Source organism: Aurantimonas sp. C2-5-R2, assembly GCF_036549495.1.
In the GTDB taxonomy this organism is placed as follows: domain Bacteria; phylum Pseudomonadota; class Alphaproteobacteria; order Rhizobiales; family Rhizobiaceae; genus Aurantimonas; species Aurantimonas coralicida_A.
The window spans coordinates 1-56,283 of record NZ_JAZHLJ010000020.1 but is presented as its reverse complement, the minus strand read 5'-3'; the positions used below and the strand labels follow the sequence as shown (position 1 = coordinate 56,283).

Annotated in this window: 55 protein-coding genes and 3 pseudogenes (1 of these 58 only partly in view); 49 read left to right on the top strand and 9 right to left on the bottom strand. The window is 63.5% G+C overall.

Annotated features, from left to right (window positions below):
• Together VQ044_RS11320 and VQ044_RS11315 are read right to left on the bottom strand one after the other, a co-directional pair.
• Positions 1-488: the 5' portion of an endonuclease/exonuclease/phosphatase family protein gene (locus VQ044_RS11320; protein ID WP_327647278.1), read on the bottom strand. The gene continues 283 nt to the left of window position 1, outside the view; only the first 488 of its 771 coding nucleotides appear in the window; it begins with the start codon at positions 486-488; its stop codon lies beyond the left edge, outside the window.
• Between the two features lie 236 nt (positions 489-724).
• Positions 725-931: pseudogene (locus tag VQ044_RS11315) on the bottom strand (hypothetical protein); the annotation flags it as partial.
• A gap of 65 nt (positions 932-996) precedes the next feature.
• On the opposite strand from VQ044_RS11315, the gene VQ044_RS11310 reads away from it, so the two are divergent.
• The 7 genes from VQ044_RS11310 (at position 997) to VQ044_RS11280 (ending at position 8,199) form a co-directional block, all read left to right on the top strand.
• Positions 997-1,911 carry a LysR family transcriptional regulator gene (locus tag VQ044_RS11310; protein ID WP_327624650.1) on the top strand — a complete coding sequence of 305 codons (915 nt, stop codon included), beginning with the start codon at positions 997-999 and terminating at the stop codon, positions 1,909-1,911.
• 158 nt (positions 1,912-2,069) lie between these two features.
• Positions 2,070-3,404 (top strand): amidase, encoded by a 1,335-nt coding sequence (locus VQ044_RS11305; protein ID WP_327647276.1) that lies wholly within the window; start codon positions 2,070-2,072, stop codon positions 3,402-3,404.
• Entirely contained in the window at positions 3,401-4,582 is a 1,182-nt protein-coding gene (locus tag VQ044_RS11300; protein WP_327647275.1) for a CaiB/BaiF CoA transferase family protein, read from the top strand. The genes VQ044_RS11305 and VQ044_RS11300 overlap by 4 nt, the downstream gene beginning before the upstream one ends.
• Positions 4,583-4,586: 4 nt before the next feature.
• The gene (locus VQ044_RS11295) at positions 4,587-5,435 is read left to right on the top strand and encodes an enoyl-CoA hydratase (RefSeq protein ID WP_327647274.1); all 849 of its coding nucleotides are present in this window, start codon (positions 4,587-4,589) and stop codon (positions 5,433-5,435) included.
• Positions 5,432-6,433, top strand: coding sequence for an ABC transporter substrate-binding protein (locus VQ044_RS11290; RefSeq protein WP_327647272.1), 1,002 nt, complete (start codon positions 5,432-5,434; stop codon positions 6,431-6,433). Before VQ044_RS11295 ends, VQ044_RS11290 begins: the two co-directional genes overlap by 4 nt.
• Positions 6,434-6,496: 63 nt before the next feature.
• Positions 6,497-7,405 carry an ABC transporter permease gene (locus tag VQ044_RS11285; RefSeq protein WP_327647270.1) on the top strand — a complete coding sequence of 303 codons (909 nt, stop codon included), beginning with the start codon at positions 6,497-6,499 and terminating at the stop codon, positions 7,403-7,405.
• A gap of 14 nt (positions 7,406-7,419) precedes the next feature.
• Positions 7,420-8,199: an ABC transporter ATP-binding protein gene (locus VQ044_RS11280; RefSeq protein WP_327647269.1), complete on the top strand. Its 780-nt coding sequence runs from the start codon at positions 7,420-7,422 to the stop codon at positions 8,197-8,199.
• Here VQ044_RS11280 and VQ044_RS11275 read toward each other — a convergent pair.
• Positions 8,190-8,537, bottom strand: a complete 348-nt coding sequence (locus VQ044_RS11275; protein WP_327647267.1) for a hypothetical protein — start codon at positions 8,535-8,537, stop codon at positions 8,190-8,192. The genes VQ044_RS11280 and VQ044_RS11275 overlap by 10 nt on opposite strands.
• Positions 8,538-8,547: 10 nt before the next feature.
• Between VQ044_RS11275 and VQ044_RS11270 the strand changes: the two genes are divergently transcribed.
• The 9 genes from VQ044_RS11270 to VQ044_RS11230 all read left to right on the top strand — a co-directional run bounded on the left by VQ044_RS11270 (position 8,548) and on the right by VQ044_RS11230 (position 17,225).
• Positions 8,548-9,090 (top strand): hypothetical protein, encoded by a 543-nt coding sequence (locus VQ044_RS11270; RefSeq protein ID WP_327647265.1) that lies wholly within the window; start codon positions 8,548-8,550, stop codon positions 9,088-9,090.
• The gene (locus VQ044_RS11265) at positions 9,090-9,860 is read left to right on the top strand and encodes a short-chain dehydrogenase/reductase (protein WP_327647263.1); all 771 of its coding nucleotides are present in this window, start codon (positions 9,090-9,092) and stop codon (positions 9,858-9,860) included. The genes VQ044_RS11270 and VQ044_RS11265 overlap by 1 nt, the downstream gene beginning before the upstream one ends.
• Before the next feature lie 213 nt (positions 9,861-10,073).
• Positions 10,074-11,240: an acyl-CoA dehydrogenase family protein gene (locus VQ044_RS11260; RefSeq protein ID WP_327647262.1), complete on the top strand. Its 1,167-nt coding sequence runs from the start codon at positions 10,074-10,076 to the stop codon at positions 11,238-11,240.
• A gap of 259 nt (positions 11,241-11,499) precedes the next feature.
• Positions 11,500-12,573, top strand: coding sequence for a LacI family DNA-binding transcriptional regulator (locus VQ044_RS11255; RefSeq protein ID WP_327647261.1), 1,074 nt, complete (start codon positions 11,500-11,502; stop codon positions 12,571-12,573).
• Position 12,574: 1 nt separating this feature from the next.
• Positions 12,575-13,534, top strand: coding sequence for an ABC transporter substrate-binding protein (locus VQ044_RS11250; RefSeq protein WP_442872903.1), 960 nt, complete (start codon positions 12,575-12,577; stop codon positions 13,532-13,534).
• The gene (locus VQ044_RS11245) at positions 13,531-14,322 is read left to right on the top strand and encodes an ATP-binding cassette domain-containing protein (RefSeq protein ID WP_442872902.1); all 792 of its coding nucleotides are present in this window, start codon (positions 13,531-13,533) and stop codon (positions 14,320-14,322) included. Before VQ044_RS11250 ends, VQ044_RS11245 begins: the two co-directional genes overlap by 4 nt.
• 1 nt (position 14,323) lies before the next feature.
• On the top strand, positions 14,324-15,325 hold the full coding sequence (locus VQ044_RS11240) for an ABC transporter permease (protein WP_327647259.1): 1,002 nt from the start codon (positions 14,324-14,326) through the stop codon (positions 15,323-15,325).
• A gap of 12 nt (positions 15,326-15,337) precedes the next feature.
• Positions 15,338-16,441, top strand: coding sequence for a phosphotriesterase family protein (locus VQ044_RS11235; RefSeq protein ID WP_327624662.1), 1,104 nt, complete (start codon positions 15,338-15,340; stop codon positions 16,439-16,441).
• Positions 16,442-16,457: 16 nt separating this feature from the next.
• Positions 16,458-17,225: a glutamine amidotransferase gene (locus VQ044_RS11230; RefSeq protein WP_327624663.1), complete on the top strand. Its 768-nt coding sequence runs from the start codon at positions 16,458-16,460 to the stop codon at positions 17,223-17,225.
• Between the two features lie 28 nt (positions 17,226-17,253).
• Here VQ044_RS11230 and VQ044_RS11225 read toward each other — a convergent pair whose 3' ends face one another.
• Positions 17,254-18,153, bottom strand: coding sequence for a ribokinase (locus tag VQ044_RS11225; RefSeq protein ID WP_327647257.1), 900 nt, complete (start codon positions 18,151-18,153; stop codon positions 17,254-17,256).
• A gap of 23 nt (positions 18,154-18,176) precedes the next feature.
• Between VQ044_RS11225 and VQ044_RS11220 the strand changes: the two genes are divergently transcribed.
• Together VQ044_RS11220 and VQ044_RS11215 are read left to right on the top strand one after the other, a co-directional pair.
• Positions 18,177-19,031: a BtpA/SgcQ family protein gene (locus tag VQ044_RS11220; protein ID WP_327647256.1), complete on the top strand. Its 855-nt coding sequence runs from the start codon at positions 18,177-18,179 to the stop codon at positions 19,029-19,031.
• Positions 19,028-19,687, top strand: coding sequence for a TenA family protein (locus VQ044_RS11215; RefSeq protein ID WP_327647255.1), 660 nt, complete (start codon positions 19,028-19,030; stop codon positions 19,685-19,687). The genes VQ044_RS11220 and VQ044_RS11215 overlap by 4 nt, the downstream gene beginning before the upstream one ends.
• A 219-nt stretch (positions 19,688-19,906) precedes the next feature.
• Here VQ044_RS11215 and VQ044_RS11210 read toward each other — a convergent pair.
• Positions 19,907-20,104 (bottom strand): annotated as a pseudogene (locus tag VQ044_RS11210) (transposase); the annotation flags it as partial.
• Positions 20,105-20,484: 380 nt separating this feature from the next.
• On the opposite strand from VQ044_RS11210, the gene VQ044_RS25640 reads away from it, so the two are divergent.
• Positions 20,485-20,802, top strand: coding sequence for a DUF6538 domain-containing protein (locus VQ044_RS25640; RefSeq protein ID WP_442872901.1), 318 nt, complete (start codon positions 20,485-20,487; stop codon positions 20,800-20,802).
• Here the strand turns inward: VQ044_RS25640 and VQ044_RS11205 are convergent.
• Positions 20,753-21,190: a PA2169 family four-helix-bundle protein gene (locus VQ044_RS11205; RefSeq protein ID WP_327624667.1), complete on the bottom strand. Its 438-nt coding sequence runs from the start codon at positions 21,188-21,190 to the stop codon at positions 20,753-20,755. The two genes, VQ044_RS25640 and VQ044_RS11205, sit on opposite strands and share 50 nt — an antisense overlap.
• 309 nt (positions 21,191-21,499) lie before the next feature.
• Here VQ044_RS11205 and VQ044_RS25635 point away from each other — a divergent pair.
• A pseudogene (locus VQ044_RS25635) lies at positions 21,500-21,628 on the top strand (IS481 family transposase); the annotation flags it as partial.
• A gap of 32 nt (positions 21,629-21,660) precedes the next feature.
• Here VQ044_RS25635 and VQ044_RS11200 read toward each other — a convergent pair.
• Positions 21,661-22,113, bottom strand: a complete 453-nt coding sequence (locus VQ044_RS11200; protein WP_327647253.1) for a BLUF domain-containing protein — start codon at positions 22,111-22,113, stop codon at positions 21,661-21,663.
• Positions 22,114-22,333: 220 nt separating this feature from the next.
• On the opposite strand from VQ044_RS11200, the gene VQ044_RS11195 reads away from it, so the two are divergent.
• The 14 genes from VQ044_RS11195 (at position 22,334) to VQ044_RS11130 (ending at position 40,653) form a co-directional block, all read left to right on the top strand.
• Entirely contained in the window at positions 22,334-23,191 is an 858-nt protein-coding gene (locus tag VQ044_RS11195) for an IclR family transcriptional regulator (RefSeq protein ID WP_327647252.1), read from the top strand.
• Between the two features lie 44 nt (positions 23,192-23,235).
• Positions 23,236-24,399 (top strand): zinc-dependent alcohol dehydrogenase, encoded by a 1,164-nt coding sequence (locus VQ044_RS11190; RefSeq protein ID WP_327624670.1) that lies wholly within the window; start codon positions 23,236-23,238, stop codon positions 24,397-24,399.
• A gap of 21 nt (positions 24,400-24,420) precedes the next feature.
• A complete protein-coding gene (locus tag VQ044_RS11185) occupies positions 24,421-25,338 on the top strand; it encodes an FAD binding domain-containing protein (protein WP_327624671.1) in 918 nt (305 codons plus the stop codon).
• Positions 25,331-27,211, top strand: coding sequence for a molybdopterin-dependent oxidoreductase (locus tag VQ044_RS11180; RefSeq protein ID WP_327647251.1), 1,881 nt, complete (start codon positions 25,331-25,333; stop codon positions 27,209-27,211). Before VQ044_RS11185 ends, VQ044_RS11180 begins: the two co-directional genes overlap by 8 nt.
• Positions 27,211-28,221, top strand: coding sequence for a xanthine dehydrogenase family protein molybdopterin-binding subunit (locus tag VQ044_RS11175; RefSeq protein WP_327647249.1), 1,011 nt, complete (start codon positions 27,211-27,213; stop codon positions 28,219-28,221). Before VQ044_RS11180 ends, VQ044_RS11175 begins: the two co-directional genes overlap by 1 nt.
• A gap of 124 nt (positions 28,222-28,345) precedes the next feature.
• Positions 28,346-29,311 (top strand): Bug family tripartite tricarboxylate transporter substrate binding protein, encoded by a 966-nt coding sequence (locus tag VQ044_RS11170; protein WP_327647248.1) that lies wholly within the window; start codon positions 28,346-28,348, stop codon positions 29,309-29,311.
• Between the two features lie 30 nt (positions 29,312-29,341).
• Entirely contained in the window at positions 29,342-29,857 is a 516-nt protein-coding gene (locus VQ044_RS11165) for a tripartite tricarboxylate transporter TctB family protein (protein ID WP_327647247.1), read from the top strand.
• 9 nt (positions 29,858-29,866) lie between these two features.
• Positions 29,867-31,381, top strand: coding sequence for a tripartite tricarboxylate transporter permease (locus tag VQ044_RS11160; RefSeq protein ID WP_327647246.1), 1,515 nt, complete (start codon positions 29,867-29,869; stop codon positions 31,379-31,381).
• Positions 31,374-33,272 (top strand): thiamine pyrophosphate-dependent enzyme, encoded by a 1,899-nt coding sequence (locus tag VQ044_RS11155; protein ID WP_327647244.1) that lies wholly within the window; start codon positions 31,374-31,376, stop codon positions 33,270-33,272. The genes VQ044_RS11160 and VQ044_RS11155 overlap by 8 nt, the downstream gene beginning before the upstream one ends.
• A 12-nt stretch (positions 33,273-33,284) precedes the next feature.
• Positions 33,285-34,736: an NAD-dependent succinate-semialdehyde dehydrogenase gene (locus VQ044_RS11150; protein WP_327647283.1), complete on the top strand. Its 1,452-nt coding sequence runs from the start codon at positions 33,285-33,287 to the stop codon at positions 34,734-34,736.
• A 2-nt stretch (positions 34,737-34,738) separates the two neighbouring features.
• Positions 34,739-36,451, top strand: a complete 1,713-nt coding sequence (locus tag VQ044_RS11145; RefSeq protein WP_327647242.1) for a dihydroxy-acid dehydratase — start codon at positions 34,739-34,741, stop codon at positions 36,449-36,451.
• A 305-nt stretch (positions 36,452-36,756) separates the two neighbouring features.
• Positions 36,757-37,698 carry an ABC transporter substrate-binding protein gene (locus VQ044_RS11140; protein ID WP_327647240.1) on the top strand — a complete coding sequence of 314 codons (942 nt, stop codon included), beginning with the start codon at positions 36,757-36,759 and terminating at the stop codon, positions 37,696-37,698.
• Positions 37,699-37,762: 64 nt separating this feature from the next.
• Positions 37,763-38,788 carry a quaternary amine ABC transporter ATP-binding protein gene (locus VQ044_RS11135; RefSeq protein ID WP_327647238.1) on the top strand — a complete coding sequence of 342 codons (1,026 nt, stop codon included), beginning with the start codon at positions 37,763-37,765 and terminating at the stop codon, positions 38,786-38,788.
• Positions 38,785-40,653, top strand: a complete 1,869-nt coding sequence (locus VQ044_RS11130; protein WP_327647236.1) for an ABC transporter permease — start codon at positions 38,785-38,787, stop codon at positions 40,651-40,653. The genes VQ044_RS11135 and VQ044_RS11130 overlap by 4 nt, the downstream gene beginning before the upstream one ends.
• 83 nt (positions 40,654-40,736) lie before the next feature.
• On the opposite strand, the gene VQ044_RS11125 is transcribed toward VQ044_RS11130, so the two are convergent.
• Positions 40,737-41,390: a helix-turn-helix domain-containing protein gene (locus VQ044_RS11125; protein ID WP_327647234.1), complete on the bottom strand. Its 654-nt coding sequence runs from the start codon at positions 41,388-41,390 to the stop codon at positions 40,737-40,739.
• 234 nt (positions 41,391-41,624) lie between these two features.
• Between VQ044_RS11125 and VQ044_RS11120 the strand changes: the two genes are divergently transcribed.
• From VQ044_RS11120 to glnT, 11 genes are all read left to right on the top strand, one after another.
• Positions 41,625-41,918 (top strand): hypothetical protein, encoded by a 294-nt coding sequence (locus VQ044_RS11120; RefSeq protein ID WP_327624685.1) that lies wholly within the window; start codon positions 41,625-41,627, stop codon positions 41,916-41,918.
• An 11-nt stretch (positions 41,919-41,929) separates the two neighbouring features.
• Positions 41,930-42,307, top strand: coding sequence for a hypothetical protein (locus VQ044_RS11115; protein ID WP_327624686.1), 378 nt, complete (start codon positions 41,930-41,932; stop codon positions 42,305-42,307).
• 28 nt (positions 42,308-42,335) lie between these two features.
• Complete coding sequence (locus VQ044_RS11110; protein WP_327624687.1) at positions 42,336-42,521, top strand: hypothetical protein; 186 nt, start codon at positions 42,336-42,338, stop codon at positions 42,519-42,521.
• Positions 42,518-43,927 (top strand): APC family permease, encoded by a 1,410-nt coding sequence (locus tag VQ044_RS11105; RefSeq protein ID WP_327624688.1) that lies wholly within the window; start codon positions 42,518-42,520, stop codon positions 43,925-43,927. The genes VQ044_RS11110 and VQ044_RS11105 overlap by 4 nt, the downstream gene beginning before the upstream one ends.
• Positions 43,928-43,942: 15 nt before the next feature.
• Positions 43,943-44,371 (top strand): universal stress protein, encoded by a 429-nt coding sequence (locus VQ044_RS11100; protein ID WP_327647233.1) that lies wholly within the window; start codon positions 43,943-43,945, stop codon positions 44,369-44,371.
• Complete coding sequence (locus VQ044_RS11095; protein WP_327647232.1) at positions 44,368-45,036, top strand: hypothetical protein; 669 nt, start codon at positions 44,368-44,370, stop codon at positions 45,034-45,036. Before VQ044_RS11100 ends, VQ044_RS11095 begins: the two co-directional genes overlap by 4 nt.
• Positions 45,037-45,041: 5 nt before the next feature.
• Positions 45,042-45,341 carry a hypothetical protein gene (locus tag VQ044_RS11090; RefSeq protein WP_327624691.1) on the top strand — a complete coding sequence of 100 codons (300 nt, stop codon included), beginning with the start codon at positions 45,042-45,044 and terminating at the stop codon, positions 45,339-45,341.
• 108 nt (positions 45,342-45,449) lie between these two features.
• Entirely contained in the window at positions 45,450-46,346 is an 897-nt protein-coding gene (locus tag VQ044_RS11085; protein ID WP_327624692.1) for a class II glutamine amidotransferase, read from the top strand.
• A 1-nt stretch (position 46,347) separates the two neighbouring features.
• The gene (locus VQ044_RS11080) at positions 46,348-47,025 is read left to right on the top strand and encodes a GXGXG domain-containing protein (protein WP_327624693.1); all 678 of its coding nucleotides are present in this window, start codon (positions 46,348-46,350) and stop codon (positions 47,023-47,025) included.
• Between the two features lie 10 nt (positions 47,026-47,035).
• Positions 47,036-48,376, top strand: coding sequence for an FMN-binding glutamate synthase family protein (locus VQ044_RS11075; RefSeq protein WP_327624694.1), 1,341 nt, complete (start codon positions 47,036-47,038; stop codon positions 48,374-48,376).
• A 35-nt stretch (positions 48,377-48,411) separates the two neighbouring features.
• Positions 48,412-49,719 carry a type III glutamate--ammonia ligase gene (gene glnT, locus VQ044_RS11070; protein ID WP_327647231.1) on the top strand — a complete coding sequence of 436 codons (1,308 nt, stop codon included), beginning with the start codon at positions 48,412-48,414 and terminating at the stop codon, positions 49,717-49,719.
• A gap of 54 nt (positions 49,720-49,773) precedes the next feature.
• Here the strand turns inward: glnT and VQ044_RS11065 are convergent, their stop codons facing one another.
• Complete coding sequence (locus VQ044_RS11065; protein WP_327647282.1) at positions 49,774-50,772, bottom strand: GlxA family transcriptional regulator; 999 nt, start codon at positions 50,770-50,772, stop codon at positions 49,774-49,776.
• Between the two features lie 90 nt (positions 50,773-50,862).
• On the opposite strand from VQ044_RS11065, the gene VQ044_RS11060 reads away from it, so the two are divergent.
• The 4 genes from VQ044_RS11060 (at position 50,863) to VQ044_RS11045 (ending at position 56,065) form a co-directional block, all read left to right on the top strand.
• On the top strand, positions 50,863-52,113 hold the full coding sequence (locus tag VQ044_RS11060) for a sarcosine oxidase subunit beta family protein (protein WP_327647229.1): 1,251 nt from the start codon (positions 50,863-50,865) through the stop codon (positions 52,111-52,113).
• Between the two features lie 100 nt (positions 52,114-52,213).
• Positions 52,214-52,501: a sarcosine oxidase subunit delta gene (locus tag VQ044_RS11055; RefSeq protein ID WP_327647228.1), complete on the top strand. Its 288-nt coding sequence runs from the start codon at positions 52,214-52,216 to the stop codon at positions 52,499-52,501.
• Entirely contained in the window at positions 52,498-55,503 is a 3,006-nt protein-coding gene (locus tag VQ044_RS11050; RefSeq protein ID WP_327647227.1) for a sarcosine oxidase subunit alpha family protein, read from the top strand. The genes VQ044_RS11055 and VQ044_RS11050 overlap by 4 nt, the downstream gene beginning before the upstream one ends.
• Positions 55,496-56,065, top strand: a complete 570-nt coding sequence (locus VQ044_RS11045; protein ID WP_327647226.1) for a sarcosine oxidase subunit gamma — start codon at positions 55,496-55,498, stop codon at positions 56,063-56,065. Before VQ044_RS11050 ends, VQ044_RS11045 begins: the two co-directional genes overlap by 8 nt.
• Positions 56,066-56,283 lie beyond the last annotated feature (218 nt).

Here is a 56,283-nt window from a genome sequence, read left to right as displayed (position 1 = left end):
CGCCCCCACCCATTGAAGTCACCCACGATAATCGCCGCGCGTTTCGCGTCCAGTTCAACTGCGGCGAGCAGCGCCCGCGACTGCCGATAGCGGTATCGGGCGAGCAGGCCCAAATGTGTGGCAATCATCCGCAGGGGAAACTCTCCGGCGGTCAAATCAGCAAGGACCGCTCCTCTCGGCTCCAGGCCGGGCAGCTCGAGACAACGTGTCTGCCGCACGTCGATGCGGTCGCCAACCAGCACGACATTGCCATGCCAGCCGAGGCCTGGCTCATCGTGGTCAAGCGCGGCGAGCCGAAGGCCGGTGCGTTCGTGAATCTTGGCCGCGTCGAAAATCGCCCGTCGCTGGTTGAAACGATAATCGGCTTCCTGCAACGCGACGATGTCAGCGTCCAACGACGCGACCAGATCGAGGATACGTTCCGGGTCCCGTCGTGCATCGCGACCGATCGCCTTGCGGATGTTATAGCTGGCAACCCTGATCCGCATCGTAACCTCGTCGCATTGCGTCCCCGCCGGCCTCCAGACATGTAGAACGAGGCAAGGCAAAACCAGGGCAACCGACGAAATCCCTGAATCGGTCGCCATCGCATGAAAGAGTCGTTGGACCTCACTGACGTCCATGCCGCCGTGCCAGCCCGTGAGATATCTTGCTCATGTGGTCACTGCTTGATGGTTGCTTGGCTCGAGCCGTCGCCAGGGATCTTCCTGTCGACACTTGCGTCCTATTCGGCCGGCTGCCCCGCAGGCTTGTCGACTTGGGCTGCGACGTGGTGCGCATCCGGCGCATCCGGGGTAAACCGCGAGACGAAACGGCCCAGCTGATCGAGATAGGTCAGGATCACTGGCACCACGACGAGCGTCAGCAGGGTCGAGGAAATCAGGCCGCCGATGACCGCGTGGGCTATCGGGGCGCGTTGCGACCCGCCTTCGCGCTCGCGGTCGGCCGGGCCCATGATCCGTTGACAGGATGGCGGCGCGCGAGCCTTCATCGCTGATGGAAACATGGCGTCACGATCTTTTCTCCCTCGCGCTTTTCATCCGGATCTGCGAGGCGCACAGCATCACCCGCGCCGCCGAGCAAATGAACGTCGCCACCTCGGCGGTGAGCCGACGCGTCGCTCTCCTCGAAAGCGAGGCCGGGCTGCCGCTGCTAATTCGCAAACCGCATGGCGTTGAGCCGACCACAGCCGGCCTGCTCATGCTGCGTTATGCGCGCGACGTCATGCATCTTGGCCGGCAACTCGACGCCGCGCTGGACGATCATCGATCGGGAGCCAGTGGCCATATCCGGGTCTATGCCTCGAGTTCGGTCCTGGTGGAGTGTCTTGCCGCTCATCTGTCCCAATTCGGACGCGAATATCCGCGCATCAAGCTCGATCTGGAAGAGCGGCCAAGCGCCGACACTCTCGAAGCCCTGCATCGCCGCCAAGCCGATATCGGAGTGGTTGTGGCCGGCAGCGAGATGGGCGGATTGTCAAGCTTTGCCTATGCCAGCGACTCGCTCGCCGTGGCGCTTCCGAAAAACCATCGCCTCGCTGGGGCGGAGCGCCTGCGATTCAGCGAGCTTTTCGACGATGATCACATCGCGCTCGAGCCGGGAACCGCCGTGCATCGGTTGCTAGCGGAAAAGTCGCGCGCCTATCAGCCAGGGCCAAGAATCCGGGTGCAGGTCCGAAGTTTCGAGGTCATGTGCCAGATGATCGGCCAAGGCCTTGGGATCGGGATCCTTCCACGCCGCGCCGTTGGTCCGCTGGCAGCGGCCTTGGGTCTGACGCTGGTCGCTCTCGACGAGCCGTGGGCCGAGCGAAAATTCGTCATCTGCGTGCAATCGCCTGACAATCTCAGCGCGTCGGCCGATCGGCTAGTTTCATTCCTGCGCGAACAGGTGCAGCCCGCGCCTGAGGCGTGAAGCCCGGTTTCCCGGATTGCTGGTTCTCCCCATGCCAGGCACGAATTCTCCATATTCGAAATCTGACACCACGGAATTCTAATTCCCGGAAGCATTTTTTGCCCATAGGCTGAGGAAGCTCATTCGGACGTGATGCCGGCGAAACGGGACATCTACGCTTGTCACATTCCTCTCTCCCGGACTGGACAGGCCTTCAAAAGGGAGGTCGTGCGCGGCAAATCGTCCATTGCCAAGCGATCGCGGCCGATCTCGACCAGGCATTCAACCTGTTTGTCGAGCGTGAAGGCGGCGAGAGCGCGAATTCGGACGGTATCCTGGAGGGAATGCCCTACGCAGCCAAGGACATGTTCGATCTGCCGGGCCGGGCACCTCTGTTCGGTCTGGACAAGGCCTTGTCCGCGCCACCGCAGCACCCGGCGGAAATTCTTCGCCGTCTCGATCTGGCCGGCGGGCATCGCATCGGGCTCACCCGACTGACGTCGATCGCCTATGAGCCATCGGGAGCGGGTACCGCGCTCAATCCATGGAACCCGGAGATGGCACCCGGCGGGTCGTCGTCGGGTTCGGCAGCTGCCGTGGCCTGCGGGGCCGCTTTCGTTGCGCTGGGATCGGACACCGGCGGCTCGTTGCGCATTCCGGCCCATTGCTGCGGCGTGACGGCGTGGAAACCGAGCCCCGATACGATACCGCGCAACGGCGCGGCGACCCTTGCGCCGAGTCTCGATACGATCGGCCTGATCGCCCGCAGCGCCCGCGATATTCTGCTGACGATGGACGCGACGCATCTTTTGCCCCCCTCCGGCGAAATCGACGCGGAGCGCGCGAAGCCGGGCATCGCGATCGCGGTGGATATCGTGACGCTCGCCGAGCCCTCGGTCAGATCTGCTTGCGAGGCCGGGATCGCACATCTCTCCGGGCTTGGGTTTTCGCTGCACAACCGCGATGCGAAACCCGAGATCAAACGGGCCGGCGATGCGGCGCTGCGCGTTCTGCAAGGGGAGGCGGCCCGCCACTTCGCCCCTTCGCTCGACGCCCTTTCCGCCAATCCGTCGCTGCGCCGCCGCCTTGAGATGGGGCTCGGCGTCGATGACGCGACCCTCGCTTCGGATCTCGCCGGGCGGAAGGCCGCGCGCCAGGAATTCCTGACGGCGGTCTTTGGAAACTGCGATTTCCTCGCGCTGCCGGTCATGTCGATCCGCACGCCGGCGCTCACCGAGGTCGACCCGGCCTCGAACGACTTTACCCCCCGCATCCTTTACGCCCTGAGTGCCTGGACCCTGTTCGCGAACTATCTCGGCCTGCCGGCTCTCGCCTTGCCGACCGGCTTCGACGACCGGAACATGCCTGTCGCCTTGCAAATCGTCGGCCGGCCGGGAAGCGATCGACGCCTCCTCGCGCTCGGTGCGGCGTTCCAAGCGGGTTCTTCATGGCATGGCCGCATGCCGCACTTCGCCAAACCGATCATCGAACAAGCGGAGAGAGCGGTCGCATGAGTGACGGAGCCCTGTCCCATTTGCGCGTTCTGGATCTGACGCGCGTTCGCGCCGGTCCCACATGCTGCCGAATCCTCGCCGATTTCGGCGCGGACGTGGTCAAGGTCGAGGCTCCGGTCGGCATCGATCCCAACGAGAACATGAGCGGGCCGCGGCACGGCTACGATATGCTGAACCTGCATCGCAGCAAGCGCTCGCTCACCTTGAACCTGAAGAAGTCGCAAGGTCACGATCTGTTCATGCGGCTGGTCAAGGACGCCGATGTCGTCGTGGAGAATTTTCGGCCCGACGTGAAGGACCGGCTCGGGATTGGTTACGAGGCGCTGAACGCCGTCAACCCGCGGATCATCCTCGCCTCGATCTCCGGTTTCGGTCAGTCCGGACCTTATCGGATGCGCGCGGGATTCGATCAGATTGCCCAGGGTATGGGCGGCCTGATGAGCGTCACGGGCCTGCCAGGCCAAGGTCCGGTCCGGGCCGGCATTGCGGTGGCCGACTCGGCTGCGGGAATCTACGCCGCCTGCGGTATCCTCGTCGCCGTCACCGAGCGGGAACGATCTGGCGAAGGGCAATGGCTGCACACGTCGCTGCTGGAAGCGCAGATCGCGATGATGGATTTCCAGGCCGCCCGTTATCTGATCGACGGCGAGGTTTCGGGGCAGGTCGGCAACGACCATCCCTATTCGACGCCGATGGGTGTCGTGGAAACCGCCGATGGCTACATCAACATCGCCGTCGGCGGCGAGGGGCAGTGGCGGCCGTTTTGCGAGGCGACCGCTCGGCCGGATCTCTGCGATGATGCGCAATACCGCACGCAAGCGGATCGGTTCGCCAACCGTCCCGCGCTGATGGCACTGTTGCGCGACGTCTTCAAGCAGCGGCCCTCCGCCGAATGGCTTGAGCGACTGGAGGAGCACGGCGTGCCGGCCGGACCGATCAATGGCATCGACGCGGTCTTCGACGATCCGCAGGTCCGTCATCTCGGCATGGCGGTGCCGATGGAGCACGCCGAACGTGGCCCAATTCGGGTCGTCGGGCAGCCGATCACCATGACGCGGACGCCCGCCGACATCCGGGCGCCGGCCCCCGACCCGGGCGAACACACGGATGAGATCCTCGCCGAAGCGGGGCTGACCGCCGGCGAGATCGCGGCGCTGCGACATGACGAGGTGATCTGACGCGATGGAGAACGCAACCATCCACTACGAACGCGACGGGCATGTCGCGCGTCTCGTCATCGACCAGGAGCGGCGGCGCAACGCCGTCAACCTCGCGATGTGGCGGCTAATTCCGGACCTGCTGCGGCAGGCCGCGGCCGATCCAGATGTGCGGCTGGTGGTGGTGACCGGCGCCGGATCCGCCGCGTTCTCCGCCGGCGCTGACATTTCCGAGTTCGCCGAGCTTCGCGCGACGTCAAGCGGCGTCGAGGCTTATGAAGCTGCTGTCACGGCGGCGCTCGACGCGGTGCTCGGCTGCCCGAAACCAACCGTTGCCGCGGTACGTGGCGTCTGCTTCGGCGGAGGCATGGAAATCGCGCTGTGCTGCGACTTGCGCTTCGCGGACGCCAATGCGCGCTTTCGCATGCCGGGCGCCCAGCTCGGCCTCGGTTACGCCTATTCCGCGGTGCGGCTGGTCGCGGATCGGCTGGGGGCGGCCGCGACCGCCGACATCCTGTTTACCGGGCGTGAGATCGGCGCCGCCGAGGCCGCAAGGCTCGGGATCGCCCAAAGCGTGAGCGCCGCCGAAACGTTCGACGGCGACGTTGCGGCGGTGGTCGCGCGGATCGCCGGCAACGCGCCGCTGACGCTGCTCGCGGCCAAGCGGGCCCTTATCGATCTCGCCAGGCCCGATCATCTTCGCGATCGGGCTGCCGTCGACGCGCTTGTCGCGGCGTGTTTCGCCAGCGAGGACTACGCGGAAGGTCGGGCGGCCTTCCGGGAAAAACGCGAACCGCTCTTTCGGGCCGGTGCCGGGACGGCCCCGCAACAAGAGCCCTCCGACCTTTCTTCGGCGCAAAAGGTGACGTCATGAAACGATCCAGCATCCTACGGCACACGATCGGGCTGGCCGCGGCCGCCATCGTCGCCGTATCCCCCATGAAAGCCTTCGCTATCGGCCCTGAGCCCGAACCCTTGTCGCCGCCGGTCGAACTCACGGTCGGTTATCAAAAGGTCGGCCACCTGGCCCCGATCACGCTGATCTCCCAGGACTTGAAGAAGCTCGGCGTCGATCTGAAGACGGTGGAGTTCGCCCGCTACGCCGACGCGCGCACCGCGCTCCTTTCGGGATCGTTGGAAATGGCGACGGTCGGACCGGCCGATCTCGCTATCGCCCTGTCGCAGGGATCGACCAACATCGTCGGGATCATGGGCGTCGGTTCGTCGCCGAAATACGTCATCGGCCGCGAGGGCGTGAAGCTCGATTCCTGGGAAGACCTCAAGGGCAAGACCGTGGCAATCGCGCCAGGTTCGGCCGTCTGGTTTCAGTTCGCCGCGACCTTGACCGAACAGGGGATTCCCTATGACAGCTTCAAGGCGGTGAACATCCAAGGCGGCGGCGCCAATTTCGATCAGGCGCTGAAGCGCGGCGAGGTCGATGCCATCGTGACCTGGGAGCCGTTTGAATCGGTGCCGGTGATCGAGGGTTACGGCTATTTCGCCAAAGGACTGGAATACAGTAAGTCGGAATCGGTCGGTGCCGAACTCGGCATGGTCGTCGCCACCAAGGAGGCGGTCGACAACAAGCGCGAGGCGGTCGAACGCTTCGTCTGGGCCTATCTGAAGGCACAGGAGACTCTGGCTGCCGATCCGAAGGCTTTCGCCGCCGCCTATGCCGACCTGACCGGCCTCGCGCCCGACGTTGCCGCCGAGGCCGCCAAGCCGATCACGCTGGGCTCCGTCGTGACACCCGAGCAGATTGCCCGCCAGGCAAAGGCGTTCGCTGAGTTGGGCGTGATCCAGCGCGATGTCTCCGCGGAAATCGAAGACTATTGGGACGCCTCGCTCGTCAAGAGCGCCAAGGGCGAGTGAAGAGACGTCGGCGGCGTCGCGCGTGACGCCGCCGACAAACCCGCCGCAAACAGGAGAGCCGTTGTGTCCGACACCTCAGTCAAACGCCGCGGCGACAGGGTCGGCTCCGAAAGTGCCGGACTTGCCGCGCCCGGTGCCCGCGCCCTGGGCAGCACGTTGCCGCGGCTCATCATGAGCGGACGGCTTGGATCGATGATCCTTGCCCTCGTTCTGCCGGTCGTCCTGGTCGTCATCTGGCAATTGGCGGGCACCAACGGCTCCCTGTTCGGCGGCGTTCTTCCGACTCCCGATCGCGTGGTAAAAGCGTGGTGGATGTGGGCGTTCGGCGAACGCGGTATGGGGCTCAACCCCTATAGCGGGACATGGCTCGCCAATGTCCTCTTCTCGACCCAGCGCGTGGCGCAAGGATTTGCCGTCGCGATCCTCATCGGTGTGCCCGCGGGCATCATGATCGGCTGGAACCGGCTATCGGCGCAGGTCCTCGATCCCACGATCCAGCTGTTGCGGCCGGTCCCGATCACCGCCTGGCTACCATTTTCGATCGCCGTTTTCGGCATCGAGAGTTTCGGCGCGATCTTTCTGATCGCCCTCGGCGCCTTTTATCCGATCGTCATCAACACCACCCAGGGCGCGCGCCACGTCGAGCGCAATCTCGTCCGCGCCGCGCTGATGATGGGCGCGAACCGTTTTGACATCCTGCGTTGTGTGGTCGTTCCAGCCGCGCTGCCCTCGATCTTCACCGGGCTGCGGATCGGGCTTGGCATTGGCTGGACCGCCGTGATCGTAGCCGAGATGATCGCCGTCAAGTCGGGCCTCGGCTACGTCCTTTGGGACGCCTATTACGTCGGCAGGATGGACGTCGTCATCGCCGACATGGTCTCCATCGGCCTGATGGGCCTTCTGAGCGACCAGCTCATTCTACTTGTCGAACGGTGGGCGCTCTCCTGGCGTCTTGCCGTCGCCAGCCGCTAAATCAGGGAACGATCATGGCGAGGATACAGGTTCGCGAAGTCGCGAAGGTCTATCAGGCGGTCACGCCCATTCGGGCTCTCGACTGCGTCGACATGGACGTGGCCGATGGCGAGTTCGTCGCGCTGCTCGGGCCATCGGGCTGTGGCAAGTCGACCCTTCTCAACATTCTGGCGGGTTTCGAAAAGAGCACCGAAGGCGTGGTCCTGATCGACGACGAACCGGTCGGTCCGCCCGGGCCGGATCGCGGCGTGGTATTCCAGGATGCAGCGCTGTTTCCCTGGCTCACCGTCTATGACAACGTGACCTTTGGTCCGCGCATCCAGGGCGTCGGCCGGGCCGAATACGACAGCCGGACGCGGGAGATGCTGTCGATCGTCGGCCTCAGCGAATTCGCCGATTCCTACCCCTCGCAACTCTCTGGCGGGATGCGCCAGAGGGTCGGTATCGCACGGGTTCTCGTCATGCGACCGCGCGCGCTATTGATGGACGAGCCCTTCGGCGCGCTCGACGCCCAGACCCGAATGGCGATGCAGGAACTCCTGCTCGAAGTATGGCAACGACTGAGCACGACCGTGGTGTTCGTCACTCATGATATCGACGAAGCCATCCTTCTGGCGGATCGGGTCTGCGTCATGTCGGCAAGACCGGCGTGCATCGCGCGGGAAATTCTCATCGACCTGCGTCGTCCGCGCTCCATCGACGATCTGACCAGCCCTGCCTTCATCCGGTACAAGGCCGAAATCATGGCCGAGATGCGCAGCGCCCACCAGCCAGCGGAGCCGATTCACGCATGAGCAATCCCCGCATTCCCTATCGCCTGTCCTCCGAACGGCCGGTGTTGCCGCCGATGCAGGGCAAGCGCATTTTCGTTCACCTCGTCGTCAACGTCGAGCACTGGCAGTTCGACCAGGCGATGCCGCGGACGATCATCACGCCGCCGCACGGCAAGGAGACCATTCCGGATGTGCCGAATTTCAGTTGGGCCGACTACGGGATGCGGGCCGGCCTGCCGCGCATTCTCAAGCTTTTCGCCGAACGCGGTGTGCCGGCCTCGACCTCGCTCAACGCCGGCGTGATCGCGGCCTACCCTCAGGCGGCGGATGCGATGCTGCACGCCGGGTTGGGAATTCATCGGACACGGCGTGCATCAGCGTTCGCTGAATCAGGCGAGCGGTGGCGAGGAAGGCCTCGTGTCCGAGGCGCTGGATCTGATCACCCAATTCACCGGCCAGCCAGTGCGCGGCTGGCTCAGCCCCGGTCTTCGCGAAAGCGACGATACGCCGGATATCCTGATGCGGAAGGGTGTCGACCATGTCTATGACTGGGTGGTCGACGATTTGCCATCGTGGATCGAGACGCGACACGGCGACCTCATGGCAATGCCCTATAACCTCGAAATCAACGATTCGATCGTCTACGCGATCGAGAAGCATGCGACCGGCGAAATGCTGAGCCGCCTGCGTCATACGCTGCGGCTGTTCGAGCGTGAGGTCGAGGAAAATCCGAGAGTTCTGGCGATCGGGCTGCATCCGCATCTGATCGGCGTGCCGCACCGGCTACAGGAACTGGAAGACATGATCGATCTTCTGCAAGCATCCGATGACGTGCTGTTCACCACAGGCTCGCCGATCGCCGACTGGTTCGTTGCCGCGACAAAAGCGGAAGCCAGGGCGGACTCGCGCTGATGGATCTGCAGCTCAGCGACAAGCGCGTTCTGATCACCGGCGGCTCCAAGGGCATCGGCTTTGCCGTGGCGCAAGCCTTTGCGGCCGAGGGAGCATCGGTCGTGATCGTCGGGCGCGATCCTGAAAAGCTGGACGCGGCCAAGGCTCGGTTGACCGGGCACGGCGCGACGATCGAGACCCATGCGGCCGATCTGGCGATGCCCCAATCGCGGGAGGAACTCGCCGAAACTATCGGACCGGTTGATATCCTGGTCAACAACGCCGGCGCCATTCCAGGTGGCGACCTCCTAACGTTGTCGATGGAACGATGGATCGAGGCCTGGCAGTTGAAGGTCTTCGGCTACATCCATCTCACACAGCTTTTTCTGAAGCGGATGAAGGCGGCGGGCGGCGGCACCGTCGTCAACATTATCGGTGACCTCGGCCGCTCGCCACGATGGGACTACGTCTGCGGGACGACCGGCAATGCCAGCCTGATCGCCTTCACCGAAGCGGTCGGCGCCAAGTCGGTCGATTGGAACGTGCGGGTGTTCGGCGTGAACCCCGCCGGCACCAGGACGGACCGCGTCGTCGAGGTGGCTCGCGGACAGGCGCAAAGCACGCTGGGCGATCCCGATCGCTGGGCTGAAATGCTCGCCAATCGTCCCTTCGGGCGGCTGGCCGAACCCGAGGAAATCGCCAGCGTCGTCGCGATGCTGGCCTCGCCTCGCGCGGGCTATCTCTCCGGCACTGTAATCGATGTCGATGCCGGGCTGCGGAACAGAAAGTAGGACGGACACGTCAGGGTCCACGGTCTGCCAAGGGCGATCGAGACCTTGTGCGCGAGGACGAGATGGGCTTTGGGGAACCCACAAAATCTTGATCTTGTGGTGAATCGGCTCCCGCGAACGCGGCGGACCGTCTCTGCGACAAATACACCGTGGCCGGGGTTCGCTTTTTGGCGGGGTCGGAAGCCGCAATACAGACCGATATGGAGAATGAGAATGGACAGCAGGGTCGAGGGCGACGATCATCAGGATCTTCGGGACGCGCTACGCGCGCTGTGCGCGGAATTTCCGGCGGAGTATCACCGCGCGCACGGCGCCGCCGAGACCTATCCCGAGGAATTCGTCGACGCCCTAACCAAAGCCGGCTGGCTCGCCGCGATGATTCCCGAGGAGTACGGCGGCTCCGGCCTGGGCCTCCTTGAGGCGTCGATCGTCATGGAGGAGATCAACCGGGCAGGGGGAAACGCCGGCCACTGCCACGGTCAGATGTACAATATGGGCACCTTGCTGCGGCACGGCTCGGAGGCCCAGAAGAGCAAGTATCTTCCGAAGATCGCGTCGGGAGAGTTGCGGTTGCAGTCGATGGGCGTCACCGAACCCACGACCGGCACCGACACGACCAAGCTCAAGACCACCGCCGTGAAGAAGGGGGATCGCTACGTCGTCAACGGACAGAAGGTTTGGATTTCCCGCATCCAGCATTCGGACCTGATGATCCTTTTGGCCCGCACCACGCCGCTGGCCGACGTCAGCAAGAAGTCGCAGGGGCTGTCGATCTTCCTCGTCGATCTGCGGCAGGCGATCGGCAACGGCATGACCGTCACTCCGATCCGCAACATGGTGGGTCACGAGACCAACGAATTGTTCTTCGACAACCTGGAAATTCCGGCCGATAGCCTGATCGGCGAGGAGGGGCGGGGCTTCAAATACATCCTCGACGGTCTCAACGCCGAACGCACCCTGATCGCGGCCGAATGCATCGGCGACGGCTATTGGTTCACGGAAAAGGCCTCCGCCTATGCCAGGGAGCGCGTCGTGTTCGACCGACCGATCGGCCAGAACCAGGGCGTCCAGTTTCCGATCGCAAGGGCCTATGTGAACATCGAGGCGGCGAACCTCATGCGCTTCAAGGCGGCGCGGAAATTCGACGCCAACCAGGATTGCGGGGCCGAGGCCAACATGGCGAAGCTGCTGGCGGCGGATGCGTCCTGGGAGGCGGCCAACGTCTGCATGCAGGTCCATGGCGGTTTCGGGTTCGCAGAGGAATACGATATCGAGCGCAAATTCCGCGAGACGCGGCTTTATCAGGTCGCGCCGATCTCGACGAATTTCATCCTCTCCTATGTCGCCGAGCACGTGCTCGGCTTGCCGCGGTCGTTTTGAGCGGAGGCGGTAACAGGTTCGCACGCTGGGCCGTCTCGATTCGCCGTAGGCTTCTCTGTGCTCAGTTTAAAGGAAAGCAGCCTGACCTTGGCCGGAAGGTCCGCCAGCGCGGCCGGCCAAGTCACGGCGTGGCGCCACTGCACCGTTCCACATTGTCATATTCGGTGTGACCGGTTCTCGGCCATCCGAAGTTTGCGCTTGAACAAAAAAATGAATGTGGCAGTCTGAGTAAACCGGTTTAGTAAAGCGGTTTACCTGTATGCCATCGACGACAAGCGCCAAACTCTCCAGCATGAAGGACGTCGCCAAGGCCGCGGACGTGTCGGTTGCGACCGTGTCGCGGTATCTCAACCGGTCGCTGACCCTGCCCGCCTCCACCGCCCAGCGGATCGAAGCGGCCATCGCCAAGCTGGATTACCGCCGCAATCCCCATGCTCGCCGGCTCAGCCTCGGTCGCACGGACGTCATCGGGCTGGTTATTCCCGATATCGCCAATCCGTTCTTCGCGACGCTCGCCGCCTCGGTTGAAGAAGCCGCAGACTCCTTCGGTCTCGGCGTTGCCCTGTGTTCGAGCCTCAACCGCCCGGGACGCGAGCTGAAATATCTCGATCAGCTGCGCCGCAACGAGGTCGACGGGCTGATTTTCGTGACCAACCACAACGATCGCGACGGCTCACTGGCCAGGGAAATTAATTTCGTTTCGCGGGTCGTCGTGCTCGACGAGGACGTTCCCGGCGTCGATGTGCCGAAGGTGTTTTGCGACAACGTCGCGGCCGGACGCCTGGCGGCCGAGCATTTTCTCAGCCTCGGGCATCGCTCGATCGCCTTTCTCGGCAGCGCGACCGACATGGTCAGCACCCAGGGCCGAATGGGCGGTCTTGCGGCGGCACTCCGCGAAAATGGCGCGAACGGCGCGATCAACTTTTCCCGGCATGGCGACTATACGGCCGAATTCGGCCGCGCGGCCGCGCGGGAGTTCATCGAAGCTGGTCTGCCGAGCAGCGCGATCTTCGCCGCGTCGGACGAGATCGCGCTCGGCGTGCTCGATGCGTTCCGGCAGGCTGGCGTCTCCGTTCCCGATGACGTCTCGATGATCGGCTGCGACGATACCGCCCCGCTCCACTTGCTCGATCCACCCTTGACGGCGATCCGACAGCCGGTTCGCGCCATGGGGCGCCGCGGCGTCGAATTGCTGATGGCCGGCGCACCGCCGGAGGGTGCGACGCCGTGCGAAGAACTGCTTCCTGTCGAAATCATCGAACGTGCCTCCGTTCGGCCGCCCACGGAGAGAGTGCACCAGCGCATGGCGGCTCTCAAAAAGAAAAGGATGTGACATGACCCTTCGATTCCAAAGGCGGACCCTTTTCGGTCTGGTAAGCGGCCTGATGCTTGCGACCACCTCGCTATCGCCGGCCTTCGCGCAGGATGCCGCAAGCCCGACCTATGCAATGGTACAGATCAACCAGCAGGCGTTGTTCTTCAACCAGATGATCGACGGCGCCCAGAAGGCGGCTGACGAAGCCGGCGCGAAACTCGTCGTGTTCAACGCCAACGACGATCCGGCACGCCAGAACGACGCGATCGAGACTTATATCCAGCAGGGCGTCGACGGCCTGATCGTCATCGCCATCGACGTCAACGGGATCATGCCGGCCGTCGAAGCGGCGGACAAGGCGGGGATTCCGGTCGTCGCCGTCGACGCGATTCTTCCCGAGGGGCCGCAGAAGGCCCAGATCGGCGTCGACAATGCCGAGGCGGGCAAGATGATCGGCGAATACATGAAGACCTATGTCGGCGAGAACATGGACGGAAAAGCCGTTCTCGGCATCGTCGGCGCGCTGAATTCCTTCATCCAGAACGTGCGCCAGGAGGGTTTCGAAAATGTCCTCAAGGGCGATGACAACATCGAGACCGTCGGCGTCGTCGACGGTCGCAACATCCAGGACGAGGCGCTGTCGGCCGCGGAAAACCTGATCACGGCCAATCCCAATCTCAACGCGATCTACGCGACCGGAGAGCCTGCCCTCGTCGGCGCGATCGCCGCCGTCGAGAGCCAGGGAAAGCAGGACAGCGTCAAGATCTTCGGATGGGATCTGACCGCGCAGGCGATCGACGGCATTGATGCGGGATTCGTCACCGCCGTGGTCCAGCAGGATCCCGCCGCCATGGGCGCAGCGGCGGTCAAGGCACTCGAGACGATCCGCACGGGCGGGACGGTCGAGGCGTCGATCTCCGTGCCGATCGAGATCGTCACAAAGGAGAATGTCGATCCCTATCGCGAGACCTACAATTGACGGTCCCACTGCAAGGAGAGGCCGGCCCACCCGGCCTCTCCACCCCCGGAGCTGAGCGGGCGCCTCGCGTTTCGCTGCGGCAGATTCGCAAATCCTTCGGTTCGATCGATGCGCTGCGCGGTGTTGATCTCGACCTTTACCCCGGCGAGTGCCTGGGCCTCGTCGGCGACAATGCCGCGGGAAAGTCGACACTGACCAAGGTTTTGTCGGGCACCTACATTCCCGATGGCGGCACCATCCTTATCGACGGGAATGCGGTGAAATTTCTCGGCCCCGGCGATGCCAGGGACCGGCATATCGAGATGGTCTTCCAGGACCTCAGCCTGTGCGACACGATCGACGTGACCGGCAACCTCTTTCTCGGGCGGGAGATCACCCGCGCCGGCTTTCTCGACCAGCGCGCGATGAAACGCGAAGCCCGCAAGATGCTCGATGCGCTGGAGATCAAGATCCCCAACCTGTCCTTGAAGGTCGCGCAATTGTCGGGCGGGCAGCGCCAAGCGATCGCCATCGCGCGTGCCGCCTCTTTCGATCCCCGCGTGCTGATCATGGACGAGCCCACCTCGGCGCTCGCGGTGGCCGAAGTCGAGGCGGTTCTCGCGCTGATCAACCGGGTGAAGGCCAGCGGTGTGTCGGTCGTTCTCATCACTCACCGGTTACAGGATCTGTTTCGCGTCTGCGACCGGATCGCCGTCATGTACGAGGGCACCAAGGTCGCCGAGCGCCAGGTCGAGGAGACCAATCTGGAGGATCTGGTGCGCCTTATCGTCGGCGAGGGGGTGCACTAACATGGTGACCTATACCAGCCGGTCGGAGGGATCGCGGACCAACGACTTCCTGTCCGAGCACGCCCAAGTCCTCTCCATCACCGGCTTCTTCCTCGTTTGCCTCGTCTTCTTCTCGTTCCAGACGGAGACGTTTCTGACCACCGGCAACGTTCTCAACCTGCTGCGGCAGGCCGCGCCGGTCCTCGTCGTCGCCAGCGCCATGACCTTCGTCATCACCACGGCCGGCATCGATCTGTCGGTCGGCTCCCAGGTCGCGCTCGTCAACGCCCTGGCCGCCATCGCCATCGCGGCCGGCGTTCCCTGGCCGCTGGTCGTGGCGATGATGCTGGCGACGGGCGTCGCGATCGGCCTGCTGCAAGGCTGGTTCGTCGCCCATCAGGCGATCCCGGCCTTCATCGTGACCTTGGCGGGGCTGTCGATCTTTCGTGGGTTGGCTCTGCTTTTGACCAAGGGCTATTCGATTCCGATCCGCGACGCCCCGGGCTTCACCTATCTCGGGCGCGGGGCGTTCCTCGGTATACCGGTCCCGGCGATCCTCGCGGTCCTCGTCGCCATCCTTGCCTATGTGGTCCTGACCAAGATGCGTTATGGCCGCCAAGTGGTCGCGGTCGGAGCCAATATGGAAGCGGCGCGCCGCGTCGGCATGCCGGCCAAATGGATCACCGCCTCGGTCTACGGTCTGACCGGCCTTGCCTCGGCCTTCGCCGGCCTCCTCATCGCCGCACGGCTCGGTTCTGGCTCCTCGAACGCGGCCGTCGGCTTCGAGCTCGACGTCATCGCGGCCGTGGTTTTGGGCGGCACCTCGCTGATGGGCGGCCGCGGCACGATCATCGGGACGGTGCTCGGAACCCTGACCATCGCGGTCATCGGCAATGGTCTCATCCTGATGCACATCTCGCCCTTCTTCACCCAGATCGTCACCGGCGTGATCATTCTGGCGGCGATCTGGCTGAACACGCGCATCTTCTCCTCTGGCCTGCGAATAGGGCGGCGAAAGACTTAGAAAGGGGGTCTCATGTCCCTATCGGATAACGGCGAGCGATCCGCGGCCCATGTCGGGTCGGGCCAGGTGATGACCGTGAATGGGCCGGTGCCGGTTGCAACGCTCGCGACCACGCTGATGCACGAACACATCCTCAACGACTGCCGCTGCTGGTGGAACCGGCCGACGGAGCCGGACCGTCAGCATCTCGCGACGTCGCCGGTCCATCTCGGGATCATCGGCGAACTCAGGATGGACCCGTTCGTCAATCTGCACAATTGCGCCCTGGACGACGAGATGCTGGCCATCGCGGAACTCGACCGTTTCGTCCGGTTGGGCGGCAGGACCGTGGTCGATCCCACCTGCCGGGGCATCGGCCGCAACCCTCAGGCGCTGTGTCGGATCGCCAAGGCGACCGGCCTCAACATCGTGATGGGTGCCGGCTATTATCTGCAGTCCTCGCATCCGCCCGAGGTCGCCTCGCTCTCGATCGACGCCATCGCCGACGAGATCGTCGCGGAGGCGCTCGTCGGCGTCGACGGGACGCATGCCAGGATCGGCCTGATCGGCGAGATCGGCGTCTCGTCCGATCTCACCGCCGACGAGGAGAAGAGCCTGCGCGGTGCGGTACGTGGCCAGGCGCGCACCGGCCTGCCGCTGATGGTGCATCTGCCCGGCTGGTTCAGGCTGGCGCACAGGGTTCTCGACATCGTCGAAGCGGAGGGCGGCGACGTCGCCCATACGGTGCTGTGTCACATGAACCCGTCCCATGACGATTTCGCCTATCAGGACGAACTCGCCAAGCGCGGCGCGTTTCTCGAATACGACATGATCGGGATGGATTTCTTCTATGCCGATCAGGGCGTGCAGTGTCCCTCGGACGAACAGAACGCGATGGCGATCATGCGGCTGATCGAAGCCGGTCATCTCGATCGCATCCTGCTGTCACAGGACGTCTTCCTGAAGATGATGCTGAGCCGGTACGGCGGCTTCGGCTATGACCACGTCCTGAAGAATTTCGTGCCTCGCCTCAAACGGCACGGGGCCAGCGACACCACCATCGACACCCTGTTGGTCGCCAACCCGGCCCGCGTATTCGCGTCGGCATCGCAACCGCTCTCTCCATCGCGACCTTGAAGGAGTACCCGATCAAATGACGAAAAAAATCCTCCTTGTCGGCGAAAGCTGGGTCAGCTCCGCGACCCATTACAAAGGCTTCGACCAGTTCGGCAGCGTCACCTTCCATCTCGGCGCCGAACCGCTTGTCGCGGCGCTTAAGGGCTCGCAATTCGAGCTCGTCTACATGCCGGCTCACGAGGCGGTCGACAAATTTCCCTACGAGCTGGCGGGATTGGCCGAGTACGACGTCATCATCCTGTCGGACATCGGGGCGAATTCGCTGCTGCTGCCCCCGGATGTCTGGCTGCACATGCGCACGGTACCGAACCGGCTGAAGCTGATCCGCGAATGGACACTCGGCGGCGGCGGCTTGCTGATGTGCGGCGGTTACTTCTCGTTCCAGGGGATCGACGGCAAGGCTCGCTGGGGCCGCACGGCGGTGGAAGAGGTTCTGCCGGTCACCTGTCTTCCCTATGACGACCGCGTCGAAATCCCCGAGGGCGCGCGTGCCGTACCGGTCGCTTCGTCCGACCATCCCTTGCTTACGGGCCTTAGCGGCGAATGGCCCGTACTGCTTGGTGTGAATGAGGTGCGCGCCAAGGAGGGCTGCGAGGTCGTGGCGCGTCTCCCGGACGAGCAGGGCGGCCATCCGCTTCTGGTCAGCGGGACCTTCGGAAAGGGCCGAAGCATCGCCTGGACCTCGGACATCGGCCCCCACTGGCTGTCGCCGGCGTTTTGCGAATGGGACGGCTACGGCAGGCTGTGGACGAACATCCTCGGCTGGCTGACCGAGGCGCGCTGATGGCCATGTCAAGCGACCCGAGCAACGCTTATCGTCTCCCAAGCAAGGCCGACAGTTCGGCACGGGTCGGAAAGGCCGATCGCGTGCCGGGGCGTGTGATGGTCAGCGCGGCGGCTCGTCCCGCGCATTCCAGACTGGCGCGGTCGATCCGCATTCCGGTTTCGGCGATCGCTGCGACGAGAACGGCGAGAAACGTGTCGCCGGCGCCCGTCGTGTCGATGACCGTGCAGGGTTCGGCCGGGACATGCTGCACCGAATTCGCGTCGCAGAGGAGGGCGCCATCTCCGCCAAGGGTGACAATGACGCAGGGAATACCGGCGGCGACCAGCGCCCGCCCCGCTGCCTCCCGGTTGCGCCCGGTGAAGAATTCGGCCTCGCCGTCATTGGCGACCAGCAGGTCGACCAATGACCAGAGTTCGGCGAAATCGGCATGGGCCGGGGAGGGATTGAAGACGGTCGTCAAGCCCTTCGCTCTTCCATGCGCGAGCGCGAACGCGGTGACATGTGTCGCCAGATTGCCCTGCAGGAGCAGAATGTCGCCAGGTTCTGCGTCGGACAGCGCGGCGACGATATCGTCGCGTACGAGACTTTCCGCCGCCTGTGTGGTCGTCACAATCGAATTGTCGCCGCTCGCCGCGGAGAGAATGATGGAGACGTCGGTCGGAACGGATGCCTGGTGCAACAGGTCGAGCGGCACGCTCTCGTTCTCGAGTTCGCTCTTCAGCCACACCCCTCGCTCGTCGTCGCCGATGGCGGCCAGCAGCCTGATGGGAAGGCCCGCGCGGGCAAGAACGATCGCCTGGTTCGCGCCCTTGCCGCCGATATCGCGGGAGATCTGCCGCCCGAGGATGGATTCCCCGATTTTTGGCAGGACCCCGATCTTGAACGTCTCATCGGCCGCGACATTGCCGATAACATAAACAGTCATCACGATCTCAAGTTGGAATCAATATGCAGATTATATCTACAGAAAAACGAAGTGCAATATCCGAAATCTTCAAAAGAAATAAAGTAATAATCGGAGTTGTTCATTGCAAAGCCTTTCCCGGCGCACCCAATTTCCGGAATGGAAACATCACATCGGTCTATGACGCGGCGATGCGCGATGCCGAAGCTTACGTCGCCGGCGGTGTGCACGGGTTGATTATCGAAAATCACGGCGACATCCCGTTCCTGAAGCCGGATCTCATCGGCCCGGAGACCGCGGCCTTCATGAGCGTCGTCACCGACCGGGTCAGGCGGGAGATCGGCGTGCCGCTCGGGATCAACGTGCTTGCCAACGCCGCTATCCCGGCGCTAGCGATCGCCTTGGCCGGCGGCGCCGACTTCATCCGCGTCAACCAGTGGGCCAACGCCTATGTCGCGAACGAAGGAATCGTCGAGGGCGCCGCGGCGACCGCGCTGCGTTATCGCGCCCAGCTTCGCGCCGACAATGTCCGTGTCTTCGCCGACAGCCACGTGAAGCACGGCAGCCACGCCATCGTCGCCGACCGCTCGGTACCCGAACTGACCCGCGACATCGACTTTTTCCAGGCCGATGCGGTGATCGCCACCGGTCAGAGGACGGGCAACACCGCTACGCTGGAGGAGATCGACGAAGTGCGCTCCGCGACGCGGCTGCCGCTATTGGTGGGAAGCGGCGTGACCGAGGCGAATGTCGACACGATTCTTGCGCGCACCGAGGGCGTGATCGTCGCGAGTTCCCTGAAGGAGGGAGGCGTTTGGTGGAATCCCGTCGAAAAAAGCCGGGTGGAAGCTTTCGTTAACGCGGCGAGGAGGCAGATCGAGGCAGGGGAGCAGGCGTGACGCGACAGAGTCTCGATTTTGGCGATCAACTGGTCGCCGATCACACGGTTCTCTGGGACAGGATGCAGTCGCATCGGTTCGTCCTGGACATCGAGGCGGGGCTGCTGCCCGCGGCGGTGTTTTGCCGTTACCTCGTCTATGAGGCCGAATTCGTCGCGACGGCCGTCAGGATCTTCGCGCTCGCGGTCGCCAAGGCGCCGACGCTCCGCGAACAGACTTGGCTCGTCGGCGTTCTCAAGGCTCTGACCGACGAGCAGATCGGTTACTTTCGGGCGACCTTCGATGATCTCGGCATCGATCCGGAGCGATACGACCGTGACGACCCGAGGGTGACCGACTTCGACCGGGGCATGCTGGAGATCGCCGAGACGGGAGGTTTCGCTGACATCGTCACCGCGATGTTCGCCGCCGAATGGATGTACTGGCACTGGTGCACGAAGGCCGCACAGGCGGAGATCGCCGACCCGGTGCTGAAGCGGTGGATCGATCTGCACGCGGCAGAGGGTTTTGCGGACCAGGCCCGTTGGCTGAAGGCCGAGGTCGACCGGCACGGGGAAAACGCCTGCGAGAGCGAACGGGAACGGCTATCGCGGCTGTTCGGTAACGTTCTGAAGCTCGAGATCGCTTTTCATGACGCCGCGTATGGCGACGGTTGATGCCGGCATGAGACGGCAAAGGCGAGACGCAGTCCTTGGAACAGACCCTTCGTTCCGTCTTGGGATGGGCGTCCCGGCCAGCGCAACGCCGAGAACATGAAACCAACGATCCCGGCAACCGGATGAAAAATCAAAGGCAATATCCCGGTCGTGTCCCATCCCGTGGTGTAACTGACGTTTGGCCTCGCGGATCGCGGTAGCGCCAAGCAGATCAGACGGTCATGCAGCAGGCAGGCTGAGGACGGGATCATCGCAGACGGGAGCGAGCGTTTCCAGCGTCATGTAGCGCGAGCGCTGGGCGGCCCATTCCTCGTTCTGCTCCAGGAGGATGGCGCCGACGGTCCGAAGGACGGTGATGGCCTTTTCGTTGGGAAAGATGCCGACCACGTCCGTGCGCCGCTTGATATCGCCGTTGAGCCCCATTGATCACGGCGTGATCGCCCAGGCGATGTGCAAGAAAGCCGAGAATTTCGAAAAACGGCAATCCAATTCGTGACGATATGCGAACGGCTTTCCGCGTTTATCAGGGGAGTTCAGACGCTCTTCCACCGGTCTTCTGGCGCTACGGCATCCTGAGGCACTGGATTCGTCCACCGACGTCGAGTTGCTGTTCTAACCGCCACACCCTGCTATCACAGGAGGGTCGGAATTTCTGGCGATAAGTACGCTGGATCAATGGCTTGAGCGAGAATCGGGGTTCGAATCCCCCGTCTCCGCCATGCCTAAGCCATTGATTCATCGTCTCTGAGACGCGCGGATTCTCCACCTTCTGTCACAGCGCCCTGTCACATTTTTTTGTGGGCGTTTGTTACTTGCAAGTTTCCCTCGCACCCTTCGTCACGAGGCGCGGATCGGTCTTCTGGTTGCGCAAGCCGGTTCCGGTCGATCTGGTCCTGCGCCTCGATAGGTCGGATATCCGGCGATCGCTTCGAACCAGCAACTGCCGCACCGCCGAAACTTGTCGTGCCGCTGACGGCCCACTCCGGTCGTTGGACGAAGGTGCTCGTCTGCGCACGGGCGAGGGCGATGTGCCCTCGCCCACGCGGCTCCTAGGAGAGCCTCATGTCAGTCGAACTGCTTTTCAAGCCGGTCGGCGAGCCGCTCGCCGGCGCTGATCTCGGCATGCGCGCGTTCGACCACGCTCCGAGTCTCGGGGGTGAGTTCAGCGTGTTCGAGCGCCTCCCGAAACTTCTTCGCGATGTAATCTTCGCCTTCCTCCACCCGCTCTGCCGCCGATTTGTTGCTGTCTTGGAACGCGTCGGCCAAGCTAGTGAAGGCACGGTGTGCGGCCCCCATGGTGCTGCCGTTTTCATGTCTATTGCCACCGAGACGAACAATCTCGTCGTTCAGCATACGCACAGTCTCACGGCGTTTAGCCGCCTGCTCGTGCAAGGTCTGTTTCAGTCCCGGGTTCTTCGCCTTCTCAGCAGCCGTCTCATACCCCAACGCGCTGTCTACAGCGGTATCGGTGAGTGTCTCGATCGTCGAAATTGCGTTGGTCACTACCATACTCCTTGGATCTTTTTTCAGTTCGATTACGTGAACGATTAAGTAGACGGAACGATCCCGTTTGCGTGATGGGGGAGGCTGGTAGAGAGAGGCAAGGAGGACCGGCTCGCCTGGAACTGCGCGCTGAATAGACCTGAATAGCCCCGGTTTTCGTGGACGCCCTCGGGTTAGATTTCCTACTGCCGTTCGAAATCGACGGGAGACAGCATCCCGTTTCTGGCGTGCTTTCGCTTCCGGTTCGCGGAGCAGATTCTTGACCTCCCCCGTGGTGGCGCCACGAGTTGAAGGACAAGCCGCGCAGGGGGCGCCCGCAATATCCCGGAGCTTCTGATCAGGAAGCTTGCCGGCGACGTGCGCATCCCGGCCACGAGTACCGTGCATGCGGTCGTGGATCGGCATGGTCTTGCTGCGCGTAGAGGCCGCCCGGACCGCAAGTCCCGAATAGGAAGCGGTCGCCAGTGAAATCAGCGGCCGTCTTCGCGCGGCTCGGTTGCCCAGAAATCCTTGAGAAACTCGAGGGAGCGATGGGCCTCGCCGGCTTGGCAACGCGCGTGGAAATGATCGCTCCCCAGATCCGCAAAGGCCGGATACCCGGCGAGGCTTTCGGCTGTGGCGTTCTGGAAGGCCATCGACCAGTCGGCGAAGTCGCGTTCGGGTTTCTCGCCCTCTTCGATGACGATCTTGGTGTGATGACGCGGATCGGCAAAGATCGTCGTGCGCAGGGTTTCGATCGCGCCACGGTCGCCCTCGAGAAGCTGCATGAAGCTGCCGCGCCGGCCGTCCCTGCCGCTGGCGAACAGCAACATCCCCGAAATGTCGTGAAGCGGATTGTAGCTTCGGCTCTTCGCCAGGATCGCCTCGAGATCCGCTGGGCTAAGACCCTGCCGGGCCTGGCTGACATAAACCAGATAATTCACCAACGCCCCAGCTCCCGCCGATTTTCCGCCTCTGAGCCTCTGCCATTCCGGTGGAGTGGAAGCAAAGTCTGTTACCGGACACGATATAGACTACAACAAAATCCGTTCAAATTTCACATTGTGAAAAGCAATTTGACGATGTGGATTTTATTTGACGATCAAACGACATCGCCCGTAGGCTGCGACCAAGTTGAAGAGAGGGGCCGACGGCCTTCCAAAAATGAGCGAAGCCGAACCAATGTCGTCCTCTCCCGCCAAGCCCAAGGACAAATATGAAGAGCCCGCCGGCGCCGGCAAAAAGAAGTCGGCGGAGGGGCGGGTCATTCAATCGGTGGACCGGGCCCTGAAGCTGATCGAAGTGATTGCCGGCAAGGATCGTCCGATTCTGCTGAACGAACTCGCCAGGGCGGCCGAGTTGAATTTGTCGACCTGCCATCATCTGGTGGCGACGCTGGTGGCGCGCGGCTACGTCATTCATGCCGGGCGGAGCCGCGGCTATATGCTCAGTTCGAAATTGGCGGATCTGGCGGCGCTCGCCAGTCGCGAGTTCGATCTTTGCGAATTCGTCCACGACGAGTTGCAGGCGCTGAATGTCAGCTTGCGCGAAAGCGTCCAACTGGCGGTGCTGCGCGATTCCATTTTGATGACCCGGCTCAAGTTCGGCTCGCTGATGCCGACCCATGTGGAGCCGGACGAGGTGAAGAAGATGCGCGCGGCGCATGCGACGGCGACGGGCAAGGCGATCCTCGCCTGGCTGCCCGAGACCGAGCTGGCGCGCGTGGTCTCCAACAGCGGTCTGACGCCATTCACGGCGAGCACGATCACTTCGCTGTCCGCGCTCATCGAGGAATTGCGCATCGTGCGTCGTTCGGGCTTCGCCGTCGACGATGAGGAGCTGGAGCCGAACGTCATCTGTTACGGCGCGGCGTTGCGCGACGGCAGCGGCGCGGTGCTCGGCTCGATCAGCGTTTCGATCCCGAAGAGCAGGGCAACCACCGAATACCGCGCGCACATGATCCGCGCGGTGATCGAGTGCGCCGGCAAATTATCCAACAGGCTGCGTGTCGGCCAATTTTAAGAGCAACCGTTTCTGTCAGTTGCGACGTCGTGGGAGGAGAAGACATGGCTATGGAAGAAGGTGTGAAGACCCATCCGGATTATCCGGTTCCGGAGACCATGAAAGCCTGGGTTCTGGGCGATCCGGGGCAGCTGACCTTTGTCGACAAGGCCGTCCCTTCGCCGAAGAAAGCGGAGGTCCTGGTCCGCATCGATGCCGTTGCCATCTGCGCCACCGATCTTGAGATCATTCACCACGGTCCGCCAGCGCAGATCGAGGGCGGCGCGCCGTTCAACAAGAACTTCACGCCGGGCCACGAGTATATGGGAACCGTGGTCGCGCTCGGGCAGGGCGTCGACGAATACGCCATCGGTGAGCGCGTGACGGTCGAGATTCACGCCGGCTGCGGCCAGTGCAAGCGTTGCCGGCAGGGCATGTATACGTCCTGCCACAACTACGGCAAGAACTACGGCAACGTCGACAAGGGCCATCGCGCCAACGGTTTCACGACCGATGGCGGCTTCTGCGAATACCAGGTGAACAACATCAACACCCTGGTGCATGTCGCCGATGACATGAGCGATGAGGAGGCGACGCTCGTCGTCACTGCCGGAACCGCGATGTACGGCCTGACCGAGCTCGGCGGTCTCGTAGCGGGCGAAAGCGTCGTCGTCAGCGGGCCGGGCCCGATCGGCCTGCTGGGTGCCGCCGTCGCCAAGGCGCTCGGCGCGCAGCCGGTGATTTTGACCGGAACCCGCGACAACCGGCTCGAGATCGGCAAGCGCCTCGGCGCCGACCACGTCATCAACGTGCGCAATGAAGACCCTGTCGAGGCCGTTCGTCGGCTCACCGACGGCAAGGGCGTCGACTATGTGGTGGAATGCTCGGGGGCACCGAATGCGGTCAACGAGGCGGCGCAGATGCTGAACCGCGGCGGCAAGATCTGCCTGGCAGCCTTCCCGAGCGCGCCGGTGCCCGTCGACGTGGCCTATCTGGTTCGCAACAACATCTACGTTTACGGCATCCGGGGCGAAGGCAAGGGCGCGACACACCGCGCCGAGGCCTTCATGCGCCAGAAGCGCTTCGACGCCACCCAGATCCACACCCACACCTTTCCGATGGAAAACCTGCCGGAGGCGCTGCGCTACGCCAAGGACCGCGTGGAAGACGCGATCAAGGTGGTGGTCCGCAACAAGCAGGCGCAAGCCCAGTCGATCGCGGCGGAATGATCAGGATCGAAGGTCGAGATAATGTTGTCCTTTGAGGAATACGTCACGCCGCGCGGCCTGCGGGAAGCGCTGGAGACAGTCGGCAAGCTTCCCGCGGACGGCAAGGTCATCGCCGGGGCGACCGACGTCCTGCCCTATGCCCGCGAGGGCCGGGGCGGAGACGTGCATTATTCGATCGTCGTCGATCTGAGCCGGGTCCGCGAGTTCCAGGGTTACGAACACGTCGGCAACCGGGTTCGGCTCAACGCGAATGTCGCCTTTCAGGCCTTTCTGACCGACGCCGTCCTGCGCGAGCATCTGCCCTGTATGCCGTATTGCGCGATCTGGTTCGCCGACGACCAGGTGCGCGAACAGGCGACGCTGGCGGGCAATATCGCCAATGCCTCTCCAGCGGCGGACGGCGTGCCGCCGCTGCTCGCGATGAACGCGGATGTGGAGCTTGCGTCTCTGGAAAACGGCGACATCCGCCGCCGGACGCTGCCGATCGGCGACTTCATCCTTGGTCCCGGCCGCACCGCACTGCGAGCCGGTGAACTGATCACCGCCGTGATCTGTGAATCGATGCGCGGCTATGGCGGCTCGTTTCAAAAAGTGGGCCAGCGACGCTCCCTCGTCATATCCAGGGTGTCGGCCGTCGCGCTGGTCAAGACCAACGCCGCCGGCAACGTCTTTGAAGACGTTCGGCTGGCGCTCGGCGGGGTCGGTCCTGTGCCCGTCCGGCTGCACGATATCGAGACCATGCTGATCGGCCAGCCCATCACCCGCGAGCTGGTGGCCGAAGCCAGCGTGTTGCCGGCCGAGCGCGTCGCTTCGCGCTCGCGTGTCGCCTATCGCCAGCGGGTCGTGCGGGGCTTTGTGGAGGCCGCGCTGGAAGACGCGCTCGTCGCGTGCGGCGCGCCGGTTCCGAATGCACAGCAGAGGGAAGCAGCTCATGTCTGACCGCGTCCTGACCATGACCGTCAACGGCCGCAAATTCGCCCGGCCGCTCAATGGCAGCTACCGCCTGCTCGATTATCTGCGCGAGGAGATCAACCTCACCGGAAGCAAGGAAGGTTGCGGCGCCGGCGAGTGCGGCACCTGTTCGGTCTTCGTCGACGGCAAGCTGGTAAAATCCTGTCTCATGCCGGCGGTGAAGGCTGACGGGGCGGACATCCAGACCATCGAGGGGCTCGCGCCGCGCGGTGAGCTGACCACCCTGCAGCAGGCCTTTCACAAGACCGGCGCCAGCCAGTGTGGCTACTGCATCCCGGGCATGGTGATGGCGGCCACGTCCGCACTGCGCGAAAACCCGTTCGCTGACCTCGAAGAGATCAAGGAGCGCCTCGGCGGAAACATCTGCCGCTGTACGGGCTACACGAAGATCTTCGAGGCGGTTGAACTGGCCAGGGATGTCATGAATGGCCGTCTTCCCGCCACCGCGCTCGATGAGGACGGCGCTGGCGCGTCCTATATCGGCAACAATGTCCGCCGGCTCGATGCGCCGAGCAAGGTGTCCGGCGCGCTGAAATACGCCGGCGACATGACGATGCAGGACATGCTGCACATGCAGGTTCTGCGCAGCCCGTATCCCCATGCGAAGATCCTCTCGATCGACACGTCCGCCGCCGAGGCGCTGGACGGCGTGGAATGTGTGATCACGCACGAGGATGTGCCCGGTTTGGACGGGTTTGGCGTCTTCGTCCACGACCAGCCGGTGATGGCGCGCGAAAAGGTGCGTTACGTCGGCGAAGCCGTCGCGGCGGTCTCGGCCGAGACCCAGGAGATCGCGCGCAGGGCGCTTGGGCTGATCAAGGTCGCTTACGAGGAACTGCCGGGCGTCTTCGATCCCGAGGAAGCGATGCGGCCCGGCGCGGTCGTCGTGCACGACACTGCCCAGGACAATGTCGTCAAGCACATCCCCATCCGCAAAGGCGATGTCGAGCGGGGCTTTGCCGAGGCCGATGTCGTCGTCGAGAACAGCTATTCGACCCAACAAGTCGAGCACGCCTATCTCGAGCCGGAGGCGGGCCTTGCCTATGTCGATCACGACGGCGTCGTGACCGTCGTCTCCCCGAGCCAGAACATCACCCACCATCGCCACATGCTGTCGACCATCATCGATAAGCCGATCAACAAGGTCCGCTTCATCATGAGCCCGGTCGGCGGCGGCTTTGGCGGCAAGGAGGACATGATCTACCAGGGCATGCTGGCGCTTTCCGCCATGAAGAGCGGACGCCCTGTTCGGATTGTCTTCACCCGCGAGGAATCAATCATCGCGACGGCCAAGCGCCACCCTTCGAAGGTGACCTACAGGATGGGCCTAAAGAACGACGGCACGATCACGGCCGTCTCGTTCAAGATGATCAGCGACGGCGGCGCCTATGGCATGTCCACCGAAGGCGTCATGCGCAAGGCCGCGATCCTGTCGCTCGGGCCATACGACATCGCCAACACGCGGATCGACACGTTCGGCGTCTACACCAACAACACGCCGTCCGGCGCGTTCCGGACCTTCGGCGCCATGCAGGCGCAGTTCGCCACCGAGTCACACCTCGACATCTGTGCCGAAAGGCTCGGTCTCGATCCATTCGAGATCAGGCGCCGGAACATGATGACGGTCGGGTCACATACGCACACGGGGCAGCGGCTCGATACGGTCTCCATCGGCGAGGTGCTGAAAACCGCGGAGGCGTTCTGCCGCTGGGAAACGGGCGCGCCGACGAGCCGCGGCGCCACGCGGTCGGATCTCGGCGGTCCCGACACGCGCCAGCTCTGCACCCTCGGTGCTCGTTTTCGCCAAGCGGCGGCGGATGACAAGCAGGAGGTTGCCTGATGAAGCGCTGGGCGAGGGGCCGCGGCATGGCCGCATCCTGGTACGGCATTGCCCGTACCGCGACGATCGACCGGGCGGGCGCCTGGGTGGAAATGGATGATGGCGGCACGGCGAAGGTGGTCACCGGCGTCACCGAGATCGGCGAGGGCATCTTGACGGTGCTCGCGCAGGTCGCCGCCGAAGAGCTCGGCATCCGGCCTGATGATGTGACGATCGGCGATAACGATACGGCGCGCTCGCCCGAGGCGGCGCATGCCGGCGCGACGCGCCAGACCTACATGATTGGCAACTGCGTCGCGATCGCATGCCGCGACGCCCGCGCCAAGCTCGATGCCGAACTGGCCGATCATTGGCAGGTCGACGCCGCGACGATCAAGGCGTTCGACGGTGAAATCTGGGCCGAGGGCACCAACAACCGGATAACCGTCGACGAGGCGGTTGCTCTTTGCAAGAAGCGGGGGGTCGTGCCGGTCGGCTCCGGCTCGTTCACGGCGCACGGCACCGGTCTCGATCCCGTCGACGGCTCCGGCGCTCCCTGGCAGGCCTATGTCTTTGGCTGCCAGGTGGCGGAGGTCGAAGTCGACACCCTGACGGGCGAGGTTCAGGTGCTGGGCATGTGGGCCGTTCACGACGTCGGCCGTGCGATCAATCCTCGCGGTGTGGAGGGTCAGATCGAAGGCGGCATCGTGCAAGGGTTGGGCCAGGCGCTGATGGAAGACTATCAGCTCGATAAGGGTCACACGACCACCCACGGCTTCTCCAAATATATCCTGCCGACGTCGCTCGACATTCCGCAGATCAACACGATGCTGGTGGAAGACCGCGACCCGCGCAGCCCGCTCGGCGCCAAGGGCATCGGCGAACCGGCGCTGGTGCCGACGGCGCCTGCAATCATGAACGCCATTTACGACGCGATCGGCGTGCGCATCACCGCGCTGCCGGCAACACCGGAATCCATCTTGCAGGGTTTGGAAGAGAAAAAATCCGCCAAACTGGAGATGGCCAACTGACGGCCCCGACAGTGCTCTCGGGCCGGCCGGACAGGATTCGTCCGGTTTGCCGAGTGTGCGTCCGGAGACGTTGAATTTCATCGCGGCGGGAGGTCGCCGAGCGCATTACTGGGAGGAGAACAACATGCATTCGTTCAAATTTGGCGGGGGGCTTATCGCCGCCGCGCTGGCGGCCGTCACACTCGCCGGAAGTCTTCCAGCCCGGGCCGAGTATCCGGAAAAGCCTGTCGAAATGACCGTCCTGTTCGGCGGCACGGCCAACACCACGGCGCAGCTTCTGGCGGAGCTGATGTCCCGGGAACTCGGTTCTCCGGTCGTGCCCGTCGCCCGCACCGGCGGGGGTGGCGCGATCGGCTATGCCCACGTCCAGTCGACCCGTCCTGACGGCTACAATATCGTGTGGAACTCCAACTCCATCAACACGACGTATCACCTCGGCAATCTGCCGTTCAACTATGAGGAATTCGCACCGATCGCCCAGGTGTCGGTCGAAATCCCGGTCCTCGCGGTGAATGTCTCGACGGGCTGGAAAAGCCTCGACGAGATGGCCAAGGCCGTCAAGGAAGGCGGCAAGAAGATCAATGTCGGCATTTCCGGCAAGGGCTCGTTCACCCATCTGACGTCGGCAGCCCTGTTCGACGCCATGGGCATCGCCGATCAGGTCAACTACGTCTCTTACGGGGACGGCAAGGCGCCCGTCGAATTGCTGGCCGGTCGTATCGATGCCGCCATCCAATGGCCGGGCCAGTTTCTTTCCTATGTCCAGTCCGGTGACCTGACTGTCCTCGGTTCAACCGGGGCAGAGCCGGTCAGCGTTCTACCCGATGTGAAGACGGCCAAGAGCCAGGGCTACGACATCGACATCTCGATGTGGCGTGGCTTGGCTGCGCCCAAGGGAACCCCGGACGACGTGCTCGCAAAGCTGGAGGCGGCGGCCAAGGCAGCGGCGGAGTCGGACGAATTCATCGCGGCTTCCAAGAACATCGGGTTCGAGCCGGCTTTCAAGGGGCGTTCTGAGTTCGGCGAGACCATCGCGCGCGATGACGAGTTCTATGCCGCGCTCCTCAAAGAACTGGGAATGACGAAATAAGCCGGCAGAGCCTGTTTCGGGGAGCGACCGATGTCGGAAAAAACACGCGATGTCGTAACCGGCATGCTGCTTCTGACCCTGTCTTTGGTCTGGATACTGATTGTCTGGCGTACGATACCGCCGGGCACGGGAGGCGGGGACGTTGGTCCCCGCGCTTTCCCGCTCCTCCTGGGCGCGTTGCTGGCGGTCTTCTCGCTGTGGCTGACCATTGCGGCGCTGGGCAAGCGGCGGGACGAAGCCGTGACGCCGGGGGCAGAGGGGGCGATCAATGAGGCTGAGACGGCAGGCGCCAACGGAGCTGCCGGTCTCGTCGCGGCGATCCTGACAGTCGCGCATCTTCTTGCCTACGGATTTTTGATGCAGCGCATTGGCTTCGTTCTCGCCACGCTCGTGACTGTCGCGTCGATCATGCTGGTCTGCACGAACGACCGGTCGCCGTTGCGCATCGGAGCCATGAGCGTCGGCATCACCTTCGCCTGCTGGCTGATCTTCGGAAAGATCCTCGGCGTCTATCTGGCGACCGGCTCGTGGATCAATTTGGGTTGATGGCCTGACATGGACAGCTTTCTGACAGCGGCAGCGATCGCGCTTCAGCCCGAAAGCCTCGGCGCGGTGGCGCTTGGTTCGCTCATCGGTCTGATTTTCGGATCCATCCCCGGACTGACCTTCACGGTGGCGTTGGCGCTGGCGCTCCCGCTGACCTTCGGCATGGAGTCGGTGCCGGCCATCGGCTTGCTGCTCGGCACCTATATCGGCGGCATGACCGGTGGGTCGGTTTCGGCAATTCTGCTCGGCATTCCCGGCACGCCGTCGGCCGCGGCGACTGTCATCGACGGTTATCCCATGGCCAAGACGGGGCGCGCGTCGATCGCGCTCGGCATGGCCGTGATCGTTTCCACCTTTGGCGGCATCTTCAGCCTGATCGTGATGGTCGTGTCGGTGAATCTGGTCTCGCGCATGGCCATGTCCTTCGGCCCGGCCGAAATCTTCGCTCTGGTCGTGTTCGGACTGTCGACGATTTGCGGCATGGCCGGCAAGTCGATGTTGCGCGGGCTGATCGCCGGGCTGCTCGGACTGATGGCGATGACCATCGGGCTCGACGTCCTGGATGGTGTGCCGCGCATGACCTTCGGCACGACGAGCATGCTGCAGGGCGTCAACCTACTCGTCGCCATGATTGGTCTGTTCGCCGTCCCCTTCATCATCCAGGTCTTCGAGGAACACCGCAGGGGCGTCGCGCCTCCCGCGCAGATGAGCGATATCCGCGCCGAGCTGCCGTCCTTGCGGCTGATCGCCAGCAATTTCTGGCTGATGGTCCGCTGTTCGACCATCGGGACCGTCATCGGCGCCATCCCCGGTACCGGTGGCCCGATCGCCTCCTTCCTCGCCTATGATCATGCCAAACGCTTTTCCAAGGATCCGTCCCGCTTCGGCAAGGGAGCGATCGAGGGTGTCGTCGCGCCGGAAACCGCGAACAACGCCGTGACCGGCGGGACCATGATCCCGCTTCTGTCACTCGGCATCCCTGGCGATCCGGCGACCGCAATCGTCCTGGCCGGCATGCAGATCCATGGCATCGTGCCGGGACCGGCGCTGTTTCTCAACCACCAGACGGAAGTCTACGGAATCTACGTCTCGATCGTCGTCGCCTATGTCGCGATCCTGTTCATGCAACTGCTTGGCATCCGGCTGTTCGTCCACGTGCTGAGAGTGCCGCCCCGATTGATGGCGGTTCTCATCATCGTTCTGTGCGGCATTGGAGCCTTCACCGTGCGCAACAGCATCTTCGACATCTACACAATGGCGATCGTCGGGTTGCTCGCCTACGCGGTGATCAAGGCCGAAATTCCCGTGACCCCGATCATCCTCGGCTTGGTGCTCGGGCCGACGCTGGAAGGCGAATTCCGCACGGCCATGAACCTCTCGGGCGGTGATCTCGCCATCTTCTACACGTCGCCGACCGCGCTGCTCTTCTTCGGTCTGGCGGCGTTCATCATCGCGCTGCAGGTGTCGGGAGAATTTTTCGCCAAAAGACGGAATAGAATGAAAGTCGGAGCCAGCAATGCTTGAGAGTAAGTTCGGATCCGGGGACGAGGAAAGCGAAATTCGGGAAAGGGCGGGGCTTCTTGCTCGCCACGACGGCGTCGATGCCGCTTTCGCCGCGGGCGATATGACGATGCCGATCGAGACGAGCTTGTCCGAGGCACTGGTCATCGGGCTGCTGAAGCAGGGCGTGACGCACTACTTCGCGATTTTCGGGCACGGGTCGACTGATCTGGGAAATGTCCTGAGAATTTACAGTGAGGCCGGCGTCGTCACGGTGATCAATTGCCGCAACGAGGTCGAGATGGCGCATGCGGCCACCGCGCATGCCTGGCAGTACGGCAAGACGCCGGCCGTCATTACCTCGATCGGGCCGGGCGGCCTTCAGGCCATGGCCGGCTCGCTGGCCGCCGCGTCCAACGGCGTCGGCGTCTACCACATCTATGGTGACGAGACGACGCGCGGCGAAGGCTACAACATGCAGCAGGTGCCGAAACCCGAACAGGGGATCTTCGGCAAGATCACGGCGCTGATGGGCCAGTCCCACACCTTGCATACGCCGGAATCCCTGCGGGAGTGCATGCGCCGCGGGACCAACTGCGTGCATCACCCCTACATGCCGGGCCCGTTCTTCATCTTGCTGCCCATCAACACGCAGCCGCAATCGATGAAGGTGAATGTCGATACGTTTCCCGGCCGCATGGCGCTTCCGGCCGTGGCGCCGGCCGGTCTGGAAGTCTATGAGGCGGCGGCGGCCCTGCTTGCCCGTCACCGCAAGATCGTGATCAAGGCGGGTGGCGGAACCCGCGGGCATGCTTCCGTGGTACGCGACCTCGCCGAGGCGATCGGTGCCGCGGTTGTGCTTTCGCCGGGCTCGACCGGCGTGTTGCCGGACGACCATCCGCAGAACATGCATGTCGGCGGATCGAAGGGCACGATCAGCGGAAATTTTGCCATGGAGGAGGCCGATCTCGTCGTCTTCATCGGCTCGCGCGGTGTCTGCCAGGCCGATTGCTCCGGCGTTGGCTATCCCAATGCCAGGGCCGTCATCAACATCAATGGCGCGATCGGCGATGTCACCCACTATGCCAATACGTTGCCTCTGCCCGGCGATATCACTTGCGTCGCTGCGCGACTGCTCGATGTCCTGCGCGAAAAGAGGGCCCTGAAAGACGATCGCGGCGAATGGTTGCGCCTTTGCGCCGACAAGAAGGCCGTCTGGAACGCATTCAAGCGGGAGCGGACAAGTGCCGCACCACTCGATGATGCGGTCTGGAAGCAGGCCGTGTTGACGCAGCCGGCGGCAATTCACACCGTCGCCGAATTCGCCAAGCGGATCGGAGCCGCCAAGTTCTTCGATGCCGGCGATGTCCAGGCCAACGGCTTTCAGATCGTCGAAGACGACATCGTCGGCGATACGTTCACCGAAACCGGCGCATCCTACATGGGCTTTGCCGCCTCGGCGCTGCTGGGGTCCGCCGGCGTGGAGGGGGCACGTTACGGCATAGCCTTCACCGGCGACGGCTCGCTCATGATGAACCCGCAGATCCTGATCGATGCGGTCGAGCACGGCGTGAAGGGCATGATCGCGCTGTTCGACAATCGCCGGATGGGGGCCATAACCAGCCTGCAATACGCCCAGTATGGGGTGGAATTCCGCACCAACGACAGTGTCGCGGTGGACTATGTCGCAATGGCCGGCGCTTTTGCCGGCGTAAAGGCCCTGTTCGGCGGCACGACGCGGGATACTCTGCGGGCGGCGCTTGACGAAGCCCATGCCCATGACGGCCTGTCGCTGGTGCATATCCCCGTCTACGCCGGTCGTGACCCGATCGCGGAAATGGGAGCCTATGGCTCCTGGAATGTCGGCAACTGGGTCGATGACGTCCAGGCCCGCTATCTCGAACAGAAAATCTGAATGGAATCGGCCATGTATCGTGATCTGGAACTCTACATCGACGGCACCTGGCGTGGTGCGTCGAACGGCGCGACGCGGGCGGTCACCGATCCGGCCACGGAAGACACGCTCGGCTCCATCGCCGCGGCGACCGAAGCCGATATCGACGCCGCGTTGACGGCGGCTCGGGCCGGCTTTTCCGTCTGGCGCCGGGTCGGAACCTGGGAGCGCGCCAAGCTGATCCGCAAGGCCAGCGACCTCATTCGCGAACGCGCCGACGAGATCGCGACATTGATGTCGGTGGAAACCGGCAAGCCCCTGGCTGAAGCCAAGGGCGAGGTGAACGCGGCGGCCGATCAGTTCGAGTGGTATTCCGAAGAGACCAAGCGCATCTACGGCCAGATCATCGAGAGCCGCACGGCCGATAGCCGCATGGCGGTGATTCATCAGCCCGTCGGTGTCGTGGCGGCGTTCTCCGCATGGAATTTTCCGGCCCTTCTGCCCGCCCGCAAGATCGCCGCCGCGCTCGCCGCGGGCTGCAGCATCATCATCAAGCCGGCCGGCGAGGCACCCGCCTCTTGCGCGGCGTTGGTGCGAGCCTGTCACGACGCCGGCGTCCCGAGCGGGGTGGTCAATTTCCTTACCGGCCAATCCGACATGATCGCCCGGCGCCTGATCGCGTCGCCGATCGTGCGCAAGGTCTCGCTGACCGGTTCCGTTCCGGTCGGCAAGCAGATCCTGCACCTGGCCGCCGACGGCGTGAAGAAGGTGTCGATGGAACTGGGCGGCCACGCCCCGGTCGTCGTCTTCGACGACGTCGACGCCGAAAAGGCCGCGGAGGTCTGTGCCAATACCAAGTTCCGCAATTGCGGCCAGGTCTGCATCTCGCCGACGCGTTTCTACGTCCACGAGTCGAAATACGAGGCCTTTGCCCGCCGTTTCGCTGAAGTCGCGAAATCCCTGAAGGTCGGACGCGGCATGGAGGAGGGGGTCCAGATGGGGCCGCTCGCCAATCGGCGTGGACTGGAGACGATCCAGGAGCTCGTCGAGGATGCCAGGCAGCGCGGCGCCGAGGTTTTGGCCGGCGGCAGCGTTCCGGCCGAGGCCAATCGCGGCTTCTTCTTCGAGCCGACCGTCCTTGGCCACGTTCCCGACGATGCCCGCATCATGCGGGAGGAGCCGTTCGGGCCGGTCGCGCCACTGACCACCTTCACGAGTTACGACGAGGTGATGGAGCGGGCCAATGCGCTGCCTTTCGGCCTTGCCGGCTACGTCTTCTCCAACGATCTGCGAACCGCGACGCGGGCCTATGAAGATCTCGAGGTCGGCATGGTCGGCGTCAACGAGATGTTGCTCGCGACCGCGGAAGCGCCGTTCGGCGGCGTCAAGGAAAGCGGCATGGGGCGCGAGGGCGGCTCCTTCGGCATCGGTGATTATCTCGAGACGAAATACGTCAAGATCAAGCTGGAAGAGCGGGCGCGCTGAACATGAGTGAAGACGAGGCAAGAGGGTTCGCGCGCGGCCTGACCAACTACGGCGACAAGGATTTCTCGCTCTATCTGAGAAACTCCTTCGCCAGTTCGATGGGATATTCCCGCGAGGTCCTGAAGAAGCCGATCGTCGGGATCGCGAACAGCTTTTCCGGCTTCAACAACTGTCACCGGCATTTCCCGGAAATGCTGGAGGCGGTGAAGCGCGGTGTCTTGCTGGGTGGCGCACTGCCGATCGAGTTTCCGACGATTTCGCTCGGCGAGGTTTTTCTCAATCCGACGAGCCTCAAGTTTCGCAACCTGATGTCGATGGACACCGAAGAGATGATCCGGGCCCAGCCGATGGATGCCGTCGTCTTGATGGGCGGGTGCGACAAGACCGTGCCCGCGCAGCTGATGGGGGCGGCGTCGGCGGACCTTCCGGCGATCCAGATCGTCGCCGGTCCGATGATGACCTCGCGCTACGGCGAGGAGCGGCTTGGCGCCTGCACCGACTGCCGCCGGTTCTGGGGAAAATACCGCGCCGGGGAAATCTCCAGCGATGTGATCGGTGACATCGAGGGCCGTCTGGCGACCACCGCCGGCACCTGCGCCGTCATGGGTACGGCATCGACGATGGCGTGCATCGCCGAGACCCTCGGCATGTCGCTGCCCGGGACGGCGGCCATTCCGGCGGTTCATGCCGATCGGCTGCGGGCCGCCGAGGCGACCGGTCTCGCGGCCGCGCGCATGATCGACAATCCCATCCGGCCCAGCGAGGTGATCACCGAGAAATCGGTCGAGAATGCCTTGCGAATCCTGCTCGCTCTCGGCGGGTCGACCAACGCTATCATTCACCTGACGGCAATCGCGGGACGTCTCGGCATTCCGGTTTCGCTGCGGCGGCTCAATCAGCTGTCCGACGAGACGCCGGTGCTGGTCAATCTCAAGCCCGTCGGCGCCAACTACATGGAAGACTTCTTCTTCGCCGGCGGCGTGGGCGCTGTGCTGCGTGAGTTGAAGCCGCTGCTGCATCTCGATTGCAAGACGGTGACAGGCGACACGCTCGGCGACCGGCTTCGCGAAGATGTCGGTCCGGTCGATCGCAAGGTCATCGCCAGCGCCGAACAGCCCCTGGAACCCGAAGGCGGCCTCGTCGCGCTGTTCGGCAATCTCGCGCCGGGCGGCGCGATCCTGAAGCGTTCGGCGGCCGACAAGGCGTTGTTCGAAAAGGAAGGACGCGCGGTGGTGTTCGATTCGCTCGCCGATCTGGCGAAGCGCATCGACGATCCGGACCTCGATGTGGAAGAGGGCGATATACTGGTCCTGCAGAATGCCGGCCCGCGTAGCGATTCCGGCATGCCGGAAGCCGGCTATCTGCCGATCCCCAAGAAGCTCTCGGCCAAGGGCGTCAAGGACATGATCCGCATTTCCGATGCGCGCATGTCGGGCACGGCCTTCGGCACGATCGTGCTGCATGTCACGCCGGAGGCGGCGATCGGCGGACCGCTGGCGCTGGTTCGCACCGGCGACCGCATCCAGCTGTCGGTCGAGAACAAGACGATCGAGCTGCTGGTCGGCGACGACGAGTTGGAGCGGCGGCGCAGCAGCTTCCGATCGCCGTCGAAGCCGGCGTCCGAGCGGCGCGGCTACGACAAGATCTATGCCCAGGAGGTCCTTCAGGCGGACGAGGGTTGCGATTTCGCGATCATGCAGCCGGTCAGGGCATAAGAGGTCAAAGCTGGCGCTGGTCTGTGCCGCGGGCCTGTGCCCGATTCCGAGCCTTTGAAAATGCGAATTTTCATCCATCGAGAACCGCAGAGAATGGACCTATCAACTTCCCCGGCGGATGTATGGGCCGCAAAAAAACTCCGACCCGTCGCTCGGTAAAAAGAAATCAGTTGCCAGGTACAGGGCAGGAAGCTTCCCTGAACGGAAAGAAATATTCCCGGTGGTAAAAACATACCTCGCCCCGGATGCACTGACGAGGACAGCAGAGGACCGCCCATCCATCTCACCAACAGGGAAGCCAGCACATGCGAACGCACAGGATACTCGCCGCCTCGCTCATCGGCCTCGGCATGACGTCACCCGTGTTGGCGGAGGCGGAATCGGACGAGCCGATCATCATCGTTCAGAACAATTGGTCGAGCCAGTTGGTGATGTCGAACGTCGTCGGCCAGGTTCTGGAGAGCGAAGGCTATACGGTGGAGTACGTTCCCTCCGATAGCCAACTCCAGCTCACCGCGATCACCAATGGCGACATGACCTTCCAGATCGAGGCCTGGGAAGGCTCGATGAAGGCGGCCTTCGAAAAGGCGGTCGAGGAAGGCATGGTCGACGCCGGCACGCATGACGCCGTGACGCGCGAGGAATGGTGGATTCCCGACTACGTGCTCGAAAAGTGTCCCGACGCCGCCACCTGGGAAGGTCTGAACGCCTGCGCGAACATCTTTACTACCGCTGAAACTGCGCCCAAGGGTCGCTTCGTCGGCCCGCCCGCCGACTGGGGCAAGAATTACGCCGCGCGCATCGATGCCCTTGGCATGGACTTTGTCGCGATCAATGTCGGCCAGGCGGCGACGTTGTGGGCGGAACTACAGTCGGCCTACGACCGCAAGGAGCCGATCGTGCTGTTCAATTGGACGCCGAACTTCGTCGAGAGCAAGTTCGAAGGCCGTTTCGTCGATTTCCCCGAGCCGGAGCCCGCTTGCTTCGACGATCCTAGCTGGGGCCCCAATCCGGATGCCACCGGCGATTGCGGGGCACCGCGCGCGGCCTGGCTGAAAAAGGCCGCCTGGAAAGGCATGGCTGACGAATGGCCTGGCGCCTGGGCGATCGTCCAGAAGATCAACCTCACCAACAAGCAGCTCGCCAATGCCTCGAAGATGGTCGATGACGAAGGCATGTCGCCCGAGGATGCCGCGACGAAATGGATCGAGGACAATCGCGACGTCGTGGATAGCTGGCTGAACTAAGCCCTCTCCGCCAAGAGCCGCCGGGCGCGTATCTCGCGTGCGGCTTACTCACGAGGGGAGCGACATGACCGTCGACGTCAAGATCAAGTGCCGGAACATCTGGAAGATTTTCGGTCCGGACCCCGTAGCTTTCCTGCGCAAGCATGATCAGCATCCCACTGAGGATGACCTGCGGGCCGGCGGCATGATCGGGGCGGTTCAGGACGTGTCGTTCGACGTCCACACCGGCGAAAATCTGGTGATCATGGGGCTCTCCGGCTCCGGCAAGTCGACCTTGATCCGCTGCATCACGCGCCTGAACGATCCCACCGCGGGCGAGATCCATTATGAGGGCGGCGACCTGTTGCGGGCCACGCCCCGCGAGTTGATCGAGATTCGTCGCCACAAGATGGGCATGGTCTTCCAGAGCTTCGGCCTGCTACCGCACCGCGACGTGCTTTCGAACGTGGCATTCCCCCTCGAATTACAGTCCATGCCCCGGGCCGAGCGCGAGGCCAAGGCGCGCGAGATGATCGAACTTGTCGGCCTCAAGGGCCGCGAAGCCTATTTTCCCCGCGAGCTCTCCGGCGGTCAGCAGCAGCGTGTAGGGATCGCCCGTTCTTTAGCGGTCGGCCCCGATGTGTGGTTTCTCGATGAGCCGTTTTCAGCGCTCGATCCGCTCATCCGCGCCGAAATGCAGGACGAATTCATCCGGCTGCAAAAGATGCTGCGAAAGACCATCGTCTTCATTACCCACGACTTCGAGGAGGCGGTGAAGCTCGCCGACCGCATCGGTATTATGAAGGATGGCCGCATGGTCCAGCTCGATACGCCCGAGCGGATCGTTCTCCATCCGGCCAACGACTATGTCGCCGAGTTCGCCCGCAATGCCCCGCACGAGCGCATTGTCACCGTCAAGGCCATCATGACCCCGAATGTCACGACCGCGGGCGACGATCCGATCGATGCGCACGCGCTCCTCGGTCAGGTCGCGCGCCGGGTCCTCAACGCCGACGCGCCAATCCCGGTGGCCGACAATGGCCGCCTCGTCGGCAGCGTCGACCGCGCGGCAATGGTCGAGGGCCTTTTCGGCCGAGGTGCCGCCGAGTGAGCAACCGCGAAACCACCGCCGCTTCGCCTCCCACCGATAAAGCCTCGCCCATCGGCCGATCGACCGAGCCAGGCCTGATCCGCGGCCTCATTCGTTCGCTTCAGATCAAACCGCGTTCGCAGGACCGCGCACCCGCTGGGTTCGCCCCCGCCACGGATCTCGCCCGCGTCCCCATCCTCCTCCAGTTCGCTATCATCATCGCTGCGGGCATCGCCCTGGCGGCCGTGTGGGACGGCGCTCTACGCTGGCCCGCCGATTACGTGATCCCGATGCAGCGCTGGATCACCGAATTTTTCGAATGGCTCGGCAAGGATGCCGCCATTGGCCCGCTGAAATTTCGCGACGTCACGCGGTTGATCGCCGGCATTCTCGAACAGCCGCTCGATTGGGCCGAATATCTGCTCTATCGCGGCGTGCGCAGTTTGGGTTTGCCGCCAATCCCGTGGCTCACGCTGGTTCTCGGCGTTGCCATTCTCGCGCATTGGATCGGCGGTTGGCGGCTGGCGCTCTTCGCCGCGCTGGCGCTGCTTTATCTCGCCCTTTTCGGCCTCTGGCGCGATAGCATGCGCACGCTCTCCCTCGTCGTCGTATCGGTGCCTTTCGCGGTTGCCATCGGTCTCTGGCTCGGCATCTGGGTCACGCGGTCACGCCGCGCGGCCGGTATCATCACGCCGATGTTCGATCTGATGCAGGCCACGCCCCACATGGCCTATCTGGTGCCGGTGGTGGTGCTGTTCGGCTTCGGCCAAGTACCGGCGATGATCGCGACCGTCATCTTCGCCATGCCGCCAATGGCCCGCTGCACCATCCTCGCGGTTCAGACCGTGCCGCGCGAGATCATCGAGTCGGGCCAGATGTCGGGTTGCACTCCGCGTCAGCTGCTCTGGAAGGTGCAGATCCCGGCGGGGAAGCGCATCCTGATGCTCGGCGTCAACCAGGTGGTGATGCAGACCCTCGCCATGGTCGTGGTCACCTTCGCGCTGGCGGCGCTCTTCAAGGAGGCCGCGGTCTTGCCGAAGCGCTGGACGGTCACCTTCGGCACCCAGCTCGACGAGGCGGTCCGGTGGTTTTCAGCCAACGCCTACGCCTACATCGCGCCGGTGCGCGATTTCATCACGGTGTCGATGCTGATCCCGCTTCGCGACTTCTTCCTGGCCATCCCCTGGCCGATCGTCATGGCCATGGTTGGCGCCGCCGGGCTGCGCCTCGGCGGCGCCCGGACCGCGTTGCTGTGCATGGGGCTGGTTCTGGCCATCGTGCTTTTCGGCTTCTGGGTGCCGGCGGTGCTGACGGTTTATCTGGTATTCTCCGCAGTGGTGATCTGCGTGCTGATCGGCGTTCCGGTCGGCATCTGGGCCGCACGCGTACCGCGCGTGGCGCGCGCGACCATGGTGATCTGCGACACACTCCAGACGTTTCCCTCGTTCATCTATCTCATTCCGGTGATCATGCTGCTCAAGGTTGGGGATTTGTCGAACATCGTGGCGATCCTCGCCTATGCCACCGTTCCGGCCATCCGCTACACCTATCTCGGGCTGAAACGTATCCCCGAGGTCACCATCGAGGCGGCCATCGCCAACGGTGCTTCACCGCGCCAACGCCTCTTGAAGGTGGAATTGCCGATCGCCCTGCCGGAGATCATGCTTGGCCTCAACCAGACCATCATGATGGCGCTGGCGATGGTGGCGATCACCGCGCTGATCGGCTCCCGCGATCTCGGCCAGGAAATCTACCGAGCCCTGCCGACCGCCGACACCGGGCGCGGTATCCTCGCGGGCCTCGGCATTGCCGCCATCGGGATCATAGCGGATCGGCTGATCCAGGCGTGGGCGGAGAGACGCAAGAAGCAGCTCGGCTATGTCTAGGTATCGGACCAGACGGCGATTTCGGTCCCACACCATGATGCCTCAAGGCGCCCCGACGGAGCCTCTGCCCCCGGCCGGGCCGCTCAACCGCCCTGCGGGTAGGAGATGACCGAAAGATAGCGCGCGGGCAGGGAAACCAGGGTTTCCGGACCGTGCGGCGCTTCGGCGTCGAAGAACAAGCTGTCTCCCGGCTGCAGCAGGAAGACTTGCTTGCCGTGACGGTACTCGACCTCGCCCTCGAGCATGTACAAGAGTTCGATGCCGCCGTGCTGGAAGGTGGGAAAGACGTCGGATTCGTGCGTGAGTGTGATGAGGTAGGGCTCCACGGTCACGCCGCTGGCGTTGGGGCCGATGTGGCCCAACAGGTTGTATTGATGTCCGGCGCGGGTGCCCGCGCGCTCGATTTCGATCGCTTCGCCACGTTTGACATGGACGACAGGACGGTGCTCCTCGAACCGCGTAAAGAACGCCGTGATCGGAACATTCAACGTGTTCGACAGGGTCTGGAGCGTCGTCAGCGACGGTGAGGTCAAGCCGTTTTCGATCTTCGACAGCATGCCGATCGACAGGCCTGTCAGATGGGCCAGTTCCGCCACTGTCATCGACTTTTGCAGGCGAAAGTTGCGAAGCTCGCGGCCGATGGCGACTTCGAGCACTTTCTCACTGCGGTCGGTGACCCGATGCGGATCCTGCCCAAAGGTCGGCGCCGTGCGCGCGGCATTCTGACTCTCACTCATCGTTTAATCTCCAGAAAACACACTAGCAATAATTTACTGTCAGGAAACAGTTTGTCCAGCCACCGTCCGGGAGATTGATAATCCACAACGGCAAAAGCGTTGGATTCAATATCGGAATCCCTCTGTTGGTTTTCTTCCAAAGATATTTTGTTGCTTTTTAGGAAAAAATGATCCCAACTTAAGCTCTGCACGAGAGACGCAACGAAACTTTCGGCGAATATGGGGGGAGAATGCATGACCCAAAAGATGGATGACCGGATTCAAAAAATGTTCCGGGGCGACGCGCTGTTCGCATGGACCTTCGTCGCCGCGCTGTGGGCGGCGGTCGTGTTCGTGTTTTTCAGCATCAGCGCTCTCATAGATGACACGACGATCCAGGCCGTCCTGCTGATCGGCGGCGGTCTGGTGCTGTTCTTCAACACGGCGGCGATCTTCGCGATGGTGCGGCACTACGCCCACGAAAAGGAATTCATCTACGGGCTCGACATCCGGCATCTCGATGAGATGCGGCGGATGCGTGGCAAATAAGGGAGGGCACCATGCGCAAACATTATGAGCCACCGCGGCAAAGCGGATTCGGTCAATTTCTCGATTCGATCTTTCTGTTGGCGCTGGTGTACGTGGCGCTGTTTATTCCCTTGATACTCGGCCTGACCGGTGCCGGCAGCACGACCGTGATGCCCGCCGAGATCACCTGGGAAACCCTGAAGCAAAATCCCGTCATGCAGGCGCAGTGGGAGAAGCTTGGCTACACGGCGGAAACGGCCGCCGAGATGATTACCACGCGGTTCGACTACACCATTGATCCGCTGATGCTGTTGATCACCGCGGCGGTGATCCTGGGCTACTTCGTCTATCTCATCCGGATGTCGGACAAGGAATATCGCGACGTTATCAGCGAAAAATTCGACCTCTGAAACGAGGCAATGGGGGAGGGAAAAACCGATGTGGGTTCTACTAGAATATGCGGCGTGGGCGGTGTCAGCAAGCCTGCTCTTGTGGATGGTAGTGGACGCCGTGCGCGTCAATCGCGAGTTCGATGAGGAAACCCTGATGTCGTCGCGCGAGGGGATCGACGAGCTTCTGGAGCATGGCGACGTGCCGGAAGCGCGCGGGGGGGCCGGGCAATGACCGATCAGACGGCGAACAGAACTGCGGCGGTGGCCGCGAAATCGGAACGAATTGGCCTCCTGCGCGTGCTGGGTCCGGTGCATGTCTGGGCGCTTGGCGTGGGCATCGTCCTCGTCGGCGAGTTCATGGGCTGGAATTTTTCGGTCGGCAAGGGTGGCGCGCTGGGCGCGCTGATCGCCTGCTGGGTCATCGGCCTGCTTTACACTTGCGTCGCGATGATCGACTCCGAGGTGACCTCTACCGTGGCCGCGGCCGGCGGCCAATACGCGCAAGCCAAGCACATCATGGGGCCGCTGATGGCCTTCAATGTCGGGCTCTATCTGGTCATGGCCTACACCATGCTGGAGGCCGCCGATGCCCTGATCGTTGGCGATCTGATGGTGATCCTGGCGGAGCAGACGGGTTACACGGATCTCGATCCGCGACCGTTCGTGGTGCTGATCATCGCGCTGCTGGCGTTTCTGAATTATCGCGGCGTGTTCATGACGCTGTCGCTGAATTTCGTCATCACCGCGGCCGCCTTCGTATCGATCCTCATCCTTTTCATCGGTGTTCAGCCCTGGAATCCCGGCGCCGTATTGCAGCATGCCGGTCTGTTGACCGATCTGCCCTATGGTTGGATCGGGGTGATCGCGTCTTTCCAGTTCGGCATCTGGTATTATCTCGGTATCGAGGGAACGTGTCAGGCGGCCGAGGAGGTGCGCTCCCCCAGCCGGTCGCTGCCGCTCGGTACGATGACCGGGATCATGACACTGCTGATCGCGGCGACCTTGACGTGGTACGTATCCTCCGGGCTGCTGCCTTGGGAGTATCTCGGTCAGGCGGTCGTCCCGCTCTACGACGCGGCGCGAATGACCGGCAGCACGACGCTCCAGGTGTTCCTGTTCATCGGTACGATGTTCGCGGCGACGGCCTCTGCCAATGGCTGCATCAACGACGCCTCGCGGGCCTGGTTCTCCATGGGACGCGACCGCTACATGCCCAATTGGTTCGGGGCGGTGCACCCGCGCTATCGCACACCCTACCGATCGATCCTGATCTTGATCCCGATCGCCGTGTCCTTCGCCTTTACCGGGCTCTTGGACCAGGTGATCACCTTCTCGATCCTGTCCGGTCTCCTTGGCTACACCTTCATGCCGATCAACATGATCCTGTTCCGGCGAAAATGGCCTCTGGGCACGATCCGGCGGGGCTATGTGCATCCGCTGCACCCCTTGCCGGCGATCGTGTTGATGGTGTTGTGCGTGACCACCTTCTTCGCGACCTATCTCGGCTTTGGAGCCCAGCTGCTGGCGATGATGGCGTTCTACGTCGTGGCCTCGGTCTGGTTCACCATGCGCCGCTACAAATATGTCCGACGGTCCGACCAGTTCACCATGAACTGGCCGAAGCCGGTCGGCTACTGAGGCGGGAGAAGAGCCATGATGAAAAATGTGCTTTGCGCCATAGACGGTTCGCGCGCCTCCCAGCGGGCGGTGGATTTTGCGGTCGGCATGGCCGCAAATTTCGGGGCTGCGGTTCGGTTCATTACCGTCACGGCCGTGACCCAGGCCAGTGCAGCCAAGAGCCCGTTCTGGGACACGCGGCTGTTCGACGCGGGCGAGACGTTGATCGCTCGCGAGCAAACCCACGCGATGGAAGCGGCGGCCGCCAAGGGCGTGACGAACGCCAGTTGCGCCACCGTTAATGGACGGGATGTCGCCACGGCGATCGTGGCCTATGCGCAGGAGCACGGGTTCGATCATATCGTCATGGGCACGTCGGGACATTCGGTGCTGGAAAGGCTGTTGACGGGGTCGGTGGTCGACGACGTTCTGAATCAGCCGCATCCACCCGTCACGGTCGTATGATCGGGGCGGGCGCCTTTGCGGCGGCTGCCGCCGGGAGCGCGGCACTCGGCTGGATGTACCATCGCGACCGAACCCGCGTGATCGCCCATCGCAGATCGGTGTTCGAGGAGTGTCGGGGGCTGCTGGACGATGCCGAGCTGTCCCAGGACGGGGCGGACTATCCGCGTCTGACAGGCCGCCGGGATGAGGTTCCGGTCGAACTGCGGCTGCTCGCCGACACCATCCAGCTGCGCAAGCTGCCGGTGCTGTGGCTGCTGGTGACGATCCGGCAGCCGCTGAAGATCGCCGGGGTCTTCGACATGCTGATCCGGCCCGACAACTCGGAATATTATTCGCCGCACGACCGGTTGCGCACGGTTTTGCCAGCGCCGCCGGATTGGCCGGCGGACGCGGTGGTACGCTGCGACCGGCCGGATGCGGTCGCGCCGTTGCTCGATCGTCTCACCCCGCATGTGCGCGCCTTTACCGAGGAAGGGCGGGGCAAGGAGCTTTTTCTCGCCCCGCGCGGCCTGCGGCTGGTCTACCGCATCGACGAGAGTCGACGTGGACATTACCTGGCGACCCGCCAACCGCTGTTCGACAATGACCGGCTGGCGCGTGCCACGGTCGAGGACCTCATTGCCCGCGGCTTCGCGCTGGCCGCTGATATGTCGCGCGAGCACTGAGCCGGATGGCTGCCCCCCCTCGCGATCGTCCCCCGCATCATCCCTACACCGTCCTCGCGGTGTCGCTGGTCCTGACGGGCATGGGGCAGGTGCTGAATGGACAGGCGCAGCGGGGCCTGATGATGGCATTCACCGCGCTGGGGCTCGCATGGGTGAGCTACAACCTGACCACGCCCGAGATCAGTTTCGTTGGACGCTATGCGGGCGGGCTCATGATCCATGCCGTCGCCCTGATGGACGCTTACAAGTTCGCCCGGCTGCGATGGCAGCAGTGGCAGCTGGCGCAAGGAAAACAAGACGCGTGAACGACGCTTTCTGTTTTCTATGATGAAAATAAATTTCCTAACAGTTGATTTCCACTGGCGTTGGTGTTTATGTCTGCCTGGAACGTTTGCGAGAAAGGTGCGAAGCCGATGTGCGGTATCGTTGGGCTATTTCTGAAGGACCGGTCGCTTGAGCCGAAGCTTGGCGAAATGCTGACCGAGATGCTGGTGACCATGACCGATCGCGGCCCGGATAGCGCCGGGATCGCGATCTACGGGAAAAACGGTGATGGGCACGCGAAACTGACGTTGCAGGCTGAAAACCCGGACGTGGAATTCGCCGATCTGGCCGCCGACATGGGCGCGGCGATCGACGCCGAGGTCGAGATCCGGTGCAAGGACACGCACGCGGTGCTGAAAATTCCGAGCGACAAGATGGGCGAGGCGCGGCGCGCGTTGGCCGAACTTCGCCCGAATGTTCGGGTGATGAGCGCCGGCGACAACATCGAAATCTACAAGGAAGTCGGGCTGCCGAAGGATGTCGCTGCGCGGTTTGGCCTATCCGCCATGGCGGGAAGTCACGGCATTGGCCACACCCGGATGGCGACGGAATCCAAGGTCAATACGCTGGGCGCACACCCCTATTCGACCGGCCCGGACCAGTGCCTGGTGCACAATGGTTCACTGTCGAACCACAATGGACTGCGGCGCAAGCTGGTGCGTGAAGGCATGTCGTTCGAGACCGAGAACGATACCGAAGTCGCTGCCGCCTATCTGAGCCACAAGCTGCGGACCGGCAGCAATCTCAGGGAGGCATTGGAAGCCAGTCTGGACGATCTGGACGGGTTCTTCACCTTCGTGGTCGGAACCAAGGACGGGTTCGGCGTCGTGCGCGATCCGATCGCCTGCAAGCCCGCCGTCATGGCCGAAACCGACCAATATGTTGCCTTCGGCAGCGAATATCGCGCGCTGGTCAACCTGCCGGGCATCGAGAACGCCAAGGTATGGGAGCCCGAGCCTGCCACCGTCTATTTCTGGGAACATTGAGATGCAGACGATTGATCTTGCCGAGACCACCCTGCGCGAGCTGAATTCCGTTTTGCAGGCGCAGCGCGATAACACCAACCAGACCGCCTGGACCGTCGAAAATCCGCGCGGCGGACATGCGTTGGCTGTGGGACTCGACGCGCCGATCGAGGTCACGGTCAGGGGCTCCACGGGCTACTACTGCGCCGGCATGAACAAGCAGGCCACCGTGAGGGTCGAAGGTTCGGCGGGACCTGGCGTTGCCGAAAACATGATGTCGGGCAGCGTCATTATCGACGGCGATGCCAGCCAGTATGCCGGCGCGACGGGTCGGGGCGGATTGCTGGTCATCAAGGGCAATGCCGCCTCGCGGTGCGGCATCTCGATGAAGGGCATCGACATCGTCGTCCATGGCAATATCGGCCACATGTCGGCGTTCATGGCGCAGGCTGGCAACCTCGTGGTCTTGGGCGATGCGGGCGACGCGCTTGGCGACTCGCTCTACGAGGCCCGCCTTTTCGTGCGCGGCAAGGTGAAAAGCCTGGGCGCGGACTGCATCGAAAAGGAGATGCGCCCCGAGCATCTGGATATCCTTCGCGACCTCCTGGAGCGTGCCGGCGCCGACGCGCGGCCCGAAGAGTTCAAGCGCTACGGGTCGGCGCGTCAGCTCTATAATTTCCACATCGACAATGCTTACTGAGGAGACGGAGATGAAAGACGCTCCCCCGCACGCCGTGCCACGGACCGAGCCACGGCAATCCTGGACCTTCAGCAACAGCGTCAATGCCGAAATCCGCCGCGCGGCGGCGACGGGTCTCTATGACATCCGCGGCGGTGGCTCCAAACGGCAGCTGCCGCATTTCGACGACCTCCTGTTTCTCGGCGCGTCGATCTCGCGCTATCCGCTCGAAGGTTATCGCGAGAAATGCGGAACCAGCGTCACCTTGGGCACGCGGTACGCGAAAAAGCCCATCGAGCTGAAAATTCCCGTTACTATCGCCGGAATGAGTTTCGGCTCGCTCTCGGCCCACGCCAAGGAGGCACTGGGTCGCGGCGCGTCCGCCGCAGGAACCTCGACGACCACCGGCGACGGCGGGATGACCGAGGAGGAGCGCGGGCATTCCGACAGGCTCGTCTATCAGGTTCTGCCGTCCCGCTATGGGATGAATCCCGACGATCTGCGCCGCGCCGATGCGATCGAGGTGGTCGTGGGGCAGGGTGCCAAGCCCGGTGGCGGCGGCATGCTCCTCGGGCAGAAGATCACCGAGCGCGTGGCTGGGATGCGGACGCTGCCGGTGGGTATCGATCAGCGCTCGGCCTGTCGTCACCCCGACTGGACGGGGCCGGACGATCTCGAGATCAAGATTCTCGAGATCCGCGAGATCACTGGCTGGGAGAAGCCGATCTATGTGAAGATCGGTGGCGCGCGGCCGTATTACGACACTACGCTGGCGGTGAAAGCCGGTGCGGACGTGGTCGTGCTGGACGGCATGCAAGGCGGCACCGCTGCGACGCAGGACGTCTTCATCGAGCACGTCGGCCAGCCGATCCTTGCGTGTATCCGTCCAGCGGTACAGGCGCTCCAGGACATGGGTATGCATCGCGAGGTGCAATTGATCGTCTCCGGCGGCATTCGAACCGGCGCGGATGTCGCCAAGGCGCTGGCGCTTGGCGCTGACGCGGTTGCCATCGGGACGGCAGCCCTGGTCGCGCTGGGCGACAACGATCCCGTCTGGGAGGAGGAATACCGCAAGCTCGGAACGGTGGCGGGAGCCTATGACGACTGGCAGGAAGGTCGTGACCCGGCTGGGATCACGACCCAGGATCCGGAGCTGATGGAACGCCTGGACCCGCTGGCGGCGGGTCGGAGGCTGCACAACTATCTTTCGGTCCTGACCCTGGAAGCCCAGACGATCGCCCGGGCCTGCGGACACAATCACGTCCACAATCTGGAGCCGGAGGATCTGTGCGCCCTGACCGTGGAAGCCGCGGCCATGGCGCGCGTGCCGCTGGCGGGGACTTCCTGGATACCGGGACAGTCCGGATACTGAACGAGAAAATGATGATGGGGAGGGGACGGTAGAATATGGCTGCGGATCTCGCAAAATTCGCCAAGGATAAAGGCGTCAAATACTTCATGGTGTCGTTCACCGACCTGTTCGGTGGGCAGCGCGCCAAGATCGTGCCTGCCCGATCAATCGCCAAGACGCAAAAGGACGGTGCCGGCTTTGCCGGCTTCGCCACCTGGCTGGATCTGACGCCGGCGCATCCGGACATGCTGGGGGTGCCCGATCCTGACGGCGTTATCCAACTGCCCTGGAAGCCAGACACCGCCTGGGTTCCGGCGAATTGCGTCATGGAGGACGCGCCGGTTGCCCACGCGCCGCGCAATGTCCTCAATCGTTTGGTGAAGGAAGCCGCCGCCGAGGGATTGCGTGTCAAGACCGGTATCGAGGTAGAGTTCTTCCTGCTGACGCCCGATGGCCAGCAGCTGGCGGACTCCCACGATAGCGCGGCCAAGCCCTGCTATGACCAGCTCGCCATCATGCGGCAGGCGGACCTGATCGGCGAAGCGCTCGACCATATGAGCGAGCTCGGCTGGGGGCCTTACCAGGCCGACCACGAGGACGCGAACGGCCAGTACGAAATGAACTGGGATTTCGACGACGCCATCGCCACTGCCGACAAGCACTCCTTCTTCAAGTTCATGATTCGCTCGCTCGCCGAAAAATACGGCATGCGCGCGACCTTCATGCCCAAGCCGATCGAAGGGCTGACCGGCAACGGCGCGCATGTGCACGTCTCGGTCTGGGACTCCACCGGCAAGACCAACCTCTTTGCCGACGGCAGCAAGGAGATGGGGATGTCGGATACCTGCCGGTATTTCCTCGGCGGCATCATGAAGCACGCCTCGGCGCTCGCCGCGATCACCAATCCGACGGTCAACTCCTACAAGCGCATCAACGCGCCCCGCACGACATCCGGCGCGACCTGGGCACCGAATACAGTCACTTGGTCGGGCAACAACCGCACCCACATGGTGCGCGTGCCGGGACCGGGCCGGTTCGAGCTGCGCCTGCCGGACGGGGCGGCAAACCCTTATCTGCTGCAGGCGGTGATCATCGCGGCGGGTCTCGACGGGGTGCGGACCAAAGCCGACCCGGGCAAGCGCTACGACATCGACATGTACCAGAACGGTCATACGGTGAAGGACGCCCCGATCCTGCCGCTGAACCTTTTGGACGCGCTGCGGACCTTCGACAAGGACGAGAGCCTGAAAGCGACGTTGGGCGAGGAGTTTTCCCGCGCCTATATCAAGCTGAAGATGCAGGAGTGGAATTCCTTCGTGAGCCATTTTTCCCAGTGGGAACGCAAGAACACCCTGGATATCTGAGGCTGCGCGCCGGTTTGCCCCGACGTTCGGCTATTCGGACGAATTTCATCCCACTTATCCAAGCTGCGTCTTTGCGCGCCCGGTGCCTTCTTGGGGAGGCCGGGCGCGCAAACTCGACGGGGCACGACCGAAAACCTCGCGAAACGCCGTGGAAAAATGGGCGGAATTCGCGAAGCCGGTCGCCAGCGCGATTTCGGTCAGCGACAGGGTGGACTGGGTCAAAAGATTGCCGGCCTTGCCCAGCCTGAGTTCGCGGTAGAACGTCATTGTGCTGCGGCCCAGCTTTTGACGGAAAAGCCGGTTGAGCTGCCGGGGGCCGATGCCCGAAAGCTGTGCCAGCTGTGCCAACTCCAGCGGATCGGCCACATGGTTTTCCATCATTTCGATCGACTGGATCAAGGCCGGATCGTTCGTCCCATAGCGTTCCACGAGACCGGCGCGTTGCGGCCCTCCGGAGGGACGGATTTCGGTGTGCATGAACCAGTCGCTGACCTGGCGGGCGAAGGCGGGACCATGATGCACGTTGATCAATGCGTGCATCATATCGAGCGGCGCGGTGCCGCCAGCGCAGGTGATCCGGTCGCGATCCATGACGTAGAGCGTACGTTCCACCATCAATGCCGGGGATATTTCCGCCAGGGTTGGCGCATGTTCCCAGTGGACGGTCATGCGTCGGCCCTCCATCAGTCCGGCAAGCGCGAGAATGACAGGGCCGCCCGACACCCCGCCCAGACGAACGCCGTGCCGCGCGAGTTGCCGCAGCCAGTTGAACACCCGTTCATCGGCGAAGGTGCCCGGATCGCCGCCCGCCACGACGAGAACGAGATCGAAGTCGACGTCACGTCCAAGTTGGGCGGATGCCGCGACCATCGATCCGCTCGAACTGATGCCGTGCGCATCCCCGACGGTCAGGTGGCGAATGTCGTAAACGGTTCGATCGGCCAGTAGATTCGCGGCCCGAAGCGGCTCGACCGCTGACGCGTAAGACATCAGCGCAAAGCCGTCGATCAGCAGGAATCCAATTCGGAAGGCGCCGGGCTGCTCCATTGTCATGACCATAATCTGTAATATTCCGTCTTTATGGGGAAAGTCCATCCAGCCGGCGAGGGCTCAGTATTGATCGGCAAGCAAGGGCGGAGACTAATGCGATATTCGCTGCTGAAAATTCTCACCGAGGGGCTGACTGGCAACCGGGGCTGGCCGCCGGTCTGGCGGGAGCCCGAGCCGAAGACCGACTACGACGTCGTTATCGTCGGCGCCGGCGGGCATGGGCTGGCAACTGCCTATTACCTTGCCAAGGAATTCGGCATCACCAACGTCGCGGTGCTGGAGAAGGGTTGGCTCGGCTCCGGTAATATCGGCCGCAACACGACGATCATCCGATCCAACTATCTGTTGCCCGGTAACGAGCCGTTCTACGAATTCTCGATGAAGCTCTGGGAAGGCCTGGAGCAGGATTTCAATTACAACGCGATGGTCTCCCAGCGGGGAGTCCTCAACCTCGGTCACAGCGACGCGCAGCGCGATGCCTTCGCGCAGCGGGGCAATGCCATGCGGCTGGCCGGTTCCGACGCGGTCCTTCTCGATACCGAGGCGGTCCGCGAAATGTGTCCCTTCCTCGACTTCGACAACGCCCGCTTTCCGATCAAGGGCGGGCTTTGGCAGCCGCGCGGCGGCACCGTCCGCCATGACGCGGTCGCCTGGGGTTATGCGCGCGGCGCCGACAGTCGCGGCGTCGACATTATCCAGAACTGCGAGGTCACCGGTTTCCAGATCGAGAACGGGATCTGCCGGGGCGTCGAGACCACCCGCGGCAAGATCCGCGCCAAGAAGGTCGCCGTCTGTGTCGCCGGCTCGTCGGGCCGGGTGATGGAAAAGGCCGGCATGCGCCTGCCGATCGAAAGCCACGTCCTGCAGGCTTTCGTCTCGGAGGGGCTGAAGCCGGTCATTCCGGGCGTCATCACCTTCGGCGCCGGTCATTTCTACGTCAGCCAGTCCGACAAGGGCGGCCTCGTCTTCGGCGGCGATCTCGACGGCTACAACAGCTACGCCCAGCGCGGCAATTTGCCGGTGGTGGAGGATGTCTGCGAGGGCGGCATGGCGATCATGCCGATGATCGGCCGCGCGCGGCTCCTGCGCATGTGGGGCGGCATCATGGACATGTCGATGGATGGCTCGCCCTTCATCGACAAGACCGATATCGGCGGCCTCTATTTCAATGGCGGCTGGTGCTATGGCGGCTTCAAGGCAACGCCCGCCTCCGGCTACTGCTACGCGCATCTCCTGGCCCGTGACGAACCCCATCCGACAGCGGCCGCCTATCGGCTCGACCGCTTCCGCCGTGGCGCGATGATCGACGAAAAAGGCCAGGGCGCGCAGCCCAATCTGCACTGAGCCCAATCTGCATTGAGGACGTGACCATGCCGACGGTCGATACCCATCCATTCCCGATCGGGAAGCAGGCGGAAGCGCCGAGCGGGAGGAGCAAAGCGAAATGATCATCGACCACCCCCTTCTCGGCCCCCGCGATGCGGCGGAATTCGTGTATCTCGGCGACGCCGCGCTGATCGACCGGCCCGACCCGAAGGACGAAGGCGCGAGCGAGAAATTCCATGATTATCTCTACTTGCGGGATAACCCGGCCGGCTTGCATCGCGAGCTTTGGTATCATGAACAGGGCGATCGCTCCTGGCTGGTCCTGACCCGCAACACGCTGACACACGAGATCACGTCGGTCGAACTGGCGCGCGACGTCGCCTTGGCACGGGGGCGGGGAGCATGACCGACAGCCGAACACCCACCGCAACGCCCGGCCCGGTCGAAGCCGGGACCGGTGCCACGCAACCCTTTCGAGTCCAGGGCGGTCTGATCGAGCGGACCGGTGGCGTCCGTTTCAGCTTCAACGGGACATCGTTCCAGGGCCATGACGGCGACACGCTCGCCTCCGCGCTGCTCGCCAATGGTGTCCGCGTGGTCGGGCGCTCGTTCAAATATCATCGGCCCCGCGGCATCTTTTCGGCGGGGTCGGAAGAGCCGAACGCGCTAGTCCAGTTGCGCCGGGGGGCCCATCAGGAGCCCAACACGCGCGCCACCACGGTCGAGCTGTTCGACAATCTGGAGGCCACCAGCCAGAACCATCGCGGCCCGCTCGGTTTCGACCTGATGGCGGCGAGCGACCTGCTGTCACCCTTCCTGTCGGCCGGCTTCTACTACAAGACCTTCATGTGGCCGAAGGCGTTCTGGGAGAAATTCTACGAGCCGCTGATCCGCAATTCGGCCGGGCTCGGCCGGCTTTCCATGGAGCCCGATCCGGACAGCTACGACAAGGGTTTCCTGCATTGCGACGTGCTGGTGATCGGCGCGGGGCCGGCGGGTCTTGCGGCGGCACTGGCGGCGGGACGCGCCGGCGCCCGGGTGATCATCGCCGACGAGGATTTTCGGCTCGGCGGCAGGCTGAATGCCGAGACATTGGCCGTCGACGGCCTGCCTGGCTCCGACTGGGCCGATCAGGCGGGCGCCGAGTTGGCCGCCATGGCCAACGTTCGCGTGATGCCCCGCACGACCGTTTACGGGGCCTTCGACCACGGCACCTACGGCGCGCTCGAACGCAAGACCGACCATCTTCCCGTGTCTGGCGGAAAGCCACGGCAGGTGCTCTGGCGCATTCACGCGAAGCGCACGATCCTTTGCGCCGGTGCGACGGAAAGACCGATCGCCTTCGGCAACAACGATCGCCCCGGCGTGATCATGGCGGGTGCCGTGCGGGCCTATGCGAACCGATGGGCGGTCGCGGCCGGCAAGCGGGTCGCCGTTTTCACCAACAATGACGACGGCTGGCGAACGGCTGTCGATCTGGCCGCCAAGGGTGTCGAGATCGCCGCCGTGATCGATACCCGCCCCGGCGCGGCCCGTGCCAAGCTGCCGGGGACGGCAATCCATATGGGCGACGCGGTTATGGACACGTCAGGTCGCATGGGAATCCGCCAGATCAAGCTTGCCGGCGGCGCGAGCATATCGGCCGATTGTCTCGCCGTCTCAGGCGGTTGGAACCCGAACGTCCACCTGACCTGCCATCAGGGCGGGCGGCCTGAATGGCGGGACGACATCGCGGCGTTCGTGCCGGGGAAGAATCTTCCTGTCGGCATGGCGGTGGCGGGCGCGGCGAACGGCTCCCAGTCGCTCGCGTCTGCCCTCTTGGAGGGAAGCCAAAGGGCCGATCAAGCGGTCGAGGCTCTCGGCTTCCCTCCCTCGCGCCAGAGACTCCCGGCAGCGGAAGACGAAGCGGTCGCGGTGTCAGCCTTCTGGCATGTCACGCAAAGTCGCTCGCGCGCCTGGGTCGATCAGCAGAACGACGTGACCATCAAGGACGTGACGCTCGCCCACAAAGAGGGATTCCGCTCCGTCGAGCATCTGAAGCGCTACACCACCCTTGGCATGGCGACCGATCAGGGCAAGACGGCGAATGTTCTCGGACTTGCCATCATGGCCGAGATCGCCGGCCGGAGCATCCCCGAGACCGGCACCACGATCTTCCGTCCGCCCTACACTCCGGTGGCGATCGGCGCCCTGGCGGGCCGGTCGCGAGGTAAGGATTTTCGTCCCTATCGCCTGACTCCCAGCCACGATTGGGCCAAGGAGCAGGGCGCGGTGTTCGTCGAGACAGGCGCCTGGCTGCGCGCCCAGTGGTTCCCCCGCTCCGGTGAAACGCATTGGCGGCAGAGCGTCGACCGCGAGGTGGAGATAACGCGAGGCTCGGTCGGGATCTGCGACGTGACCACGCTCGGCAAGGTCGACATCCAGGGTCGGGACGCGGCGGAATTCCTCAACAAGGTCTACGCCAACGGCTTCGCCAAGCTGGCCGTCGGCAGGACCCGCTACGGGATCATGCTGCGCGAGGACGGCATCGTGATGGACGATGGCACCACCGCCCGCCTGTCCGAGACGCATTTCGTGATGACCACGACGACGGCCAACGCGGGCAGCGTATTCCGGCATCTGGAGTTCTGCCGCCAGTGCCTCTGGCCCGGTCTCGACGTTCATCTGATTTCCACCACCGACGGCTGGGCGCAATATGCGGTGGCCGGACCGAACGCCCGCAACCTCATCCGCAAGGTCGTCGATGCGGAGCACGATGTCTCCAATGAGGCCTTCCCGTTCATGGCCTGCGGCGAGCTCACCGTGTGCGGTGGCACGCCGGCGCGGCTGTTCCGCATCTCCTTCTCGGGCGAACTTGCCTATGAGATCGCGGTACCGACCCGCTTTGGCGACGCCATGATCCGCGCGCTGATGGCGGCCGGCGAGGAATTCGACGTGGTTCCCTACGGCACCGAAGCGCTCGGCGTGATGCGGATCGAGAAGGGCCACGCGGCAGGCAACGAACTGACCGGCCAGACCACCGCCCGCGATCTCGGCCTCGGCCGCATGGTTTCCAAGCAGAAGGATTGCATCGGCAACGTCCTGTCCGAGCGGCCTGACCTCAACCGCGAAGACGGCCTCCGCCTGGTCGGATTCCGTCCGGTCGATCGCGCTGAAAGCCTCACGGCCGGCGCGCATTTCCTCCAGCGGGGCAGCGCGGCGACGACAGAGAACGACGAAGGGTGGATGACGTCGGTAACCTATTCGCCGTCGCTCGGCCATTCGATCGGTCTCGGCTTTATCAAGCGAGGCGAGGCGCGCGGGGGCGAGATCGTCCGCGCAATGGATTTCGTGCGCGGCAAGGAGATCGAGGTCGAAATCGTCTCACCGCATTTCATCGACCCTGAAGGAGAGCGGCTCCGTGTCTGACCTCACGCTTACGGCGAAGCCGGCGCTTGGCGGCTACCGGCAGGATTTTGGCGGAATCACGCTCAGCGAACATCCGGATATCGCCATCGTGTCCATCGCCACGCCGCTCGGCGGCGAGACGGCTCTCGTGCAAGCGGTGACCGGCGGCTTTGGCGCAAGTCCGCCCCCGGTCGGGGGGACGACGCTGTCGAGCGATGGCCGGATTCGCTTGCTGGGCATGGCTCCGGGCCAGGTCTTCGCCGTCTTCGAACATGATGGCGCGAATGCCCGCGCGCTTGTCGACGGCAAGCTGGAAGGCGCCGCCTATACCACCGACCAGACCGATGTCTGGGTCGCGCTTCGGATCGATGGACAGCGGACCCGCGCGGCGCTGGAGCGGATCTGTCCGCTCGACCTTCATCCGGGCGCTTTTCCGGAAGGAAGGGTGGCGCGAACGGTGATGGAGCATCTCGGGGTGATCATTCTCCGCGAGGGTCCGGACGCCTTCCTTCTGCTCTCGGCGCGATCCTCGGCGGGGTCGTTTCTTCACGCGGTCGAGACTTCGATCCAGAACGTGATGTGAGCCATCGCGACAACAGCGAACGCAGCGGCGGGCACGGTCTTGAGACCGGGCCAGAGCAAACAAGCGTTGCGCAACAACAATAAAATCGGGCCACGGCCCAAGCACGGAATGGGAGGACAAACAGACCATGGCGTTCAAGACCGACATTGAGATTGCCCGCGAGGCGAAGAAGCTGCCGATTCAGGAGATCGGGGCGAAGCTGGGGATCGGGCTCGAGG

Bases quoted from the DNA above. Each gene is read 5' to 3' on its own strand.
- VQ044_RS11310 (WP_327624650.1), top strand. From the start codon at position 997: ATGGAAACATGGCGTCACGATCTTTTCTCCCTCGCGCTTTTCATCCGG.
- VQ044_RS11300 (WP_327647275.1), top strand. From the start codon at position 3,401: ATGAGTGACGGAGCCCTGTCCCATTTGCGCGTTCTGGATCTGACGCGC.
- VQ044_RS11295 (WP_327647274.1), top strand. From the start codon at position 4,587: ATGGAGAACGCAACCATCCACTACGAACGCGACGGGCATGTCGCGCGT.
- VQ044_RS11290 (WP_327647272.1), top strand. From the start codon at position 5,432: ATGAAACGATCCAGCATCCTACGGCACACGATCGGGCTGGCCGCGGCC.
- VQ044_RS11280 (WP_327647269.1), top strand. From the start codon at position 7,420: ATGGCGAGGATACAGGTTCGCGAAGTCGCGAAGGTCTATCAGGCGGTC.
- VQ044_RS11275 (WP_327647267.1), bottom strand. From the start codon at position 8,537: ATGAATTCCCAACCCGGCGTGCAGCATCGCATCCGCCGCCTGAGGGTA.
- VQ044_RS11265 (WP_327647263.1), top strand. From the start codon at position 9,090: ATGGATCTGCAGCTCAGCGACAAGCGCGTTCTGATCACCGGCGGCTCC.
- VQ044_RS11260 (WP_327647262.1), top strand. From the start codon at position 10,074: ATGGACAGCAGGGTCGAGGGCGACGATCATCAGGATCTTCGGGACGCG.
- VQ044_RS11255 (WP_327647261.1), top strand. From the start codon at position 11,500: ATGCCATCGACGACAAGCGCCAAACTCTCCAGCATGAAGGACGTCGCC.
- VQ044_RS11250 (WP_442872903.1), top strand. From the start codon at position 12,575: ATGACCCTTCGATTCCAAAGGCGGACCCTTTTCGGTCTGGTAAGCGGC.
- VQ044_RS11240 (WP_327647259.1), top strand. From the start codon at position 14,324: ATGGTGACCTATACCAGCCGGTCGGAGGGATCGCGGACCAACGACTTC.
- VQ044_RS11235 (WP_327624662.1), top strand. From the start codon at position 15,338: ATGTCCCTATCGGATAACGGCGAGCGATCCGCGGCCCATGTCGGGTCG.
- VQ044_RS11230 (WP_327624663.1), top strand. From the start codon at position 16,458: ATGACGAAAAAAATCCTCCTTGTCGGCGAAAGCTGGGTCAGCTCCGCG.
- VQ044_RS11225 (WP_327647257.1), bottom strand. From the start codon at position 18,153: ATGACTGTTTATGTTATCGGCAATGTCGCGGCCGATGAGACGTTCAAG.
- VQ044_RS11220 (WP_327647256.1), top strand. From the start codon at position 18,177: ATGCAGATTATATCTACAGAAAAACGAAGTGCAATATCCGAAATCTTC.
- VQ044_RS11195 (WP_327647252.1), top strand. From the start codon at position 22,334: ATGAGCGAAGCCGAACCAATGTCGTCCTCTCCCGCCAAGCCCAAGGAC.
- VQ044_RS11190 (WP_327624670.1), top strand. From the start codon at position 23,236: ATGGCTATGGAAGAAGGTGTGAAGACCCATCCGGATTATCCGGTTCCG.
- VQ044_RS11185 (WP_327624671.1), top strand. From the start codon at position 24,421: ATGTTGTCCTTTGAGGAATACGTCACGCCGCGCGGCCTGCGGGAAGCG.
- VQ044_RS11180 (WP_327647251.1), top strand. From the start codon at position 25,331: ATGTCTGACCGCGTCCTGACCATGACCGTCAACGGCCGCAAATTCGCC.
- VQ044_RS11175 (WP_327647249.1), top strand. From the start codon at position 27,211: ATGAAGCGCTGGGCGAGGGGCCGCGGCATGGCCGCATCCTGGTACGGC.
- VQ044_RS11170 (WP_327647248.1), top strand. From the start codon at position 28,346: ATGCATTCGTTCAAATTTGGCGGGGGGCTTATCGCCGCCGCGCTGGCG.
- VQ044_RS11165 (WP_327647247.1), top strand. From the start codon at position 29,342: ATGTCGGAAAAAACACGCGATGTCGTAACCGGCATGCTGCTTCTGACC.
- VQ044_RS11160 (WP_327647246.1), top strand. From the start codon at position 29,867: ATGGACAGCTTTCTGACAGCGGCAGCGATCGCGCTTCAGCCCGAAAGC.
- VQ044_RS11155 (WP_327647244.1), top strand. From the start codon at position 31,374: ATGCTTGAGAGTAAGTTCGGATCCGGGGACGAGGAAAGCGAAATTCGG.
- VQ044_RS11150 (WP_327647283.1), top strand. From the start codon at position 33,285: ATGTATCGTGATCTGGAACTCTACATCGACGGCACCTGGCGTGGTGCG.
- VQ044_RS11145 (WP_327647242.1), top strand. From the start codon at position 34,739: ATGAGTGAAGACGAGGCAAGAGGGTTCGCGCGCGGCCTGACCAACTAC.
- VQ044_RS11140 (WP_327647240.1), top strand. From the start codon at position 36,757: ATGCGAACGCACAGGATACTCGCCGCCTCGCTCATCGGCCTCGGCATG.
- VQ044_RS11135 (WP_327647238.1), top strand. From the start codon at position 37,763: ATGACCGTCGACGTCAAGATCAAGTGCCGGAACATCTGGAAGATTTTC.
- VQ044_RS11125 (WP_327647234.1), bottom strand. From the start codon at position 41,390: ATGAGTGAGAGTCAGAATGCCGCGCGCACGGCGCCGACCTTTGGGCAG.
- VQ044_RS11120 (WP_327624685.1), top strand. From the start codon at position 41,625: ATGACCCAAAAGATGGATGACCGGATTCAAAAAATGTTCCGGGGCGAC.
- VQ044_RS11115 (WP_327624686.1), top strand. From the start codon at position 41,930: ATGCGCAAACATTATGAGCCACCGCGGCAAAGCGGATTCGGTCAATTT.
- VQ044_RS11110 (WP_327624687.1), top strand. From the start codon at position 42,336: ATGTGGGTTCTACTAGAATATGCGGCGTGGGCGGTGTCAGCAAGCCTG.
- VQ044_RS11105 (WP_327624688.1), top strand. From the start codon at position 42,518: ATGACCGATCAGACGGCGAACAGAACTGCGGCGGTGGCCGCGAAATCG.
- VQ044_RS11100 (WP_327647233.1), top strand. From the start codon at position 43,943: ATGATGAAAAATGTGCTTTGCGCCATAGACGGTTCGCGCGCCTCCCAG.
- VQ044_RS11095 (WP_327647232.1), top strand. From the start codon at position 44,368: ATGATCGGGGCGGGCGCCTTTGCGGCGGCTGCCGCCGGGAGCGCGGCA.
- VQ044_RS11090 (WP_327624691.1), top strand. From the start codon at position 45,042: ATGGCTGCCCCCCCTCGCGATCGTCCCCCGCATCATCCCTACACCGTC.
- VQ044_RS11085 (WP_327624692.1), top strand. From the start codon at position 45,450: ATGTGCGGTATCGTTGGGCTATTTCTGAAGGACCGGTCGCTTGAGCCG.
- VQ044_RS11080 (WP_327624693.1), top strand. From the start codon at position 46,348: ATGCAGACGATTGATCTTGCCGAGACCACCCTGCGCGAGCTGAATTCC.
- VQ044_RS11075 (WP_327624694.1), top strand. From the start codon at position 47,036: ATGAAAGACGCTCCCCCGCACGCCGTGCCACGGACCGAGCCACGGCAA.
- glnT (WP_327647231.1), top strand. From the start codon at position 48,412: ATGGCTGCGGATCTCGCAAAATTCGCCAAGGATAAAGGCGTCAAATAC.
- VQ044_RS11065 (WP_327647282.1), bottom strand. From the start codon at position 50,772: ATGACAATGGAGCAGCCCGGCGCCTTCCGAATTGGATTCCTGCTGATC.
- VQ044_RS11060 (WP_327647229.1), top strand. From the start codon at position 50,863: ATGCGATATTCGCTGCTGAAAATTCTCACCGAGGGGCTGACTGGCAAC.
- VQ044_RS11055 (WP_327647228.1), top strand. From the start codon at position 52,214: ATGATCATCGACCACCCCCTTCTCGGCCCCCGCGATGCGGCGGAATTC.
- VQ044_RS11050 (WP_327647227.1), top strand. From the start codon at position 52,498: ATGACCGACAGCCGAACACCCACCGCAACGCCCGGCCCGGTCGAAGCC.